Here is a 55775-nt window from a genome sequence, read left to right as displayed (position 1 = left end):
GTGGGGCGCAGGGGTGACGGCGGTCGAAGGGTGATGTTTGAAGATTTGATGAAGATTTCCCCGTTGGGCACTGAGCGAGGGTGATATTCCCCCTGGCCGGAGCGATACTGGGGTCCATGGCTAACCGCACACCGACCACCGCCACGCCCCCGGGGCGGGTGCTGGTCGTCGATGATGAACAACCCCTGGCTCAGATGGTGGCCTCCTACCTCATCCGGGCCGGCTTCGATACCCGCCAGGCGCACACCGGCACTCAGGCCGTGGACGAGACCCGTCGCTTTTCCCCCGATGTTGTGGTGCTGGATCTGGGGCTGCCCGAACTCGACGGCCTGGAGGTGTGCCGACGGATCCGCACCTTCTCGGACTGCTACATCCTCATGCTCACCGCGCGTGGCAGCGAGGACGACAAGATCAGCGGTTTGACCCTGGGGGCGGATGACTACATCACCAAACCTTTTAGCATCCGGGAACTGGTGACCCGAGTGCATGCGGTGCTACGCCGCCCGCGCACCAGCACCACCCCACCGCAGGTGACCACCCCCTTGATCGTTGGTGACCTCATCCTTGACCCCATCGCCCATCAGGTGCGGGTAGGGGAGACGACCGTGGAGCTCACCCGGACGGAGTTCGAGCTGCTGGTTGCCCTGGCCCTGCGCCCCGGCCAGGTGCTGACCCGCCACGACCTGGTCACCGAGGTCTGGGACACCACCTGGGTCGGTGATGAACGCATCGTCGATGTCCACATCGGCAACTTGCGTCGCAAGCTCGGCACCGACACCCGGGGCCGGGGGTTTATCGACACCGTGCGTGGCGTGGGCTACCGGGTGGGGCAACCATGAATCACGGACCCGGCCTGACCTTCCGCTTCCTGGCCGCCCAGGTGTTGGTCGTGGTGATTAGCCTACTGGTGGCCGCGGCCGTGGCCACGATGGTGGGTCCGACCCTGTTCCATGATCATATGTTGATGACCGGCCAGGAGGACCCCTCGCTGGAGCTGTTCCATGCCGAGCAGGCCTACCGGGGCGCCAACCTGATCACCCTGGCCGTCGCCCTGCCCACCGCCTTGATCAGCGCCCTGCTGGCCAGCCTGTGGTTATCGCGTCGTCTGCGCACCCCCCTGCAGGATCTCACCCGCGCCGCTACCAGCCTGACGGCCGGCAACTCCCGTATCCGCGTGCCCGCCGGAAAAGCAGGCCCCGAGGTCACCACCCTGGCGCATGCCTTCAACACCATGGCCGACCGGCTGGAACACACCGAACAGGTCCGCCGCCAGATGCTCTCTGATCTGGCCCACGAAATGGGCACCCCCTTATCGGTGCTCACAGTCTACCTCGATGGTCTCCAGGACGGGGTCGTGGACTGGAATAATGCCACCCACACGATCATGGCTGACCAACTCACCCGCCTGACCCGGTTGATGGAAGACATTGACGATGTCTCCCGGGCCCAGGAACACCGGATCGATTTGGACCTGGCGGAGGAAGGGCTCGGGGATCTGCTCCATACCGCCGCTGCTGCCGCGGGGGAAGCTTATGCTGACAAAGGCGTCGATTTACAGGTCGAGACCATTACGGACACCGCCCGGGTGCTCGTGGACCGGCAACGCTTCGGCCAGGTGATGAGCAATCTCCTGTCGAACGCGCTACGGCACACCCCGGCCGGCGGGCAGGTCCGGATCAGCGTCCACCGACAGGGGGCGTCCACCGCGCTCATCCACGTCGCCGATGACGGCGAGGGCATCCCACCTGACCAGCTCGGACACATCTTCGAACGCTTCTACCGGGGGGATGCCGCCCGCACCCGGGACAACGGCGGGGCCGGTATCGGTCTGACCATCTCCAAGGCATTGATCGAGGCCCACGGTGGCACTCTCACCGCCACCTCCCCCGGCCCCGGTCGCGGAGCGGTCTTTGCCCTCCGCCTCCCGCTGTCCCCTCCCGACAGTGAGGAGGCTGCTCGGTGACCACACCCTGCCCCGCGTGAGGGCCGCGACCTCGACCCATTGAAAATATACCCCCCTGGGGTATGCTGAAAATATACCCCCCGGGGGTATATGCTAGAGAGCGGCATCGCCGCACCCCACCGAACCGAAGGAGCTTTCCCATGATCACCTCCCCGCCCCGCCTCTTGCCGATGGCCTCCCACGGCTGCAGCTGTTGCGGACCTGCCTCACGTGCCGACACAACCTCCATCCCTGCCGCCAGCGACTCGTCAGCAGGAGGGTCCTCCCCTAGCTACCAGGTCACCGGCCTGACCTGCGGGCACTGCGCGAAAAGCGTGACCCAGGCCCTTCAGGCCCTCCCCCAGGTCGACGACGTCCAGATTGATCTCGCTGCTGGTGGTGTTTCCACCGTCACGGTCACCGGTGTCGTACCTCCGGAGATGGTTCGCCGGGCCATCGAGGAGGCCGGCTACACCGTCTTATCCTGATCAGTTTTACTCATCATCTCGACCCCGACCGGGTTGAGCGAAAGGAACGTCATGAGCACTCCCCACCATTCGGGTGATCACCATGGTGATCACCCCGCTCCGGAAACAGACCACACCCACCACCCGGATCATGCCAGCCACGAACACCACGCAGATGCCGACACCCACGGCCAGGCGATGCCCCACGATCACCCGCACTCCGCCCTGGACGAAGACCACCACGTTCATAGTCACGGCGAACACGCCGGACACAGCACCGCAATGTTTCGGGACCGCTTCTGGTGGTCGCTGATTCTGTCCATTCCCGTCGCTATTTTCAGTCCCATGGTCGCCCACCTGCTCGGCTACCACCTCCCGGCATTCCCCGGATCCACCTGGATCCCCCCGGTGCTAGGCACGATCATCTTCGGCTACGGCGGAACGCCTTTCCTCAAGGGCGGATGGAAAGAACTGAAATCCCGCCAACCCGGGATGATGCTCCTGATCGCCATGGCCATCACCGTGGCGTTTGTCGCCTCCTGGGTCACCACTCTGGGGCTGGGCGGTTTTGACCTGGACTTCTGGTGGGAGCTGGCCCTGCTGGTGACCATCATGCTGCTGGGCCACTGGCTGGAGATGCGCGCTCTCGGGTCCGCGTCCTCCGCGCTTGACGCGCTGGCTGCCCTGCTGCCGGATGAGGCCGAGAAAATCATCGACGGGACCACCCGCACCGTGGCCATCTCCGAGCTGGTCGTCGACGACGTCGTGCTGGTGAGGGCCGGTGCCCGGGTGCCGGCCGACGGAACCATCCTCGACGGAGCCGCCGAATTCGATGAGGCGATGATCACCGGCGAATCCCGTCCCGTCTTCCGCGACACCGGTGACAAGGTGGTCGCCGGTACCGTGGCCACCGACAACACCGTCCGCATCCGGGTGGAGGCTACCGGCGGGGACACCGCCCTGGCCGGGATCCAACGCATGGTTGCCGACGCCCAGGAGTCCTCCTCCCGGGCCCAGGCCCTGGCGGATCGGGCGGCGGCGTTATTGTTCTGGTTCGCGCTGATCTCCGCTCTGATCACCGCGGTGGTGTGGACCATCATCGGCAGCCCGGACGATGTCGTGGTGCGCACGGTCACGGTGCTGGTCATCGCCTGCCCGCATGCCCTGGGCCTGGCGATTCCGCTGGTCATTGCGATCTCCAGCGAGCGGGCCGCGAAATCCGGGGTGCTCATCAAGGACCGGATGGCGCTCGAGCGGATGCGCACCATCGACGTGGTGCTCTTCGACAAAACCGGCACCCTGACCGAGGGTGCGCACGCGGTCACCGGTATCGCGGCAGCTGTCGGCGTCACCGAGGGCGAGCTGCTGGCCCTAGCCGCCGCCGCGGAGGCCGACAGCGAGCACCCCGTGGCCCGCGCCATCGTGGCGGCCGCGGCCGCCCATCCCGAGGCCTCCGGTCGGCAAATCCGTGCAACTGGTTTCAACGCCGCCTCCGGCCGGGGGGTCCGGGCCACTGTCGATGGCGCTGAGATCCTCGTGGGCGGGCCGAACATGCTGCGCGAGTTCAACCTCACCACCCCGGCCGAGCTCACCGACACCACCAGCGCCTGGACCGGGCGTGGGGCCGGTGTGCTCCATATTGTCCGCGATGGTCAGATCATCGGTGCGGTAGCCGTCGAGGACAAGATCCGCCCCGAATCCCGCGCCGCCGTGAAAGCCCTGCAGGACCGCGGGGTGAAGGTCGCGATGATCACCGGCGACGCCCAGCAGGTGGCCCACGCCGTCGGTCAGGACCTAGGCATTGATGAGGTCTTCGCCGAGGTCCTGCCCCAGGACAAAGACACCAAGGTCACGCAGCTGCAGGACCGGGGTTTGAGCGTGGCCATGGTCGGTGACGGTGTCAATGACGCCCCCGCTCTGACCCGCGCGGAAGTCGGTATCGCCATCGGTGCCGGCACGGATGTGGCCATGGAATCTGCCGGGGTGGTCCTAGCCAGTGATGACCCGCGGGCAGTGCTGTCGATGATTGAGCTGTCCCAGGCCAGCTATCGCAAGATGATCCAGAACCTGATCTGGGCCTCTGGCTACAACATCCTCGCCGTGCCGTTGGCCGCCGGAGCGCTCGCCTCGATCGGGTTCGTGCTGTCCCCGGCCGTGGGCGCGATCTTGATGTCTGCCTCGACCATCGTGGTGGCCCTGAACGCCCAGCTGTTGCGCCGCACTGATCTGGATCCGGCTCACCTGGCTCCGACCGAGCCGAAGGAGGAACACACCACGCCTACTCCGGCATCCACCGCCGTCCACTGATCCACCACTTCTCTCCACTGCCCCCATACGACCCTGAAAGGTGCTGTTGCAAAGTTGGGGCAGTAGGAAGAGCGACGTGAAATAATCACAGCCATGGGTATCTTCTCCGGTCGTCATTTCCCCTCGTGACATCATTTTGTGGGCAGTGCGGTGGTACTGCCGCTACGGGGTGAGCTACCGCGATCTGGAGGAAATGATGACTTCAGCGGGGCGTGCCGGTCGATCACACCACGATCTACCGCTGGGTCCAGAAATACGCCCCTGAGCTGGACAAGCAAACACGGTGGTACCGGCAGGTACCTGACTGGCAGGCCAGTTCCTGGCGGGTGGATGAGACCTATATCCGGGTCGGCGGCAGGTGGTGCTATCTCTATCGGGCGATCACCGCCGGTAGTCAGACCCTGGACTTTTACCTCTCTCCGAAGCGGAACGTGGCCGCAGCGAAGCGTTTCCTGGCCAAGGCCCTCAGATCCAATGCGTCAGCCGGGTATCCCAGAGTGATCAACACCGATAAAGCACCCTCACTAGCCAGGGCAATCGCCGAGTTGAAGTCAGAGGGAATCTGCCCGCCAACAGTGGAACACCGGCAGGTGAAATACCTCAACAACATCCTGGAAGGCGACCATGGTCGGCTGAAGCGGATCCTCGGGCCGAAAGGCGCGTTTAAGAACCGGACATCTGCATATCGGACGTTGAAAGGGATGGAGGCGATGCACTCATTGCGGAAAGGGCAAGGCACGATGTTTGCCTACGGGCAACCGAACCCGGACGCGGTGATCGTCAACCGAGTCTTCCAGAATATCTAAGCAGGCTGGACCATAATGCTGGCCAGGCGACGAAGAAAGGAGTGTTCGCGGTTCTCCACCCAACTTTGCAACAGCACCACCTTAGGACGCTTTTTCAACGGGTACTTCTGGGACTTGAATGGTGGTGCTGCCGCCGCGCTTAAGCATGCACGTAGCGGCCCTCAGAAACCCGTCCTTTCGGTTCCTCCTATTCCCCCAATCCCATCCATCCCTCCTGTACCCCCTATTGAACCAGTGCAGCCCGTATGGCCGATCCCTTTATTGGGATGGTCCTCTACCAAATGGGAAGAATTTATACGGGCATAGTTGGCACTTCACCGAATCATCGAAATTAGCCTCTGTTAAGCTCAGCCGGAGCTTCACCAGTCCTAAGAGGCCCTCGCACATGAAGACAATCTGAACCTCCGAAACCTTTACTCCACCACCCCGCGAGTGAAGCGAAAGCCATCGTTACTTACTTTTCTCCAATCATTAGATTCACGAGAGCTCCTAGATTATTAGCGCACCTCTTGCCATTTCAGCAGAGCTGTTACGACGGCATCCCGATGCCCATCATTGGTCTCTACGCTTCAGGATTTGTGGTCCCACTATGTCGTTTCGCAAGTTTGTTAGCTAGGTCAGCGGTAATTCGCACCGCTTCTGGGGGATCGGTGACCCAGATGTGGTCCCCAAACTGAAGCAATTGCCTTACCCCCTGAATATCTGCATATCCCACCACGATACGGACAAAGTTTTCGTCCACGGGTTCATGATGGATAAGTCGTGATCCCAAAATGCGAGATGCCATATCAAGCCGATTCGCTCGAAGAAGTGCGGTGATTCGAACAGGCATGTCTTCTTCCAATTGCTCAACGAGCTGCGCCCACACCCTTGCCAAACTTTGCCCTGAACGAAGCTGAGCAGCTTGACCTAAAACTCGAAAGGTTTTTAAACGCGAGACTGCCAACATCCTCGGTTCCCCATCGATATCGACGACTAAGTACCAATTTCTACCCTTGTGTACAAGCCCATAAGGATCAGCCACAGCACGTTGCTGTTTCTTGTCCCCACTTCGGCGATACAAGACCTCAATTCGAGCTTCTTTCCGTACAGCTTCTAGTAACTCTTCTAAGTCGCTTTGGGTTTCATTGCTAAACCAGCCACTGGAATCAAGTAGAACCTTCTCTTCCAAATTATGAGTATCGGACGCTTTCGAGAATGAGACTGCGTTCATTTTCTTCTGCAGCAGGGCGATGTCCTGGCCAAACCCCAAGTGTGCGAGTGAATCTGCCCCAACACCAAGAATCCTCATCAGCTGAATCTCAGTCGGATCCAATCGAGAAGCGTTCAACCGAGAACGCCTATCGAGCACAATCCCACCATGCATACCTTGCTCCGTATAAACAGGTATTCCTGCGGCCGAGAGTGCATCAACGTCACGCAGTATTGTGCGCTGGGAAACCTCAAAATGCGAAGCCAGCTCGGCAGACGTAGCACGGCCTCGGGTTTGCAATAGCAAGAGCATAGACAACAGGCGCGCCGATCTCATGCCGCAATTATCACTGGAACCACAATATTTTTCGGAATATGACACTCCTTGTCAGGTTTGTTTGCTCGAATGCACTGCGTCCACGTAAACAACACCACTCACCGAGAGGAGAATGGCAATGCCAACCCCCAATCTTTTCTTAACCTATGTCTCCGATACAGAGATCTCGACTGCCTTCTACAGCGACTTATTCGATATGCAGCCATCGTTCATCAGTCCTCGATATGTAGCATTCGAAATTTCAAAGGACGTCCTGTTTGCTGTGTGGACCGGCCATAACACCCACATGGAGAAACAGACACCGCGAACGAGCGAAATAGGTTTGATGCTGGATGGACCGGCAAGCCGCATCGATGAGACATACCGTCTATGGAAATCAAAAGGAGTCCAAATTGTGCAGCCACCCTACGATGATGTCTTCGGCCGCACCTTCGTTGTTGCCGACCCTGATGGAAACCTTATCCGCGTCAGCCCAGTCGATTAACTCCTAAATCAGGGCTCAACGACTAGGAAATCCTCCAACCCCCGGGAAACACCTCAGTTGGAGGATTCCAATTGCCCCTAAGTCGGCGCTAAAACCAAGGATGACTTAGGCACACCGGCTTTCCCGTACAACAAACCGCTAGAACTGGCTGGCCTACGGGCCCCAGCAGAGATACATCGAACATAACGCCCCAGAGCCCAAAACGAACTACAAGATCGAGATCATGCAATAAAACTATTGGCCTCTCGACCTTGCCAACCAAAGCAAACATCAAACCTCGGACTGACTGCCTTCACATCAAGCCGAAGACTCAGAACAAGGGTGCCAGATCAGAACTACGAGCAAAATGCTCTGTTGACACCATCGAAAACAAAATTCGAAAGACGTGTCGACCGGCGCGGGCGGGATTTAGGATGTAAATCCCCACACTTGCAATCCTCGACCGCCAAAGTTCAGAAAAAGAAAGAAACCGGGCTTAAGGGACATTTCGTGTGGATGAACCGATACGGATTCCCGGGGCAGCCTGGGATAATACGGTGATCTTGATTTTGAATCGGTTCCAACGGCCCGATCTGTGAAATCAACACTGGATAGTCCTAGGTCTGTGATAGGAGGACTGCTGCTGGTGCGGTAAGGCCAATTCCTATGGCTAATAGGATTCGGCCGTCGTGTGACATGTGCGGCCACGGACTGGTTAAGAACGGCAAAACCGCGGCAGGAACCCAGCGCTGGTTGTGTCCTAAATGCAACGTTTCATCGATTAATGCCCGCGCACACACCAGCGAGATTCGGCACTTCAAAATCTTTATTGACTGGATTCTTTCCGGCGAATCCGCAGACCATTTAGCCAAACGCCTTGGGGTAACAAGGCGGACTTTGACCCGGTGGTTCAAGCTGCTGTGGTTTATCACCGTGCCCACGTCTACTGACCCCTATCGTGTTTATGACCAGGTCTTTATCGACGGCACCTATTTCCACAAGAAATGCCTGCTGGTAGCCTGCACCGAAACACACGTCATCGCCTGGCACTGGTGCTTGCGTGAAAGCTCATACGAGTACCTGAAACTGCTCGACAAAATCGCGCAACCACTCATCGTCACCACCGACGGGGCAGGTGGAGCGCTCAAGGCACTGCGCATTAAATGGCCCGACGTTGCCATCCAGCGCTGCCTAGTTCACGTCCAGCGCAACACTTTTGCTGATATCAGCCGCAACCCGATTCACCCAGCGCATAAAGCAATCCGGAAACTGGGCTACATGCTTGTCCAAGTACGCAATCCCGACGATGCTGCGCGGTTTACAGCTGCAGTCCACCACACCCGTATTACCTTTGCTGATTGGCTTAAAGAGCGAACCTACCGCAGTGCTACACCTGCAGGCCAAGTACCGAAATGGGTCAGCCCCAACCAGAAATGGTGGTACACCCACCGCAACGCCCGCAGGGCTCTAAAGCGTTTGGAAAAGCTCATCCACGCAGGACAATTATTTACCTTCCTTGACCCGCCTGAAGGTGTCACACAGGCTTTAAAAGCCACCACGAACCTGCTGGAAGGTGGCATCAACAAACAGCTCAAAGACTTAGCAGGCAATCATCGTGGCATGTTCGATGAGCATCAGCGCATCACCATGGACTGGTGGCTCTACACCCACACCGAAGACCCGGTAGCGCCACTGGAGTTAGCCAAGCAACAAGACTTCGGACGCCAAGGAGAAAAAGCAGCACGCGCGGCCTGGGCAAGAGAAGAACTTAAACGACGAGGCCACCCAGACGGGCGACCTGCCACATTCGACACCCACATCGACAACGAATGGAACCCCAGCTTAGGCATAAGAAAAGGCTGGGCCGGACGCTCCTAAATCCACACGAAATGTCCCTTAGCGCGACACGCCGCAAATCCACACGAAATGTCCCTTAAGCCAGAAACCGGAGGTCACGAACTCCTTCGAGTTTGTTACCTCCGGTGTCGCAGTTTGTTCAACTGCTCAGCGTGCCCGGGGCGGGACTTGAACCCGCACGTCCTATAAGGACACTGGCACCTGAAGCCAGCGCGTCTGCCAATTCCGCCACCCGGGCAGGGTATTGATGTCTTGGCGACTAGCTAACTTTAGCACGCAGCCCCAGCGAATCTACAAATCCGCTGGCAAACCTGAACTTTCCAGGGAACTTTGCCGCGCGCGTCTACGTTAAGTCAAGGAAAGCACCCTATACTGATCGCTGCTATATCTCTCCCTGAAAACATCCCGAAAGGAGGACGGCCCTTCCAATGGCATTGCTAGATAAGCTCGCCAAGCTGGATTCTTCCCTGCAACGCGGACTGGACAACGGCATGGCCTTTGTCTTCGGCGGCAAGGTCGTCCCCGCTGAGATTGAGGAGCTTCTCAAGCAGGAGGCGCAGGACAATTTGTCCCGCGGTGATGATGGCAAGCTGTATAGCCCCAACGTCATGACCGTCGGCGTATCCTCCAAAGATATCGAGAACCTCTCCCAAGACCGGGGTGTTCCCAAGGATCTAGCTGATCAGCTCACCCGCTTCATCCGTAACAGTGGCTGGTCCCTCGCTGGGCCGGTCATCGTACGCATCGCGGAGGAGTCGGGGCTGCGGACTGGGCAGTTGCGCGTGTCCTCCTTTTTGGATCACGAGCCCACCGAAGAAACCGGATTTGATGCGATTTTCCACCACGACCATGGTCAGGAGGACTCTATGACCCAGCCGCACAACGCCGATGAGGCCGCAACCACCACCTTTATGGCGCCCACCCCGAACGAGCCCGCACCGCAGGGGCCCGCGGTGACGCTTATGCTGCAGGACGGCTCCTCCCGCGTCTACCACGTGCAGGAGGGCTCCAACATCCTGGGCCGCAGCAATGACGCGGACCTGCGCCTGCCGGACACGGGTGTCTCCCGCCAGCACGCGGAGATCACCTGGAACGGCCAGGACGCCGTGCTGGTGGACTTGCAATCCACGAACGGCACCACCGTGAACGACACCCCGATTGAGAACTGGCTGCTTGCCGACGGCGACGTGATCACCCTCGGCCACTCCCACATCGAGGTGCGCATCACCGGCCTTGAGAACCAAGGCTACTAAGCCGCCTCAGCAACTTTTCCAGATTTTTTAGCGTAAGGACTTTCCATGGATTCGATCGTGCTGCTCTCGCTGCGCATCGGCCTGCTGGTGTTGCTGTGGCTGTTCATCTTGGCCGCACTCAACGCCATGCGTCGCGATGCCAATAAGGCCGCCGGCGTCTACCAGGCATCGTCCCCGGTGAAGGGGGCCCAGAGGCGTCGCGAAGCGCCGCGTGAGATCACCATCGTGGACGGGCCGCTGCGCGGTTCCCACATGGAGCTAGGCACTCTTGAGGACTGTACGATGGGCCGCGCACAGGACTGTGACTTTGTCACTGGTGATGATTTCTCCTCCGGTCACCACGCCCGTTTGTTCCGCAGGGGCAGCGAGTGGTTCGTGGAGGACCTCGAATCCCGCAACGGCACCTTCGTTGGTGGCGTTCGCATTGACCAGCCAGAACGAGTCGGAGTCGGCTCCGATATCAAACTTGGCCGAACGACCGTGAGGTTGATGGCATGACTTTAAGCCTGACTTTTACTGCAGTGACGGACCGCGGACTGGTCCGCGAAAATAACGAGGATTCCGCCCACGCGGGCCCGCACCTGCTGATGTTGGCCGACGGCATGGGAGGCCACGCAGCCGGCGAGGTTGCGTCCACCACCATGGTGGAGCACATGGCCTCCCTCGAGCGCGATCCAGGCGATAATGACATGCTGGCCCTGCTCGGCGCGGCGGCGGAGGACGCCAATGCGGCGATCCGCGAGCACGTGGACGAGCACCCGGAGACCGAGGGCATGGGCACCACGCTGACCGCCCTGCTCTTTAACGGATCCGAATTCGGCGTGTGCCACGTGGGTGATTCCCGCGGCTACCGGCTGCGCGAGGGCAAGCTGACCCAGATCACCAAGGACGACACTTATGTGCAGTCCCTCGTCGATGAGGGCAAGCTCGATCCGGCAGATGTCTCCTCCCACCCGCAGAAGTCACTGATCCTCAAGGCCTATACCGGCCGGCCCGTGGAGCCGACGCTCTTTACGCTCGATGCTGAACCGGGCGACCGCCTCCTGCTGTGTTCGGACGGCCTGTCGGATCCGGTGACGGCCTCTACCATCGAGCAGGCGCTGAAGCAGGGCACGGTCGAAGAGGCCGCCACCACCCTGCGGGATCTTGCGCTGCGCTCCGGCGGCCCGGACAACGTCACCATCGTGGTGGCGGAAGTCGTGGACGGTGAAGGCGACGACGCCGACCCCATCACCGTCGGTGCCGTCCAAGGCGTCGTCCCGGAACCAACGCACCCCGATTCTTCCGCGAGCCGCGCCGCGAAGCTTATCTCGCCCCCAAAAGCGCAAGCCGCTGAGGAGAAGCCCCAGGACGAACCACAGCGGCGGCCACAGCGAAGCCGGATTGGGTGGAAGGTCATTGCGTGCCTTGCCATCATCATCGTGCTGGTCATCAGCGGCGGCCTCTGGATGAAAAGTTACCTGGGCAGCAACTACTACGTGACCGCCGATGAAGAAGGCGTCCTCACTATCCAAGAAGGCGCGGACTATGAGATCTTCGGCCGCCCGTTGCACCACACGTATCAGAATGCGTGCCTAAACAAGGACAATACGCTCAAGCTGGGGCACGGCGCCTGCGACGGTGATTTCGCACCGTTCGCGCTGAAGGATTTGCCCGAATCCGAACGCGCTGCCGTGGGCAACCTGCCCTCCGGCTCCTATGACGAGGTGCAAACACAGCTTTCGCAGCTCTCGGACAAGGCGCTCAAGCCCTGCCCGAAGGCGTCGAAGGACGAGAAAAACAAAGATGCCAAGAGCGAATCCAAAGGAAACTGCCGGGAGGTGAAGTAGATGAGTAAGTTCTTTTCCCGCGGCACCGAGTTCGGCCTGCTCGTGCTCGCCACCGTGGTCTTCGCCATCACCCTGGTCAGCCTCGAGTTATCGCAGGGCAACGTGCTGACCCTCGATGTCCTCTACCTCATCGGTGGATTCATCGGCGTCTTCGCCGTCGCTCACTTGGTGCTCTGCTTCCTCGCGCCCTACGCGGATCAGCTCATGCTTCCCATCGTCGCGGTGCTCAACGGCACCGGGCTCATTCTGTTGAAGCGCCTCGACCTGGCGAATGGCGGCGGGCTGGCGGTGCGACAGGTGATGTGGACCATCGTCGGCCTCATCCTCTTCGCGCTGGTGCTCATTCTCCTACGCGATCACCGCTCGCTGACCAGGTACTCCTATATCTTGGGTGCGCTCGGCCTGATCCTTCTCGCCTTGCCCCTCGTGTGGCCGCAACCGCCGGGCGTGGACGCTCGCATCTGGCTGTGGCTGGGGCCGTTTTCTATCCAGCCGGGCGAGTTCTCCAAGATCTTGCTGATCCTGTTCTTCGCCATGCTGCTTACCCAGAAGCGCTCGCTGTTCACGGTGGCCGGCTACAAGTTCCTCGGCATTTCTCTGCCACGCCTGCGCGATCTGGCCCCCATCCTGGTGATCTGGGGCATCGCGATTATCATCATGGGCATTTCCAATGACTTCGGTCCCGCCCTGCTGCTGTTTAGCACCGTGCTCGGCATGCTCTTTATGGCTACCAACCGCGTGAGCTGGTTGCTCATCGGCGTCATCCTCGTGGGTGTCGGCGGCTTCAGCATCTACCAGGTGTCGGACAAGATCCAGCAGCGCTTCTCCAACTTCTTGGATCCGCTGGGCAATTACGACACCACCGGTTACCAGCTTTCCCAAGCGCTGTTCGGTATGTCCTCCGGCGGCATTACCGGATCCGGCTTGGGCCAGGGCCACCCGGACATGGTTCCGGTAGCGCACTCGGACTTCATCCTGGCCGGGATTGGTGAGGAATTCGGCCTCATTGGCCTCGCCGCGGTGCTCATTCTCTTTGCCATGCTGGTCTCGCGCGGCTTCCGTACCGCACTGACCTGCCGCGATACTTATGGCAAACTGGTCGCCTCTGGCCTCGCGCTCACCTTGGCCGTGCAAGTCTTCGTCGTCACCGGCGGCATCTCCGCGCTGCTGCCCATGACTGGTCTGACCACGCCTTTCATGTCCGCGGGTGGTTCTTCGCTCATGGCCAATTACATGCTGCTGGCCATCCTTCTGCGTATCTCCAATGCGGCGCGCCGCCCGGCGCGCGAGCAGACCTCGAACGCGCCCACTGACACGTCCCTATTCCCAGCCGTCCAGGAGGCAAGCCGATGAACAGATCGATCCGCCTCGTTTCCCTCTTTGCCCTCATCCTTACCGCCGTGCTCCTGGTGAACCTCACCGTGATTCAGGCGTTCTCCGACGACAAATACGCCCATAACCCCAAGAACGTTCGCGGTTTCTTGGAGATGCGCACGACCCCGCGCGGCCAGATTTTCGCTGGCGACACGGTTTTAGCGCAGTCCACTGCCGACGCCGAGGGAAACTACTCCCGCTCCTACCCTGCCGATTCCCCCGCCTTCGCCAACATCACCGGCTACCTCTCGGAGCGCTTCGGCGCCTCCCAGCTGGAGGCATCGCAGAATGACATCCTCAACGGCAAGGATGATTCGCTGCTGGCGCGCAATTGGCTCGACACGCTCTCCGGAAAACCCCAGATGGGAGCGAACGTCGAGGTCACCATCGATCCCGCACTGCAGCAAGCCGCCTACGACCAGCTAGCCGGGCCCGGCTATAACGGCGCAGCCGTGGCCATCCAGCCCTCGACGGGCAAGATTCTGGCCATGGCCTCCACCCCTAGTTTCAACGTCTCCGACCTGCTCGGTGACAACGCCAGCGAACGGTGGGAGCAGTTGCAGAATCAAGAAGGCACGCCGCTGGTTAACCACGCTGCGCAGGACACCCTGCCCCCGGGCTCGATTTTTAAGATCATCACCACCGCCGCCGGCCTCAACAACGGCTTTAACCCGGACTCTACGCTCACCGGCGCGGCGTCCATCACGCTGCCGGATACGGTCACGGAGCTGACCAACGACGGCAACCGAGCCTGCGGCGGCTCGGAGAGCGTCACCCTACATACGGCCTTCGCGCTGTCCTGCAACACGGCTTTTGCGCAGATGTCAGAGAGCATCGGAGCCGATGAGCTGCGCAGGTACGCCGAGGGCTTCGGCGTGGGTGAGAAGTACTCGCTCGGTGTGGAGACTTCCGCTGGTGCGCTGGGCGAGCTTGGCGACGGCGCCCAAGTCGCCCAATCCGCCATCGGCCAGCGCGACGTGACCATGTCCGCCCTGCAGGCGGCTATCATGGCCGGGACCATCGCTAACCAGGGCAAGCGCATGGAGCCTTACCTGATCAACCGCATCACCGATGCCCAGATGAATGAGCTGCGCTCCACCCAGCCACGCCAGGCTGCCGAAGCCGTCAGCGAAGAGACGGCCAACACCATCAAGGACCTCATGTTTGCCTCCGAGCACAGCACCTATGGCTATGACGGGAACGGTTTCGCCTCGAAAACCGGTACCGCCGAGCACGGCGAGGGCCTTGCCCCGCACGCGTGGTACGTGGCTTTCGATCCGGACAAGGACATCGCGGTAGGCGTCGTGGTCAAGGACGGCGGGCACCTAGGCCAGAATGCCTACGGCGGCCAAGTCTCCGCGCCCATCGGCCGCGCCATCCTGCGCGCATACGGAGGTGAGCAGTAGTGAACAGCGCTGATAATAAGGAACACCTACAAGCACTCATCGGCGAGGACTACCAGCTGCAGTGGATCGTCGGCCACGGCGGTATGTCCACCGTGTGGCTTGCGGATGACGTCCATAATGACCGCGAGGTGGCCATCAAGGTCCTGCGGCCGGAATTCTCCGATAACAACGAATTCCTCTCGCGCTTCCGCAACGAGGCCAAGGCGGCAGAGTCCATTGATTCTGAGAACGTCGTGGCCACCTACGACTACCGCGAGCTTGAGGACAACGGCCGCACCTTCTGTTTCATGGCTCTGGAGTACATCCGCGGTGAATCCTTGGCGGACCTGCTGGCCCGCGAAGGCGCACTGCCAGAAACGCTGGCGCTCGACGTCATGGAGCAGGCTTCCCACGGCCTGTCCGTCATCCACCACATGGGGCTCGTGCACCGCGATATTAAGCCGGGCAACCTCATGATTACCCAGAACGGCCAGGTCAAGATCACTGACTTTGGCATCGCCAAAGCCGCCGCAGCCGTGCCTCTCACGCGCACCGGCATGGTGGTCGGCACCGCCCAGTACGTCTCGCCGGAGCAAGCCCAAGGTTATGAGGTCGGTCCGGCCTCGGACGTGTACTCGCTTGGTGTGGTGGGCTATGAAATGCTGGCTGGTAAGCGCCCCTTCAGCGGCGATTCCTCAGTATCGGTGGCGCTGGCGCACATCAGTCAGGCGCCGGAGCCCTTGTCGACGTCGATTAGCGCGCCCACCCGTGAACTGATCGGCATGGCCCTGCGCAAGGACCCGGGCACCCGCTTCGCCGACGGCAACGAGTTCACCAACGCGATTGCTGCCGTGCGCCAAGGCCAGCGCCCGCCGCAGCCGAAGTCCGCGGCGCTCGCGCCTATCGCAGCCGAACCCTCGCCTTCCGCCTCCACGGAGATGCTGGCCAACATGGCGCACCCCACCACGGTGCGTCCGGCCGTTTCCACACCGCAGTCTGAAGAGCGCCCTGCCAAGCAGGGGGGCTTCGGCACTGGGCTGCTCATCGCCGTGGCCATCGCCGCCCTCGTGGCTATTGGCTTCATGGCCTATAGGCTGTGGGGTAACACCTCTCCAACTCCGCCGCCTCCGCCCACCGAGGTCATCGTGACCGAAACGGTAGAGCCAGAGACGACGGTGGAAGAGGAACCGGAAAGCCCCGAGACCGTCGAGATCACCACCGTGGAAGAGGAACCTACTCAAGTCACCGTCACAACGACGCACTCTGTCATCCCTTCCCCTTCCGTGACCACACACCACACGACCCATGAGGAACTGCCCACCCTCCCCGTGGAGGAGACGCAGCCACAGGTCAATGACAGCCCAACGCTCGAGCCCGAACTAGACTCACAGAACAACCCCACCGAAGAATCCGCACTACAGGGAGGCCAGTAACCCACCATGGTCAGTGATCGGTACCACCTCCGCCAGTCCATCGGCACCGGCGGTATGTCCGAGGTCTACGAGGCCGAGGACACCGTCTTGGGGCGCACCGTTGCCATCAAGATGCTGCGCCCCGACATGGCGCGCGATGTTAATTTCCGTGAGCGCTTCCGCCGCGAGGCCCAGAACTCCGGCAAGCTCAACCACCCGAACATCGTCGCTGTCTTCGACACGGGTGAAAAAGACATCGACGGCCTGATGGTGCCCTACATCGTCATGGAATACGTGCAGGGGCGCACCCTGCGCGACATTGTCCGTGAGGATGGCCCCATGCCGGTGGAAGAAGCCGCACGCGTGCTGAAACCGGTAGCGGATGCCCTTCAGTCTTCCCACGAGGCAGGCATCATCCACCGCGACATCAAGCCGGCCAACATCATGCTCACCAACACCGGCCAGGTGAAGGTCATGGACTTCGGCATCGCCCGCGCGCTGGATGATTCCACGTCCGCGATGACGCAGACCTCCGCCGTCATCGGCACCGCGCAGTATCTTTCCCCGGAACAAGCGCGGGGCAAGCCTGCCGACGCCCGCTCCGACGTCTACGCCCTGGGCTGCGTCATGTATGAAACGGTCACCGGGCGCACTCCCTTTGAAGGTGAGACACCGTTTGCGGTGGCCTATCAGCACGTGCAAGAGGAACCAACACCGCCGTCGGACTTCATCACTGCGGACCTCACGGAACGGCAGCGACTCGGCGTTGACGCCGTCGTGCTCACGGCGATGGCCAAGCACCCAGCGGACCGCTACCAGTCCGCGTGGGAGATGGGCGATGACCTCGAACGCTTATCCCAGGGCCAGCTGCCCGAAGCGGCGCGCTCTCACGTCAATGACGAGGATCACCCCACCACGATGGTGGCACCCGTGTCCGCGCAACACCGCGCGCCGGTGGCCTCCACCCGCCCCTCCGACGATGAGGAATCTGGATCCGGTCTCAAGTGGCTGGCGGCGTTGCTCGCCGCCTCCCTCGTGGCCATCATTGGCTACTTTGCCTGGGATTTCTGGGATAGCTCCCGCCAGGAGGCCCGTGAGCGCGAACAGGCTCAGCACGAGGCGGCCAAGCGCTCTGACATGGTCACGATCCCGAAGGTGGCCAACCGCCCACGCAATGAAGTGGTGGCGGAGCTGGAGAAGCTTGGCTTGTTAGTGACCGTCAACGAAGAGCCCAGCCCCGACGTGCCGCGTGGCAAGGTTATCCGGGTCAACCCGGCGGAAGGTTCGGAGCTGCAGAAGAATTCTTCAGTCACGTTGACTGTGTCTTCCGGCAAGGAAGTCACTGAGGTCCCGGATCTCACCGGCATGAAACTGGATGAAGCCACCACCGCGCTGGAGGAAGCCGGCCTGGAGCTGAATACCGACGTGGAGCAGGTCAATGACGAAGCCCCCACCGGCCAGATCATTTCCCAGAACCCGGCGGGCGGCACGCAGCTGTCCAAGGGCTCGAAGGTTCATATCACAGTGTCTAAGGGCCAGAAGGAAGTCAGCGTGCCGGACGTCAGCGGCATGGATCGTGACCGCGCGGTTGAGATGCTGTCCTCCATGGACTTCGACGTCTCCGTGAATTCGGTGGATTCTGAGCTTCCGGAAAACCAGGTGCTCAAGGTCGTCGAACAAGGCCAGAAGCTTCCCAAGGGCAGCCAGGTCACGCTGGAGGTCTCCAACGCGATGCTCATCCAGGCACCGGACATTACGCACTCCACGCAGCAGGAAGCCGAATCGGCGCTGCGTGCCAAGGGCTGGTCCGGCTCCTTGGAGGTGGGCGAGCGCATCCCGACGTCGAACCCGATCGACAGCGACAAGATTGGGTGGGCTTCGGCAAGCCGCGGCGATGTCATCCGCAAGGATCAGACCATCCAGGTCCGTTTCTGGGAGTTTGACCCGGCAGCACTGCTGCCGAAGTAGCTCTCAAGGCCGCAGCTGCTAAGGTATCCCACAGATTAACCACCCCTATTCTTCGTGAAGGTGTAATAATGCCAAAGTCCAAGATCACGACGGAGGGCTCCGCACTCCCGCAGTCCTCCAGCTCTGCTACTAACCGCACCCCGGTCAAGATCAACTCTGAGGGCACCCCGAAGTGGTACATCGCCATCATGCTGGGCCTCATGCTCATCGGCCTGCTCTGGCTCGTGGTGAACTACCTGGCGGGCGAGTCCATTCCGTTCATGCAGGAACTGGGGCCGTGGAATTACGGCATCGGCTTCGGCCTGGCCATCATCGGTCTCCTGATGACGATGGGCTGGCGTTAACTTTCAGCACCGCCGATGAACTCCTCGAAGTTCTATAGCATCGCCGGCGTCGGCTGCATCATTTTGGTGATGCTCACCGTCACGGTGGATAAAAACTTCCTCACCCCCGGCGCACTCGTCCTCGCCGGCCTCGGCGTCACCCTAACACCGCTGGCCGTCCGCTACCCACGCGTGGCGGCCTGCGGGTACGGTGCGCTTTTTGCACTGGCGATGTGGTTTTCCGATTGGCGGTCTTTCCTGCTCTTGGCGTGGAGCCCCGTCATCGTGGGCATCGTGGCGTTTCGCACGCGCTGGCTGTGGGCCGTTCCCCCAGCGGTGGCGTACACCTACATCGTCACGACGGATCCTTCGATTAATTATCTGCCTGTTTTCGACCCGTTAAGCCTGTCGATACCGCTTGTCTTGTATGCGGTGGCCATCGTCATTGGGGCCGTACTGCGCAGAACCTGGGACCAGCGTCTTGCCGCTGAGCAACGCGCCGCTGAGGAACGCGAGGCGCTTATGACAGCCCTCCATGATTCGGTCGCCGCGACCTTAACCTCCGTGGTCATGCGTTCTGAGACCCTAGCGCTGACCCAAACGGATCCCTCAGCGGCCGACTCCGCAGAGGCAATTGCTAACGACGCCCGCCGCGCCATGGGCGAGGTGCGCGATCTATTGCGCGTGATGAAGAACGAAAGCGTGACGAAGGGGGTCAAGTCCTTGGAGGAAGACCTCGACACTATGGTCAGCTTCCTGAGCAGTCATGGTTTTCAATGCGAGCCGCAGATAACAGTGGGCAAGAATGGCCAGCTTGCACTGCCGGAAAAACTATCCCTCGTGTTCTCCGAACTCGCCGTGAACATCCTCAAGTACGCCCGCCCTGAATCCCGTGTAAGCATCGAGGCAACGAGCACCTCTAAGACCATCGACGTGGTGATCACTTCCGTGATTGCGGCTCAGCAATCACGCCAATACATGACGACGAATCTGGGCTTGGGTGAAATCGCACGCCGCGTTCGCCGAATGCACGGCAGCTTCGGCAGCGGCAAAGAAGGCGAGCACTGGGTCACACGCCTTTCCCTTCCCACCGCCAGCCTCAGAAAAATATAGTAAGCTTTCCCGGTAGTCCGCCGTTTCTTAAATTTAAAAAGGTTTGACATGCGTACTTCCCTCGCCGTTGCCGCCGCAGCTCTCGCGCTGTTTTCCGCACCAATCGCCAGCGCCGCTGAGGCTCCTGCTGAAACCACCGTTGACACCGCTACTGAGAACACTGAGTCCACCGGATTCACCTTCTACAAGTCTTTCGCGGGCGAATTCGCTGACCACTTCCGTTGCTCCAACAGCCCCCAGCTCTGGTGGTGCGGCTAAACTGTTCCCATGAGCATTCGGGTTTTCCTCGTTGACGATGATGAGCTCGTTCGCTCGACGCTCCGCGTCTACTTCCAGACCACCGAGGACATCACGGTGGTCGGTGAGGCAACTAACGGTGCCGATTGCTTAGACCAGCTTGAAGAAGCCAAGCCGGACCTCGTCCTCGCCGATATTCACATGCCGCACATGGACGGCATTACGCTGCTCAAGCACCTTAACTCCGCGCCGAATCCCCCGACGTTTTTGGCCGTCACCGCCTTCGACTCGGATGACACGATGCTGAAGATCCTGCGGGCGGGCGGCGCGGGCTATATCTTGAAGAACCAGCGCCCGCGCTCCATCATCGAGGCGGTCCGCGCCGCCGTGGAGGGCGGCACCGTCGTGGCACCCGCCGCCATGCACCGTTTGGTGGACTACATTGGGGAACCCGCCACCCCACGCGATCCCGTCGCCGCCGCCATTGAGAGCCACGAGCTTCACGACGCCGAAATTGCCGTCCTCAAACTCCTCCTCGCCGGCAACTCCAATTCTGAGATCGCTGCCGCCACCCACTATTCCGAATCCGCCGTGAAGAAGCATGTCTCACGCCTCATCACCATCTTCGGCGCCAGCACGCGCCTGAACCTGGTGGCCAAGATTCTGGGCGGCGCTGGCTCTTAAGCCCGACCCAACTCTGCTCGGTTAACGGGCTTCTCCCCCAAATGGCGGAGGCTAAAGATTGCCTGCTTAGGCGATGTTTCTCATGCCCCTGATCAATATCGTCAGAGGTATGAACACCGTATTCACTGCTCGAGACATCACCGTCTCCTTCGCCGGACATGAGGTTGTCCACGGCGCGAACCTCACGGCATCGCCCGGACGGATCACCGCTTTGCTTGGTCCAAACGGCGCCGGCAAATCCACCACGCTCCGGGCTGCCCTCGGCTTGGTGAAAGCCACCGGAACGAAGCACATCAATGGCACCATCGGGCTGCTCCTCGACGATGGCGGCCTCGTTACCAGTCTCACCGGGCGTCAGCATCTCCACGCAATGGCGAGGCTATATGGCGTCGATAAGTATCGGGTACAAGAGGTTTTAGAGCTTGTCGATATGTCGCACCGCTGCGACCGGCAGCTCAAAACTTACTCGTTAGGCATGAAACGGCGTATAGCGCTAGCGGGAGCTCTGTTACAAGATCCCGACATCATCATCTTGGACGAGCCGTCCTCTGGTCTTGATCCTGACGGCATTCGTTGGCTGGGCGAAGTCTTGTGTGCGGAAGCTTCCCGTGGGAAGGCAATTATCATGGCAACCCATCATCTGGCTGAAGCGGCCGCAGTCGCCCACGACGTAGTCATCATTTCTCGTGGTCACACCACATTCACAGGCGTTCTCAGTGAAATCCCTGACCTTGAAGCCGCCTACTTCGCCCACGCTACGAAAGGCTAGACATGAAATCCGAGCTTTATACCCTTCGTCACCTCCCGAACGTGCTGATCGTCGCGATACTCGCAGTTATGATGGCGGGCATCAGCGCTGTCCTGCAGTGGGCACTTCCGTTCCTTTTGAAAATTGACCCGCCACAAGTCGGTGACAGTCCAACAGGCCAACAGGTGCAGGCGCTTATCGACGGCTCCGACCCCACGACGTCCAGTTTCCAATTGGCCGCCCTCGATATCACAGGTTCTGGCCAGTCCACAGGCATTTCAATCTTCCTCATCGCCATTGTTGCACTCACAGTCACTGCAGCTAGCTACCCATTTTCCAGTGGTGCAGTGGTGTGGAAGGTGGTTGGCGCTGGTTCGCGTATGAAATGGGTGCGTTCTTTGATCGCGGCTGTACTTAGTACCGTCCTCCTAGTATGCGTGGCAGCGTGCGTTCTTAACTCACTGATCGCACTGGTTGCGGCTCCGATGAATGATGTTTCTCTGGTTGCTTCTGCTTCTAATGTCGCTGTCGTGTGGCTGCGAGGCAGCTTGGCCGTGCTACTACTGACCCTCGCGATCATCGGTGTCGTATTAGCCATACGGAGGATCGGTCCAGCCATCGGCGTTATTGTCGCAGTGTTGATGGCAGGAGTGATCTTAGGAACTATCGGCGTCATGGCCGGGTGGGAACCGTATCTTTACAGTTGGCTTCCTTCTTCTGCTGTGTCAATTGCTGGTGGACAGGGGGCAACGCAAACTATGAATCCATGGGTAGGTATTGCTGTACTTGCCGGCTGGTCGGTTGTGAGCATGGGACTTGGGCTCACCCGCTTTTACCGGGCAAATCTTTAACATGGACTTCATGAATCGCCTTTCAGCCAGAGACATCGCTCTCGCTGTCATCGTTCTATCCCTTGACCTCGTTGGGTTCCTAGTGGCTAGCTCGATGGAACCAACCCCCTTCAATACCGCATTGTCTCCAGCGCAGTTCTGGCTGATTCTTGTTGCCATCATTGCCAAAGGCATCCTCCTGCTTTGGCGCCGTAAATTTCCCTTAAGCGTCCTACTCGGGATTTCTGCTACTGAGCTTCTGTGGTCCCTCTACTGTCTCGTCACCGCAGACCACAGCCTCGGCTACAACGGTATCGCTGCCTCGGTGGCTGCGTTTTCGATAGCGCTGCACACGAAGTCAAAAACTCGCGACTCTATTTCCCTCATTATCTCGGGTCTCATTGTCGGCGTCCTCCGCGCCATTGCCATGCCACCGCTGGGAGGAATCGAGCCTCCACTTTTTACTCTGCTCACAGCCTTGGGCTGGCTGCTCCCCCTCATAGTGTTCTTTGCTATTGGACTCGCTGTCCGCAATAGCCGTGAGCTCACCGCATCCCTCGCCCGCCAAGCAGAACTCGCTGAGGAAAACGCCATTGTCGAGGAGCGCGCCCGCATTGCGCGGGAGCTTCACGACACCACCGCCCATCACCTCTCAGCCATCGCCATCCAAGCTCAAGCCGCACAGGCATGCATCGATGTCAACCCCACCGCTGCCAAAGAACATCTCCAACACGTGACCTCGTCGACGACGAAAGCACTCCAGGATGTCCGCGCGACCGTTGGCAAACTTTCGGTTTCCGATGCCGAAATACACCGCATCCCTCAGCCGACAAATTTGTCTGCGCTAATTTCGGAGGTTCGCGCTCTAGGGCAGGCAGTAACGTTTTCGGACACCTCCCACTTGTCGGAGGGCGAGTTGATCGCGGCTTATCGAATCACCCAAGAAGCTCTGACAAATGCCCGCAAGCATGCAACAGGCGCGCCTGTTGATGTCATGCTGAGCGATGATGAACTGCGGATAATCACCCGCGGCACTTTCACACATAGCCCCACGGGCCGTGGCACCATCAGCATCCAAGAGCGCGCCCGAGCTGTCGGTGCAACCGCTTTAAATGAACCTACCGAAGATGGTTGGCTGGTGCTCATTACCTGGAGGAAGCCATGATTCGAGTCCTGTTAGTTGATGACCAACCTCTGATCAGACAGGGATTAAAGGCAATCTTCGAGGCCACCGGTGAGATCAAAGTTGTGGCTGAGGCAGCTTCCGGGAATGAGGCGATAGCAGCTGCAAAGGCTCGCGACATTGATGTGGTGTGCCTCGATATCCGCATGCCTGACGGGGACGGGATCTACGCAACCACGGAGATTAACAAGCAAGACAATCCCCCAGCTGTCATCATTATCACCACCTTTGACCTGGACGAATACGTCTTTGGTGCCCTCGAAGCCGGTGCCTGTGGCGTCATGCTGAAAGACTCCCCAATGACCGACCTCATCCAAGGAGTCAAACACGCGGCCTCAGGTGAAGGCATGGTCGACGCTGCGGTTACTAAAAGGGTGATTGCGGAATTTGGTCGGCGGAAAGCGCGGGCCACGGTAGATTCAGCCCTACTCACGCCGCGCGAACTCGAGTGCGTACGGGCCCTGGGCAAAGGATTGACCAACATCGAAATCGGGCGCGAGCTGTATTTGGAGCCCTCTACGGTCAAGACTCATTTGTCATCTGCGATGGCCAAAGTGGGAGCTAGTTCGCGAGTACAGCTCGTGATCTGGGCCTTTCGCGCAGGAGTGGTGAGCTAACTAGGGGGCGCAGTTCCCAACACCACCTCGCAACCGGAGCACTGTTAACACCTTGGGTACAAAGTTATCCACAGGGTGGGGATAACTCTGTGGAGAACGAATTCCACAGCCTTTCTCCACACCCTGTGAATAAGTGTTTTCACGCTTCCCACAGCCCGCACAAAAACTTCGAACACAATCTAATACGCTGCTGATCTGCGGTTATCTTGGCCCACACGTTCGGTAAATTACAAAAATGTAGTTATCCACAATGTGGATAACTTATGTGGAATTCTTTCGCACAGAGGTTTTGGTGGATAACACGCCCAAGTTATCCCCAAAGCCCAGCTCGCAGCGCCGCTGCAACAGCAGCTATCACCCCGATAAGCCATATCCCCAGCCAACGCAGCCACGCACGTTGGCGAAAGAGGAATGGCGCCAACAACAGTCCTGTGAGCAAACCGCCCAAGTGCCCCCACACGGAGACGTTCTCCGCCACAAAACTGTAGGCAACGTTTGCTACGACCAAGACGATGGGCGCGCGCAGGTCTAAACCGCGGCTGCGGTACACGCCGATGAGTAGTCCCATGAGCGCAAAGAGGGCACCGGAGGCGCCCACCGTGGGTGTGCCGAAATCCATCCACAGCACTGCGGCGGAAGAGCCCACAATGGAGATGAGATAGGCCGCCGCGTACAGCGCGCTGCCCAGGGCGCGTTCTACTTCCCTACCCACAAAGAACAGCATCACCATGTTGACCAAGAGGTGCCCGGCGTCGAGGTGCATAAAGCCCGCGGTAATGACAGTTGTGGGGTGCTCAGACACTTCAGGGCCCCACAGCGTCCAGTCTTGGGCCAGCATGCTGCGATAGTAAGGCGTAGAGAGGGTCTTGGCCTGGATGGACGTGACCAACCATGCCCCAATGCACAACACCATGAGCACCACGGTGACTGGCGCCGAACGAAGATGATTTTTCACGCAGACTCCTAAAACAACGAGCCCGCCACCACATCACGTGGCAGCGGGCTCAGATGAAAAGCTAAGAACGCTTAGGCGATCTCGATGGACTCGATGACAACGTCCTCAGCCGGACGGTCCATGCGGTCGGTGGAGACCTTCGCAATCTTGGACACGACTTCCTGGGAAGCCGCATCGGTGACCTCACCGAAGATGGTGTGGTGGTTGTTCAGGTGCGGGGTCGGCGCCACGGTGATGAAGAACTGGGAGCCGTTGGTGCCCGGGCCGGCATTCGCCATGGCCAGCAGGAACGGGCGGTCAAACTGCAGCTCCGGGTGGAACTCATCCTGGAACTGGTAGCCGGGGCCGCCACGGCCGGTGCCGGTCGGGTCGCCGCCCTGGATCATGAACTGGTCGATGACGCGGTGGAAAATAGCGCCATCGTAGAACGGGCCGGACTGCTCGCCCTTGGCGTTCTGGGTGGTGTAGTCCTTCTCGCCCTTAGCCAGGCCGATGAAGTTCTCAACGGTTACCGGTGCGTGGTTACCGAACAGGTCGATAACAATGTCACCGTAGTTGGTGTGCATCGTTGCAGTTGCGGTCTTCTGAGTCATGCCAGCCATTGTATGGAAATTTCCACCATTTCGTTGTTCCGCCGCGACGCTGTCAGCGATCTGCGTAGGGTTGCAAGCATGATTCGCGCCGTTCTCTTCGATCTCGATGACACCCTCATGGACCACACCGCCGCGATGCATGCGGCCGTCGAGGAGTGGCTGCCGGGCGGGCACCATGAGCGCTTCGCGGAGATCGAAAAGAAGTGGTTCGCCGCCTACGAGCGCGGCGAGGTCACCCACCAAGGTCAGCGAGTGGAGCGCTGCCGCGAGTTCCTGGGCCGCCCGGAGATGACGGAGCAGGAGGCGCTGGCGGAATATGCCAAGTATTTGGCCGCGTATGAAAAGCATTGGCAGGCGCTTGGCGACGCCCGCCCCACCCTCCAGCACGTCCTGTCCCGCGGCCTCAAAGTGGGCGTTTTGACGAACGGAGCTCGCGAGATGCAAGAGGGCAAGCTAAAGGCGGGCGGGCTCGACCTGCCAGGCGTTGAGCTCTTTCCCACCGTGGAAATGGCTAAGCCAAAACCGCACCGAGAGGCCTACCTCGAGGCTTGTCGGCGCCTAGAGGTAGAGCCTGGCTCCACACTCATGATTGGTGATTCGGTGGCCAATGATGTCGAAGGCGCCCGGGCCGCAGGGCTCAAGGCGCTGCACTTCGATAGGGCCGGAAACGGAGACATCGCCGCGCTCAGTGAGCTGACGGCGATGAACTTCGTTTAAATCTCTGTAGACGAGATTTAAACCTAGAGGCTAGAGCGGACCTCGTCCCGGGCGAGGACCAGGTTGCGCAGGGAGGCCTCGGTCTCCTCGTAGCCGCGGGTCTTCAGGCCGCAGTCCGGGTTGACCCACAGGCGCTCGACCGGCACGTTCTTGAGTGCCGCGCGGATGAGCTCGGCCATCTCCGCCACGGACGGGATGCGCGGCGAGTGGATGTCGTAGATGCCCGGGCCGATCTCAGAGTGGAACTTCTCATCGATGTCTTCCAGCAGCTCCATGCGGGAGCGAGCGGCCTCGATGGAGGTGACATCGGCATCCAAGCCGGCGACGGCGTCGATGATCTGGCCGAACTCCGAGTAGCAGAGGTGCGTGTGGATTTGGGTTTCAGGCTTCGCCTGCAAGGAAACCACTCGGAAGGAGCGCACTGCCCAGTCGAGGTAGGCCTTGCGGTCCTTCTCGCGCAGCGGCAACAGCTCACGCAGGGCGGGCTCATCGATCTGGATGATGTCGATGCCGGCCTCTTCGAGGTCACGGACTTCGTCGGCCAGCGCCACGCCGAGCTGGTCGGCGGAGACGGACTGGTGGACGTCATCGCGCACGAAGGACCAGGCCAGAATGGTCACCGGACCGGTGAGCATGCCCTTGACGTGCTTCTCGGACAGGGACTGCGCAAACTTCGCCCACTCGGTGGTCATGGCCTTCGGGCGGGAGATGTCACCAACCACGATTGGCGGACGGGTGCAGCGGGAGCCGTAGGACTGGACCCAGCCGTTCTCGGTGACGACGAAGCCGTCGAGAAGCTCGGCGAAGTACTGCACCATGTCGTTGCGCTCCGGCTCGCCGTGGACCAGGACGTCGAGGCCCAAGCGCTCCTGCAGCTCGATGACGGACTTCACCTCGTTGCGCAGGGCCTCGGTGTAGTCGGCGTCGGAGAGCTCGCCCTTGCGGTGCGCGGCGCGGGCAGCGCGGATCTCAGAGGTCTGCGGGAAGGAACCGATGGTGGTGGTCGGCAGCTGCGGCAGGCCGAGGGCCTCCTGTGCCTTGTTGCGCTCCGCGAACTCCGGCTGGCGCTGGACCTGGCCCTCCGGCAGCTGCGCGGTGCGCTCCTGCACGGCCTGGTTGTGGATGCGGGAGGACTCGGCGCGGGTGCGCACGGCGCGGTCGGCCTGCGCGTATGCCTCCGGGGCGTCGAGCGGGCCGGCGGCGAGTGCTACGACCTCGCGGATCTTCTCGTCGGCGAAGGCGAACCAGGTGGCAACGTCGACCGGCAGGGAGGTCTCCGCCTCGACGGTGTGCGGGACGTGCTGCAGGGACACGGAGGTGGTTACAGAAACGCCTTCGCCGAGGGTCTCGAGCTTCTCGCGCAGGTCGCGGAGGTTGGCGGCCCAGACATTGCGGCCGTCGACCAGGCCGGCGGAGAGGTGGGTGGCTTCGGCAAGCTTGGCGACGCGCTCGAGGTAGGAGTTGTCCAGCGCCAAGGTGCCCACTGAGAGATCCACCTGGACAGCTTCCGGCTTGAGCTCAGCGATGACGTCAAGGCCAGCATTGAGGGAACCATAGGGCGTGGTCAGGTAGACCTGCGGGCGCTTCTCCGCGCTAAGGATGCGGCCATAAGCGCTCTTGAGCGCGGCGGCGAGGGTGGCGTCGTCAGCCGCGGCGAGGTCAGCGACCAGGGCCGGCTCAACGAGCTGGAGCCACTCCACGTTGGCGTCGGCAAGCTGCTCCAGCACGGTGAGGTAGGAGTCCACGAGCTCATCGAGGCGGTCGAGCGGCTGTTTGGTAGCGCCCTCGGCCTGCTTGGACAGGGCCAGCAGGGTCACGGGGCCAACGAGGACCGGGCGCACGGTGTGGCCGGCGGCGCGAGCCTCCTCGACGATCTTCAACACGCGCTGGGGGCGGGCACTAAAGGTCTGGTCATCGCTGATTTCAGGAACAATGTAGTGGTAGTTGGTGTCGAACCACTTGGTCATCTCCAGCGGCGCGGTGTCCTTGTTACCGCGGGCCAGGGTGAACTCATCATCGAGGCTCTCGCCCTGAGCAGCGCCCACGGTCAGCGCTGTCTCGAGGACATGGTCGTAGTAGGCAACGTCCGCGGGGATGGCGTAATCCTCAGTGAGCCCCAGCTCCTTGAGACGGGCGTAGGTATCGAGGCGCAGGGAGTGCGCGGCCGATTCAAAGGTCTCGGCGTCGATCTTGCCGGACCAGTAGGACTCCAGCGCGCGCTTAAGCTCACGATGGGCACCTACGCGGGGATAGCCCTCAATCGTTGCCTTGGGAAATGGTGCGGTCATGGGGTAACTCCAATTCGATGTAGCAGGTCAGTCGTAATGTCTGGATTGTTATGCGTGTAGATGTGCAGCCCGTCGGCGCCGGCGTTCATCACCGATTTCGCCAGGGAGGCCGTAAGCTGCATCCCGATTTCTTTCTCTTCCTCAGGGGAGGTCGCTGCCGCGAGCTGATCGAGCACCTGCGGTGGCCCGTCCAGCCCGGACAGCTGGCACATTCGCTCCACCCGAGCACGGCTAGTCATCGGCATGATCCCGGGGATGAGCGGAATGCGCACGCCCGCCAGCCGGGCGCGTTGGGCGAAGCGGACGTAATCCTCCGCGTCAAAGAAGAGCTGGGTGATGGCGAAGTCAGCGCCGAGGCGTTGCTTGGCCAGGAGAACGTCGATGTCCTCGTCCGCCGTGGCGGACTCGGCGTGGCCGTTGGGGTAGCAAGCCACGCCCACGGCCAAGCGCCCAGCGGCCAAGCGCGCCACGCGGGCAGATTCCCAGCGGCGAATGAGCCGGACGAGGGAGTCGGCGTGCGGCAGGTGGCCTTCGGGCATGCCGCCCTCTGGCAGGTCGCCGCGAAGCGCGAGAAGGCCGCGCACGCCGGCGTCGACGAGCGTGTCGATCCAGCCAACGAGCTCTTCCTCCGTGCCGGCAGTGCAGGCCAGGTGCGCCAGGGGACGCATCGCGGTATCTCGCGAAATCTTCTCAATGAAGGCCGCGGTTCCCTCCAGCCACCCGGAGCGCTGGGAGCTGGTGACGGCGATGTAATCGGGGTTATATGCGGCAAGCGTGTCGAGCAAGCGGTCAATCTTTTTGGCGTCCGCATCGTGGCGCGGTGGGATCACCTCGAAGGAGAGAGCGGTGCGCTGTGGGCGCTTAGGCGTATCTTCGCTGATTTGGTCTAGTGGCGCGGATGCGGAGAGTCGCGGGGACATGCTCACCTCCTCTGCAGGTTATCGTGGTCGGTCATCTGTGCTGTTGGTGGAAAACGTACCAAGCTGTCCATTTTGAGCGAAAGCATTTAGGCAATGGTCATACCTTTCCAACCCGGCCAGCTGCACCGTTGCCCAAACCTGTACTGAATAAAAAGGCCACTGTTCCGTACAAAGCTGTCTATTTTCTTTGAACCGCTCTCTACTTTCGTCCCGTGGTGGCAGGACGTAGCTGCCGCCACTACGCTGAAAGGGAGTATCCAGCGCTAACGCGGGGCACGCATGTGCAGTGTCCCGTCCGGCGCAGACAACCACTCCATAAACAGTTACCCACCGAGCAATCGCCTCAAGCATTGACGTAAAGGAGCATCTCTCCCGATGAACCCCACCGCACTGTCCACAGCAATTAGCGCCACCTCCGCCCTGGTGGAGCGCCTCAAGGAACGCCGCGATGAAAAGGCCCGCGAGGCCTACTCCGCCCTGGAGACCGCCGCCGCCCGCATGGAAGAGCGCGATGGCGAGTGGTTCCCGGAGGCACGCCGCGAAGCCGGTGCCGTGACCAAGGCCGCGCATGCCCGCCTCGAGCGCACCCTCGAACAGCTCAAGGAGCGCAGCGAGGAAGCAACCGAGAAGCTCTCCGCTGCCGCCGCAGACGCCCAGGACAAGGCCACCAAGAAGTGGGAGAAGACCCAGAAGCAGGCTGAAAAGAAGGCCACCAAGGCCCGCAAGCAGGCCAAGAAGAAGGCTTCCAAGGCTGAGAAGAAGGCACAGAAGCAAAGCGCCCAGCTGCAGAAGAAGGCCCGCGCCATCAGCGGCAAGGACAAGAAGAAGGGCTCGAAGATCTGGCTGATCTCCGCGCTGGTTGCCGCCATTGCTGCCATCGGCGGTGGCATCTACTACTTCTTCACCCAGAAGAAGGAGAAGGAATCCGCCGTCCCGCCGCGCGTTGAGGACTTCTCTTCCCCGTCCGCACCGCAGGGTTCCACCTTGGTCTACACCTCCACCACCGAGGATGACGCCAAGCGCGAATCCGACTTGGCCGAGGAAGGCGTCGTCGAGCGCGATGAAGAGCTGCTGGGTTCCCTCGATGAGCAGCTGGCCAAGCACCGCGAGGAAGAAACCGCCATCCAGGACGCCGTCGAGACCGAGATTGAGGTCAGCAACGCCGACAAGAAGGATGCTGACACCTCCCGCATCACCGATGATCACGAGTCCGAGGGCAAGCACCGCCTCCAGACCGAGGACGAGAACTAACCCCCCAACCTTGGGGGTGCGCATTTCGTTGCCTTGATCTCACTGCGTTGCCCCCGCGCGCCCGACCTGCTTGAATTGAAGGCTAATCGGCATCGATCCTCAAAGATCGGTGCCCGCGCGCTGTTTTGCGCGGGAAGCCCTACCAACAGCAGGCAAGGAGATCAGGCATGAGCTTTGAGTCGCTCGTAGTCAAGCTCAAGAGCGGGGAGACCTTTTATTTCCCCGCAGGTGCCGTGAGCGGCGATCCGTCCACCCGCGTGGATAACCTGCGCTTTGCCATTGAAAACGGCACGCAGTTTAACTCCGTCGATGATTATGGAGTCGACCGCGAGTTCAACGGCTATGACGTGGAGAACTACCACTTGGCTTAATTCCCCACAGTGAGTCACCGATAGTAATCTGAATCACTCCCTTATGCGTCCTGCGCTATAGGATGAGTGTTTATGACTCACTATCCACGCATGCGGACGTGGTCGTGGTATCTCCCCGATGAGCCACCTACCGGCGAGGTTTCCCTCACCGAGACCACCGATTTCTCCCGGCTCGGCGCCGCCACGTGGCGGCTGCTTGGTGCCCAGCGCACCGGCGTTATCGGCATCTTCGTTGCCACCCTCATCAACGCGCCGCTGGGCGCGTTGGTCTCCGTCATCATCGGCCAGACCACGCAGTATGCCTTCTCCGAGCCTTCCTGGCGCACCGTAGCGCTGCCGCTTGCGGCCACGGCGATCCTCCTCTTCATCGCCTATATCTGCGAGGCCACGGCGGATGCCTTCACGGATCTGAGCCAAGCCCGCACCACCCATACGCTGCGGTTGAACCTGCTGGATAAGCTGCTGGGTGCCTCCACCGCAGGCATTAGCCCCGGCCGGCTGCTCAACACGATGGATGAGGATTCGCACTACATCGGCCAACTCAAGCAGATCCTCAACTTCCCACTGGTCATGGTGGGCTACCTCTTGGGCGCGGTGGTCAGCCTGGCCCCGATTTCCTGGCAGGTCTCAGCTGTGCTGCTGGTTGGCGCACTCGCCACCGCGCTGGCCTCCTGGGCCACCACGAAGCCGCTGACGAGGATCGCCGCGCGCCGCCGCCAGTTGGAGAACACCGCGCTTTCACTCGCCACGGACTTCGCTCAAGGCTCCCGGGTCATCAAAGGCCTCGGCGCCAAGGACATCGCGCGCCAACGTTTTTCCGACGCCGCCCAGAACTCCTTGGGCGCCATGCTCCGCGAGGCCAAGCTATCCTCCCTCATGGCCTGGCTGCGCCAGATGGTTCCCGCCTCCTTTGCCGTGGGCATTCTTGCCTGGACCTCCTGGGAAACCTTCGAGGGCCGCATCGCCCCCGGCGGGATGATGGCGATCACCATGCTCGTCCCGCCCGCGCTCACAGCATTAGGTGTGTCTCTCGGCCTGCTCACGGAGAACTGGGCGCGGGCACGTGCCTCCGTGGAGCGCGTCGGCGAGCTGCTCGGCCAGCTTTCTTCCAACACCACTGAGGCCGCCGGCACGCCGATTAACCTCTCCCCCGGCTTGCACGTGTGGATGCCTATCAGCACAAAGGGGCGCAGCACCGTGGACTCTTGGGTGCGCTACCTCCATGAGCACGGTGCCTTGTGCCCGCCCCACCGCATCTCCGTGTTGGAGGGCACCCTGCAGGACAACGTCGATCCGCTGCGAAGTGCTAGCGCTACGCAGCTTCACGCCGCCCTTTACGCCTCCGCCTGCGAGGATATTGTTATCCGCCTCGGTGGGCTTGGTCCCAACGGTGAGCTGCCCACCGCGCCCATCGGTGAGGCGGGCCTCAACCTCTCCGGCGGCCAGCGCCAGCGCGTCGCGCTTGCCCGCGCGCTCGCCCTCGACCCCGATGTCCTCGTGCTGGACAACCCCACGACGGGGCTGGATTCGTTGACCCTGGCGGACGTCGCCAAGCGCGTGCGTGAACTGCGCGCCGGCAAGACCACCATGATCATTACATCCGCCTCCACGTGGGCCGCCAACGCCGATGAGGTGGTGGAGCTATGAGCCAGCAGGATCGCGCGGATGCCCTTGCACCTGCCTCCCCGCGGGAGTGTCTCCGTTTTCTGAAGACCCTGCCCAGTGCGCCCAGTCGGCTTGGCATCGCCCTTTTCTTCGGCCTGTTTACCGTTACGGTCATCATGATGAACCTGGTCTCCCAGGTGCTTGGCCGCGTCGTGGACATCATCCAGGGCGTGGAGATCCCCATCCTTGGCACGGGGCGCGCAGCCATGGTGGGCGCGCTCGTTGTTATCGCGGTGGGCTTCCTCGTGGAGGTCACCGGCCGCACCGTGGGCCGCTTATTGGTTACCTCCACCACCCGCCGGCTCTCGGTGGATCTGCGCACCTCAGCGCTGGATTCCACCCTCGGCGCCCCCGTGCCCGCCGTCATGGAATTGGGCACCGGTAACATCATCACGCGCCTATCCAAGGACATCGACACCGTCGTCATGACCATCTCCATGATGGGTGACCGCCTCGTGCTCACGCTCTTCATGCTGCCGCTGACCGCGCTCATGATGATCTTCATTCACCCCGCTTATGCGCTGCTTTTCATCGCGGTAAGTTGTCTGCTCTACCCCTTCATCCGCGGCACCATGCGGGATATCCCCGCCGTGGCCAACGAGGTGTCCTCGGTGGAGGCCTACCGCAACAACGTGCTGCTGGACACGATTCGCGCCCTGGAGACCCTCCGCCAGTTCTCCCTGAAGGATTGGGCGCATGCACGCATGGAGCGCTATTCCTGGGACACGGTACAGGCCTGGGGCGACAAGGTGCCGCTCATCAACCGCATCCTGGGCCAAGGCGCCCTGGCCTTCGCGGTGTTGCTGCTGGGCTCCGTCCTCATGTCCGTGCCGATGGTGATGTGGGAATGGTTGACACCTGGCGAGGCCACCGCCGCCGTGCTGCTGGTCATGCGGTTGGAGATCCACGTGTTCAACATCCTCTTCTTCGCCGGCGAGATCCAGCATTCCGTGACGTCCCTCGGCCGCGCGGTGGCCCTGGCCACCTTGGACAACAGCGCTGGTACGAAGGAGCTCAAGGACACTCCCCGGCTGAACGACGCCCCCACCATCTCCATCGAGCACCTTTCCTACGCCTACCCCGGCGGGGCACGCGTGCTTGACGACGTCTCCCTGACCCTCACCGCCGGCACCACCACCGCCCTGGTGGGTACCTCCGGTGCGGGTAAATCCACGCTCGCCGCCCTCGTGGCGGGCCTGCAGTACCCATCGGCGGGGAACATCAGCCTCGATGGCATCGATACCGCCTCAGTGCCCAATACGTGGATTACAGAGCACGTCGCGCTCATTACCCAAGAAGTCCATCTCTTCTCCGGCACCTTGCGCGAGGACCTGCTCCTGGCCAAACCTGACGCCAGCGATGAGGATCTATGGCAGGCGCTTAACACCGTGGGCTTGGATAAACATTCGCGGTGGCTGCCCCAGGGCCTCGATACGCTCATTGGTGCGGGCAACGAAGAGATCGGTGCGGAGGCCGAGCAACAGCTTTCCCTGGCTCGCATGATCCTGCGCCAGCCGCCGGTGCTCATTATGGATGAGGCCACCTCCGAAGCCGGCTCCGAGCACGCCAAGGTACTCGAAAGCGCCGCCAAGGCAGTCACCAAGGGGCGCACCGCGCTCGTCGTTGCCCACCGCCTGGACCAGGCCCGCGAGGCCGACCGCATCATCGTCATGGAACAGGGTCAGATCGTTGAGGATGGCACCCACGCCGAGCTGATGGACCTGGGCGGGCGCTATGCCTCGGCCTATTCCCAATGGGAGCACGGCTCATAGGTGGTGCACGCCGCGTCCTACCATGGAAGCTATGCATCTTCTTTCCCTCACCGAAGCTGACCGCACCTACCTCGCCCGTATTAACTTTCTTGCCGATACCTTCGGCGATGAGCACAAGGAACTCCCTGAAGGTTTCGAGGAAGGCTTTGACTACTACCTCGGCGGTTGGGAACCTTCCCGCGGAGGTTTCATCGCCTGGGAGGGCCACGTCCCTGCTGGTGGCGTGTGGCTGAATTGGGGCACAGCTGAGCGCCATGGTTTCGGCCACGTTGCCGAGGGCATTCCGGAGCTCGCGCTAGCTGTGGAACCTCGCTTCCGCAGCCAAGGAGTGGGCACCATGCTTATCGACGCCGCCACTAACCTCGCCCGCGAGATGGGTGCTCCGGGCATCTCGCTGTCGGTGGCTAAAGACAACGACCGCGCCCACCGTCTCTACCTGCACCTCGGCTTTGAGCCGGTGGGCGAAAGCGATGGTCACATCGTCCTGGTCAAGCGCTTTAAGGCTGCTGAATAACCCAACCGGAAAAGAAAGGGCGCTCACTGTGTGAGCGCCCTGTGGAGCATAGGGGAATCGAACCCCTGACCTTTGCATTGCGAACGCAACGCTCTACCAACTGAGCTAATGCCCCAATGCCTTTAGAGCGTACTCCTCTCGGTGAAAGCAACGAAATCACCCCCAGGACGGGCCTAATAAAACCTCAGGAGTTAACTTTTTTCACTCTAGTTGCGTGTCACTAGGGATAATGCACCTTCACCGGGCAGACAATGAGGGGTCTGAAAAAGTCTGTGGAAGGTTGTCATGCGCCGAAAAAGTGTTCTTGTCCGCTCCCTCATCGCCCTTGCAGCAGCCACGGCCCTGCCCAGCACGGCTACCGCTGCGGAGCTTCCTCATCCGGTGATTCAGCAGCCGACGTTGCCACAACTCCCCGACGTCCAGAAGGACCTTAAACAGCTGGAACAGGACGCCTACGACGCTCTTCCCAAGGAGCTGCAGAACAATCCCGTGTTTGCCGGCTCCTCGCGGCCCGCTCAGAAGCCCGCGCCGACCGGCAAACGGCAGTCGCAGTCGGTTGCTGATTCCACCTGCTCCAACTGCGTGGCTATCACCTATGACGATGGCCCCGGCGAGTTGACCGCTCAGCTCCTCGACACCCTGAAGGCCAAGGACGCCCACGCCAGCTTCATGGTCTTAGCTCCCAGTGCCACCGCGCACCCGGAGCTGCTGCGCCGCATGAAGGCTGAGGGCCACACCGTGGGAAACCACACCGCATCCCACCGCGAGCTCAACAAGCTCTCCCCCAGCGACGTGGACGGCGAGATCAAGGCCGGGGCCGCCGCAATCAAGGCAGCAACGGGTGAGAACCCTCGGTGGATGCGTCCCCCGTACGGTGCCACCAACGGCACTGTGGAGGCCGCTGCGAAGGCTAATGGCCAGGCGCAAGCCCTGTGGTCCGTCGACACCGTGGATTGGAAGGACCGCAATTCTGAGCACGTCTGCGAGGCCGCAGTCAACGGCGCGCAGCCCGGCTCCATCGTCCTCATGCACGACATTCACGCCACAACCGTAGGCGCCGCAGACTGCGTCATCGACGGACTGCGCGCGAAGGGCCTGGAGCCAGTCAGCCTCGACCGCCTCATCCCCAATCCGCAGGCGGGAAAGCAATACCTCACCCGCTAGCGCACAGCAGCCTGTTCTGGGACCAAACTAAAGGCACCTTATGCAGATTTCCGTATCCATCTACCTGGTGTTTTCGGGTCGGAGGTCTCCATATGGTGCCTTTAGTTTGGTCCTTTAACCCGCCCCTGTGTGACCAGTTTGGCCGAACGCGAAAAGCGCCCAGCGTTTCCGCCGGGCGCCTTCCACTTATGCTGTGGAGCATAGGAGAATCGAACTCCTGACCTTCTGCTTGCAAAGCAGATGCTCTACCAATTGAGCTAATGCCCCATTGTTCCGTGGTGGGCCTAGCTGGAATCGAACCAGCGACCTCATCGTTATCAGCGATGCGCTCTAACCGACTGAGCTATAGGCCCTTGACCGGAACGAGTAGTTACTCTACATAGGACCGGCGATCTATTACAAATCGCCTGGTCATATGTAGTTTTTCTCGGTGATATTCGCTAGTTATGCGGTTCGTCTTGGAGGCGAATCTTGAATCCACCGAAGACGTCCACGATGGCGTTGTAGATCACCGCCAGAAGCGGCGCCAGGATGGTCATCAGCACAGCGATGATGGCACCAAACAGTGCGGCCGCGGAGACGACCAACCCGAAGGAGACCTCAAAGCCGCCGCCAACACCGCCGACGAGGCTATTGAAGGAATCCCAGATGCCCGCCTGGTCAAGGCCGAGATACAACAGGCACACGGCGATGATCCAGGCGACGAGGCCGACGAGGGACATGGCCAAGCCAACGCGGAACGCCGACATGGGCGAAATCCGGGCTAGGTGAAGCTCTCGTCCAATCATGGGTTACTCCTCGTCCTTATCGGCATCCTTGCTTTCAGCTTCGTCCTGCTTGGAGTCTTCCCCAAGCTTGAGGTGCTCAGGCTTGACGTCCTCCACGGACTTCTCACCCTTGGCCACTGCCTGGGCATTCTCCTCGCCGTCGTCCTCCACGTTGCGGTCGATGGCCAGCAGTTCGACGTCGTCAGCCAGGTTAACCAAACGCACGCCCATGGTGGCGCGGGAGCTCGGGCGAATCTGGTTGACCTCAGTGCGCACCACGCCGCCGGCGGAGGTGATGGCGAAGATCTCGTCGTCCTCGTCCACAGCGATAGCCGCAATGAGCTTGCCGCGCTTCGGGGTGTACTTGAAGGTCATCACGCCGAGGCCGCCGCGGCCCTGCGGGGTGTACTCTTCGATGGCCGTGCGCTTGCCGTAGCCGCCGGAGGTGGCAACCAGGAGGAACTGACCGTCGTTGACCACAGACATGGACAACAGCTGGTCGTCGCCGCGGAAGCGCATGCCCTTCACGCCGGCGGTAGCGCGGCCCATTGGACGGAGCTGGTCGTCGTCGGCAGTAAAGCGGATGGCCTGGCCCTGCTCAGAGGTGAGCAGGATGTCATCGCCCTCGTTGACCAGCTGGGCACCGATCAGCGCATCGCCCTCGTTGAGGTTGATGGCGATGAGCCCAGCGGAGCGTGCGGATTCGTAGTCGGTGAGGCGGGACTTCTTCACGCGGCCCTGCTGGGTAGCAAGGACGAGGTAAGGAGCGTCCTCATAGGACTGAATCTGGATGACCTGGGCGATCTTCTCCTCCGGCTGGAACTCCAGCAGGTTGGCCACGTGCTGGCCGCGGGCGGTGCGGCCTGCCTCCGGAAGCTCGTAGGCCTTGAGGCGGTAGACGCGGCCGAAGTTGGTGAAGAACAGGATCCAGTCGTGCGTGGAGCAGACGAAGAAGTTCTTGACAATATCGTCCTGCTTGAGCTCCGCGCCGCGCACGCCCTTACCACCGCGCTTCTGTGCCTTGTAGGCATCCACCTTGGTGCGCTTGGCGTAACCGGTAGCGGTGATGGTGACCACGACGTTCTCGCGGGCGATGAGGTCCTCATCGGAAACGTCTCCGGAGGCAGCGACAATCTGGGTGCGACGCTCATCGCCGTATTTCTCGACGATTTCCTCCAGCTCATCGTGGACGATCTGACGCTGACGCTCGTCGCGGGCCAGAATGTCCTTGAGGTCTGCGATGATCTCTTCGATCTCCGCCAACTCATCAATGATCTTCTGACGCTCCAGAGCGGCCAGGCGACGCAGACGCATGGCCAGGATGGCATCGGCCTGGATCTCGTCGACGCCGAGAAGCTGCATCAGGCCCTCGCGTGCCTCCTCCACCGTCGGGGAACGGCGGATGAGCGCGATGACCTCATCGAGCATGTCGAGCGCCTTGACCAGACCGCGCAGGATATGGGCGCGCTTCTCGGCCTCATCGAGGCGGAACTGGGTCCGGCGGACGATGACCTCAATCTGGTGAGCCACGTAGTAGCTCAGCATTTGGTCCAGGCGCAGGGTGCGCGGCACGCCATCCACGATGGAAAGCATGTTAGCGCCGAAGGAGGTCTGCAGCTGGGAGTGCTTGTACAGGTTATTAAGGACAACGCGGGCTACGGCGTCACGCTTGAGGGTGACCACGATGCGCATGCCCACACGGTCGGAGGATTCATCCTCAATCTTGGCGATTCCGGCGATCTTGCCGTTGACCACAGACTCCGCAATATTGGAGATCATGTTGTCCGGGTTGACCTGGTAGGGCAGCTCAGTGATAACGATGGTCTGGCGGTTGCCCACCTCCTCAATGGAGGTCACGCCGCGCATGCGGATGGAGCCGCGGCCGGTGGTGTAGGCATCCTTGATACCCTGATCACCGACAATGAGGCCCGCAGTCGGGAAATCTGGGCCCTTGACGCGTTCCATGCAGGCGGCCAAGGCTTCTTCCTCAGAAGCATTCGGGTTATCCAGCAACCAGTAAATGGCTTCCGCCAACTCGTTGAGGTTGTGCGGCGGAATGTTCGTGGCCATACCGACGGCGATACCGCCGGAGCCGTTCATCAGCAGGTTCGGAACGCGGGAGGGCAGGATAGTCGGCTCCTGCGTTTTACCGTCGTAGTTCGGCGCGAAGTCGACGGTATTTTCGCGGATATCGCGCACCATCTCCATGGCCAAGGGCGTCATACGGCACTCGGTATAACGCATAGCTGCCGGGCCGTCATTACCGCGAGAACCGAAGTTACCCTGGCCATCAACCAGCGGGTAGCGCATGTTCCACGGCTGGGCCAAGCGCACGAGGGTGTCATAAATAGCGACGTCACCGTGCGGGTGGAACTGACCCATCGTGTCCGAGACCGGGCGGGCGGACTTTACATAGCCGCGGTCCGGGCGGTAGCCGGAGTCATACATGGCGTAGAGGATGCGGCGGTGAACCGGCTTGAGACCGTCACGCACCTCCGGAAGGGCACGACCGACAATGACGGACATGGCGTAGTCGATATAACTCGACTCCATCTCCTCATTGATGTCAATTGGTTGGATGCGATCGAAAAGATCACCGTTATTGTCACTCATAACGCCCTATCCTACCCTTTAGGGCCGTATAAGGCCGTTTGTGGCACGGCTGTGGTATCACAGTGATACCATTCGCGCTATGGCTATGACACTGCGCCTGACCCCGGAACAAGACCACGCGCTGACCCTGCTGGCCTCCGCGCAAGGAACCTCCAAGCACGAGACGGTGGTCCGCGCCATCGTTGCGGCAGCAGCACGAACCCTCTCGGATGCCGCCGTGCAGGACACCGCGCGCCGGCTGCTGCCTGGGCGTTCAGAATTAGAAGCGGAAATCCGCCAAGCCCGGGGAGGGCGTCAATGAGCGCAGAACAGCTGCTCCTCGTCGCGCGGGAGTTCTGCCAGGCCTATCGGGTGCGGGTTATAAACTTTGCCGCCCTGGCCGCCGCGGCGGCTGCGAGCACGGCCACCATTGAGGGAATTGCCGTTCATGGCAGCCGCGATGCGGCGGCGGAATCACTGGAGACAGTCTTGCGTTCTGTCCCCGCGCTCAGCGGAAAGAATGAAGAATTCGCGCGATTTTGCGCCGAGGTCTATCTTTCTGTTGCAGAAGTTATGTAAGTTAAACATGATAAAGAAGTCTCTATTCCCTTGTAGGAGGAATCCCCCTATGCCCTCGAAGTCTTTGAAGAAGTTCCTCGCCGCCAGTGTCGTGGCCACCACTCTCGCTACTGCCGCAACGCCGGCTGCGAGCGCTAAGACCGCCGACAATGACTGGCAGAAAAACCTCAACCCCGACTTCAAGCAGGGCGAAGCCGGCACCACCCTCACCGGTTCCTCGCCGTTCGACATGACGCTCATCATCGGCGGTAGCATCGCCGCCGCAGCAGCACTGCTCAAGCTGGTAGTGGATAACGTCCCGGCACTGCGCGCCCAGGTAGACGAGTTTGCCGCCCAGATCGGGATGGCCGGGTCCTCCGGTTCTTCTGAGAACAGCCGCCTCTACGAAGGTGGCCTCGACTTCGACCTCGAGCGCCTGGCCCGCACCAATGGCTTCCCGGAGATTGCTGACCAGCTCGCCGCGCTCAAGGCAGGCTCCACCGCACCGGCACAGTAAGCTCGCCTGTATGACAAACCTCACCCAGCTTCTCCAATCCCCTACCCGCAACGCCGTAGTGGCGGACTTGGCCACGGCCGCCGATGACACCGTCTCTTCGCTCTCCGGCATTTCCGGAATGGCCTTCAAAGGCGCTTTAGGCGCCGCCAAGAAGGCAGATTCAAAGGTCTTGTCCAAGGGAATCAACCAGATGCTTCCGGAGCTGCTCAACAGCCTGGATGCCTACTGGAAGGAATTCGAGGGCTCTGAGCAGTCTGACTTCGGCACTTATCTGGACGGGCGCAGCGCTGAGATTACCGCCGCCATCATGGCAACCGCGGACAAGGCCGCGGAGAATGTGAACGCGCCTGGCATCGCCCGCACCTACAAGTCACTGCGCGGCAAGGCCTCCTCGATCCTGGAGCCCAACGTCGCGACCATCGGCCGCGTTCTGCAGCGCCATATGGGTACTGTTTAAACGCCTGCTTGGCGACGAAATAAGACCAGCACCTCATATGAGGTGCTGGTCTTTGCGGGTTTTGGGCTAGCGTTTAGACGTCGAGGAAGCGTACGTCCTTCGCGCGGCGGGTAATGAAGGAGCGGCGAGCAGACACGTCATCACCCATGAGGATGGAGAAGAGCTCGTCGGCGCGCTGGGCGTCCTCCAGATCCACACGGCGAAGCACGCGGGTGGTCGGATCCAGGGTGGTCTCCCACAACTCGGAGGCGTTCATCTCACCCAGACCCTTGTAGCGCTGAATGCCGTCATCCTTGTTGATCTTGCGTCCCTGCTCCAAGCCCTCAGCAAGCAGCTTGTCGCGCTCGGCGTCAGAGAAGGCATAGCCCGGCTGGCCCTTGCCCCACTTCAGCTTGTACAGCGGCGGGTTAGCCAGGAAGACGTGGCCATCCTCAACCAGCTGCGGCATGAAACGGAAGAGCAGGGTCAGCAGCAGCGTAGCGATGTGCTGGCCGTCCACGTCAGCATCGGCCATGAGCACGATCTTGTCATAGCGCAGCTTGGAAATGTCGAATTCTTCGTGGATGCCGGTGCCCAGGGCCGTGATGATGGCCTGAACCTCAGCGTTCTTGAGCACCTTGTCCATGCGGGCCTTTTCCACGTTGAGGATCTTGCCGCGCAGCGGCAGGATGGCCTGGAACATGGAATCGCGGCCGCCCTTGGCAGAACCACCTGCGGAGTCACCCTCCACGATGTAGAGCTCAGAAAGCTTCGAGTCCTTGGAACGGCAATCCGCCAACTTACCCGGAAGGCCACCGAGGTCACCGGCGGACTTGCGGCGTACCAATTCGCGCGCCTTTCGCGCCGCCACACGGGCGTGCGCAGAGGACACGGCCTTGTTGATGATGACCTTGGCCTCAGCCGGGTTGGCATCGAACCAATCGTTGAGGTGCTCGTTAACGGAGCGCTGGACAAATCCTCGAATCTCCGAGTTACCCAGCTTCGTCTTGGTCTGGCCTTCGAACTGCGGATCCCCAACCTTGACGGAAATGACGGCGGCAAGGCCTTCGCGGCAATCTTCGCCGGAAAGGTTGCCATCCTTTTCCTTGAGGAGCTTGTGCTCCTTGGCATAGCGATTCATCAGTGAGGTCAGCGCCGCGCGGAAGCCTTCCTCGTGCGTGCCGCCTTCGTGAGTGTTAATGGTGTTGGCGAAGGTGTGGACGGACTGCTTGTAGCCCTGGTTCCACTGCAGCGCGATTTCTACCTCATGATCCTCACCCTTAACGTCGAAGGCAACGATGGTGGGGTGGATGGCGGTCTTGTTCTTGTTGAGGTGCTCAACATAGTCCTGCAGACCGTTTGGGTAGTGGTAGGTGACTTCCTTCTTCTTTTTCTTGGACGCCTGGTCTTCGTCACCGTCGGCAGCCTCAGTGGACTCCCTCTTCTCATCCAGGCTGCTCAGGCTCACTGGGGCATCGCCAGCCTCGGCGATCTCCTCCAGTTCGGCCTGTTCCTTAGAGATGGCGCGCTCATCGCGCAGCACGATGGTCAGGCCCTTGTTCAGGAAGGCCATCTCCTGCAGGCGGCGAGCGATCGTGTCGTAATTAAACTCGACGGTCTCAAAGATCTCCGGGTCCGGCCAGAAACGGATGGTGGTTCCGGTACCGCGAGCATTATCGCCTTCCACGAGTTCATCCGGGATGGCGTTGTTGAAGTTCTGGTACCAGTGCTTGCCGTCGCGCTTGATGTCTGCCTCGACGCGGGTGGACAAAGCGTTGACCACGGAGATACCCACGCCGTGGAGGCCGCCGGAAACGGCATAGGATTCGGAGTCGAACTTACCGCCGGCATGCAGCTGGGTCATAACCACCTGGACAGTGGGAACGCCAGAGGCGTGCATTTCCACCGGGATACCACGGCCGTTATCGATAACTTCGATGCCGCCGTCTTCGCGGAGGGTGACGATGACCTTGTCAGCAAAGCCCGCCATCGCCTCATCGACGGAGTTGTCAACGATCTCCCAGATCAGGTGGTGCAGGCCACGGGCACCGGTGGAACCGATGTACATGCCGGGGCGCTTACGGACGGCTTCGAGGCCCTCCAGAATTGTGATTGACCCCGCATCATATGCGTGTTGTTCAGCCACGGATTCGTGTTCTCCTTTTGGCTAGAGCTAAATCTAAGACTCTAGCCATTCTACACTGTGTCCCCCCACGCAAGGGCACTGCACGCCCGTGAGAGCCCCAAATTTGCGTGAATTTCGCGGTCGCCCAAAATCAGCCGTACGTATCTTGCGAACCTTGCGGCTTCACCCATTGGCGGCCCTCATAGTTGCGGTGCTGCTTAGGGCCCTGAATGTGCAGCTTAACCACTACGTCTGGGCCGAGGCGATCAGCAATCTTCTGCAAGATGGGGCGCTGTAGGTAGCGCAACTCGGTGGCCCAACTGGAGGAATCACACGCCACGTAGACAACCTGCTCCTTGATGGTGAGCGGTTGCGTGTGCGCGGCGATGCGCCCGCCGACGAGGTTTTCCCAATTGCCCATGACCCAGCCATGGGCCAATTCGTGTTCCCAGCCGCGCTTGCCAATCTCTCGTTGAATCTGCGCGCCGAGGCTAGGGATCTCGAGGCTCCGTCGCCTGCGACGGCCATCGGGACCGCTCGGCCGGCCACGCCGATACGGCGTTGGCTGTTGCTCCGAAGGAGTCGGCGTCAGGTTCATCTTGGGAGCCGGCTTGTTGAGCTTCGGCGGGTTCTTGGAATTACTTCGCGTGCGCTCGAAAAGCGCCTTGACCGGATCGAAGTCCTGCTCAGTCATCCTCGTCACCGCCCGCCGTATACGGAGCGATCTCGGAGATTCGGCCCTCGTCGGTATCTCGCACTGTGACCGTAAAGCGTTCAATGGGCTGCAAGTTTCCGGGCAAATCCTCATCCACCGCCGCAGTAATGAGCACCTGCTCCGCACCCGCGGCGAGGTGAACGAGCTTTTCGCGCCTTTTCGCATCGAGCTCGGCGAAGACATCATCAAGGATGAGAATCGGATCAGTGCCGTCTTGGCGCAGCAGGTTGAACTCCGCCAGCCGCAAGGAGATGGCATAGGACCAGGTCTCGCCGTGGCTGGCAAAGCCCTTGGCGGGGCTCGTGCCAAGGTTGAGCACCAGATCGTCGCGGTGCGGGCCAACGAGCGAGATGCCGCGTTCGATCTCTCGTTGACGCTTCGTGGCAAGCTCGGTGAGCATCATGGCCTCGATAACCTCGCGGTCTGAGATGTCCACGGTGGATTTGTAGTCAATGGCGGCCGGTCGCGACTCCGGGGCGAGCCCGGCATAAGCGGCGGGAATGTGCTCGCGGAGTTCGTCGACAAGCGCTAGGCGTGCCTGAATCACCTGCGCGCCGAGGGAAGACAGCTGCGTATCCCACACGTCGAGAGTGGCCAGCGCCGAGGCACCGTCACTGTCGCTGTAGCCCCGGCGCAAGCTTGGCGACGCCGACTTCAACAAGGCATTGCGCTGCTTCAGGACCTTGTCATAATCAGCTTTCACTCCCGCCAGGCGTGGCGTGCGGGAGGCAATGATGTCATCCAAATACTGGCGGCGTGCTGCAGGTTCGCCGCGCACGAGGGACAAATCCTCCGGGGAAAACAACACGGTTTTCACCACGCCAAGTAACTCGCGCGGGGACTTCAGGCGCGTGCGGTTGATCTGCGCCTGGTTGGCCGCGTGGGGTTTGATGAGCAAGTGCGCGGTGAGCTCTCTGCCCTGGTTCACCGCGGTGGCGGAGATGCGGGCATTGTGCGCGCCGTGGCGCACGAGGGGGGCATCGTGGGCCACACGGTGCGAAGAAAGATGCGCGGTATACCCGATGGCCTCGACGATATTGGTCTTGCCGAAACCGTTGCGGCCGACAAACAGGGTGATCCCCGGTTTCAGCCTGAGGGTGAGCTCGGGCCAGGAGCGGAAGTCCCTGACATCGAGATCGCGAATGTACATACGGCCTAGCCTGGCAAGCGCACTGGCATCAGCAGGTAGGTGAAATGAGTCTCCGGAGTCGGGAACGAGCCGTCCTCGTTGGCCGCTGGTAGCTCCTCCGGCTCCGGAATCATGATCGCAGGCCGCGAAGGCTCGGTAAAGCCAAAGACCACGCGGTCCGTGTGAACCACAGCCAAACCATCCTTGAGGTAGGACGGGTTGAAGGCGATGACGAAGTCCTCACGGCCGTTGAAAGCACAAGGCAGGGATTCGCTGGCGCGGCCGGAGTCCGCACCGGCTGCCAAGGTCACCTCGCCTTCGCTAAATTCCATGCGGATCTGCGCATTGCGATCCGTCAACAACGAGACGCGGCGAATGGCTTCCTGGAGCGGAGCAACCTCGATGCTGGCCATGGCGCTGTGGGTCTTGGGCAGCAAGGGAGCAACGTTGGGGAAATCCGCGTCCAGCATGCGGGTGGTGGTCTCGCGGTTATCCGCATGCAGGCCGAACAGGCCTTCGGCAGCGATGTTCTCACCCGTGCCCACGGCGATTTCAACCGGGATGTTGAGGTGCGTGTCCAGGGAACGGCCGGTCTCCTGCAGCGTCTTGGCTGGGACGAGGAGCTTGGCCTGGACGTCAGGAGATACCGGCTCCCACTCGAAGGTGCGCATGGCCAGGCGGAAGCGGTCCGTTGCCGTCATTTCCACGTGGGAACCATTGATGTCGATGTGCACGCCGGTGAGCATCGGCAGCGTGTCATCCTTGCCGGCCGCGGCGACAACCTGACTGATGGCTTCGACGAAGAGCTGCGGGTTAATGGTGCCGGTGACCTCCGGCAGGACAGGGAGCTGGGGGTAATCATCCAGCGGGATGAGCGGCAGTTCGAAGCGCGAAGAACCACAGGTCAACAGAACCTTGTTATCCTCCTGCGTCATCTCAATTTCCTTGTTGGGCAAGGAAGCAACGATATCAGAGAGCAACTTACCGGCCACAGCGATGCGTCCCGGCTCATCCACCATGCCGGCGATGCGCACGCGGGTGGAAACCTCGTAGTCGAAGCCGGTGAATTCCAAACCATTGTCATCCGCGGTGATCAGCATGGCGCGCAGTACTGGTTGGGTGACCTTCGAAGGAAGGCTGCGCGCGACCCACGCTACGGCGTTAGCGAGATCATCTTTGGCAACGCGAAATGACACGGACTGCTCCATGATGGTGAGACGCTCCTCTAGTTGCGGATGGAAGATTCTTGCAAGCTCACTCCAACTTACAGGATCGGTGCCGAAGCACAGGATTTTGTCATTCACCCTCCCTGCTTTGCGATTCAAGCGCGCGACCGTGCAGGGCGCCGACGAATCACACACATCCTTTTTCTTCTTGGTTAGGGAGAAAACAAAATAGGAGTAGTAATAAGCGCTGTGGGATCTGTGGACAACCCGCTAAAAGCCAAGCTCTTCACGGTGAAACGATCTGTGAGTCGGGGTGTGGGATCACTGTGATCAAATGACAAGAAATGTGAGTAACTGGGTCGGGGTCAAAGTTATCCACAATTCATCCCCAGATCTGTCTGCGCTGATCACAGGGTTAATCACAAGGGCGATGACCCTTCTGATCTGCTGTGGAAGAAGAAAACGTGATGAGGATCTACAAATTACAACAATGAAATTACACAGCTGTGAATAACGGTGTGGATAACTTTTGGGTGGATCGCAAAGACGCCCCTACCCACGCCCGCGGAATGGTTGTTGCGGGAGGTGGGCAGGGGCGTCGCCAAGCGCTGCGTGGTGTTAACGCTGGTTGTGGTTCTTCACGCGTTGGGTTAGGGCCTGGATCTCGTCGTACGTGTTGCGGTTCTCAGTCATCTCCTTACGGATCTTGCGGTCCGCATAGATGACGGTGGTGTGGTCCTTGCCGCCGAATTGATCACCAATCTTGGGCAGGGAAAGCTCTGTGAGCTCGCGGCACAGATACATGGCCAGCTGGCGGGCGTGGGCGACGGCGCGCTTCTTACCAGAACCGCGCAGGGTATCCACGTCGATGTCGAAGTAATCCGCTGTGACCTCGATGATGGCCGCCGCGGTGATCTGGCGATCCGCAGAATCCGGGGCTAGATCATGCAGGGCAATCTCCGCCATCTCTAGGCTGATCGGTTCATTGACCAGGGAAGAATACGCAGAAACACGGATGAGCGCGCCCTCCAGCTCGCGGATCGAGGATTCGAAGCGAGAGGCGATGAGCTCGAGGACCGAGCGATCGACGTCGGTCCCGTCCGCGGAGGCCTTCTTCATGAGGATGGCGATGCGCGTTTCCAGGTCTGGCGGCTGAATATCCGTAATCAGACCTCCCTCGAAGCGTGTGCGCAGGCGATCCTCCAGCGTGGTCAGCTGTTTTGGTGGACGGTCGGAAGACAAAATGATCTGTTTATTTGCCTGGTGCAGCGCATTGAAGGTGTGGAAGAACTCCTCCTGCGTGGACTCCTTACCTTCGAGGAACTGGATGTCATCGACCATGAGGATGTCCAGGTTGCGGTAGCGGCGCTTGAAGGATTCCTGGCGGTCATCACGCAGGGAATTGATGTAGTCGTTGGTGAATTCCTCCGAGGAAACGTACTTCACGCGCAGGCCCGGATGCAGGACCTGGGCGTAATTACCGGCCGCGTGCAGCAGGTGGGTTTTGCCCAAGCCGGAGCCGCCCCAAATGAAGAGAGGGTTATAGGCGCGGGCGGGGTTTTCGGCCACGGCCACGGCGGCGCCGTTGGCAAAACGGTTGGAGGACCCGATGACGAAGTTTTCAAAAGTGTGCTTCGGGTTGAGGGACTTTTCGCGGTTCGGGTTGTGCGCCGGTTCCTCGCGCGGGATGCGCGGTCCGGTTGCCTCGGGGTAGCCACTCGGAACGCTGCTTTGCTGATCGCTGTAGTGCTGTGCCAACTCATCCAAGCTGGCCGGAGAATGCGCAGTGTCCCAAGAGCGCGGCTGATGGTGGCTTGGCGTCTCTGGCTGAGCAGATGGAGTGGGCGGCATGGGCTGCTGGAAAGCCTGTGCCTGGTGCCCCATGCCGTGCTCGGGGGCCTCTGTTTGGATGGGGCGCTGGGGTGCGGGCGCTTCAGGCGCTTCTTCGTGAGCCGGCTGCGGCGGCGCCGCAATGGTCACGGCCAAAGAACAAGGGCGCCCCATATGCTGCGACAAGGTGCGGGTGATGTACTCCCCCAGCTCGGCCTCGATGACATTCTTGGCGTTCTCGTGCGGAGCGGCGATCAGCGCGTAGCCATCACCGATCATGATGGGTTCTACAAGTTGAAGATTGAGGCGCTGGCTATGGGAGAAATTAGGTACGTCCGAACTTGGTTGTTCGGACTGAGCCAGTAAATCACTGACCACAGCTTTCCAGCTGGCCCGGAGGGCTGCTTGCGGATCAGACAAAACGCCTACCTTCTGTGTAGTTACAGTTCACGCGGTGTCATCGGCCGGGGCCGGTCACACCTACTCGGTTCCCTGAAGAAGAGGCCTTGGGAGCTGAGTATTTACTGCGTGACTGTGGGTTGGGGATCGGGGATGGACGGATGGATGAGGAGAGATACAGGATGAGAAATCACATGAAGTTGTAATTTCCACCGAAGATTCCACACGATGTTTTGGTGCGTAACCTCGGAATCCACAAAGTTATCCACAAGTGTGGATAGGTGGTTTATCCACAGCCTATCTCATAGCTGTGGATAACTGTACATCGGCTCCTCAATACAGTTAACCTGCATAAACAGCGAAAGTCTCAAGTCTTCATTGAGAGTTATCCACACCCTGTGGGTGACTGTGGAATTCGATTCCTCAGTTGTACCGCGTTATGAGAGCGCTGTCTAACGCACTTTTATGCGGGCTCGGCACGGGGGCGCCAAGCGCGGCTCAAGAACGGCGAGAGGGGGCGCTTGCCGCGCAGCATGTGGGCAAAAAGTGGCGTTCTAGCTGCGGATAAAAACATCTTTGTAATTTCGGGGACACCCAGTGTGTCGATTTGTTTCGCGCACTATCTGTCACGTAACCTGTGATGGTCTATCGCAACAGTGCATGGTGCACATGTTGCATGTGGGAATGCCTCGCCACGCCTCACGGCGCTTCACGTGCGAAGCCACATCCCCACGTACACCATTCATCAGTGGATGTTTATGCCCACCGCCCTTACCGGCGTGTGGCTGTGCCATCCACCAACAACTTCAAGGAGTTAATCGTGGCAAAGGGTAAGCGTACCTTCCAGCCGAACAACCGTCGTCGCGCTCGTAAGCACGGCTTCCGTACCCGCATGAGCACCCGCGCCGGCCGCGCCATCGTCGCCGCTCGTCGCAAGAAGGGTCGCGCTAAGCTCACCGCTTAATTCATGCTTCCAGCCCAGCACAAGCTCACGTCCCCGAGGCAATTTCGGAGGACCATCAAGGGCGGGCGCCGGGCGGGCACGCGCACTGTCGTCGTGCATTTGCGCTCTAACGACGGTGAAGACGACATCGCGGCCACTGGGCCGCGGTTCGGCCTCATCGTGTCGAAGGCCGTCGGGAATGCCGTGGTTCGCCACCGCACCTCCCGGCGGCTTCGTCATGTGTGCATGTCCCTCATGCGCGAAGGCGTCAACGGGACAGTATTGCCCGCCAATGTTGACATTGTTATCCGCGCCTTGCCCGCTAGCGGTAGTGCCACCAGTGAGCGTCTTGAGCGTGATATCCGCAAAGCGCTAAGCACATGGGATATCTGAACTCTCAAGGAGAGGAAATTCCTGAAGCCCGCGGGTTCGGGAGAGTTCTAGTTCACGGGGTGCGCTTCTACCAAAAGCACTTGTCAGGCCTTAAGATGGTCTCCACCTGTCGTTTTGAACCGACGTGCAGTGCCTATGCCCTCGAAGCCATTTCCATCCATGGAGCCTTCAAGGGGACGGGCATGGCCCTCGCCAGGTTATGCAAGTGCGGTCCCTGGCACCCGGGCGGGTTTGATCCGGTACCGACCAAACAACAACTGAGGTAAACAACTCTCGTGCTTAATTTCATTTATTGGCCAATTTCAGCCGTCCTGTGGTTCTGGCATTGGCTCTTGAGCTTCGTCCTTGATTCCGCATGGGGCGGAACCTGGATCATCGCCATCGTTCTTCTGACATGGACGCTCAAGGCCATCATGGTCAAGCCGACGATCACGCAGCTGCGCTCTTCACGCAAGATGCAGGAGATCCAGCCGCAAATTCAGGAACTGCGCACCAAGTACGCCAATGACCAGACCAAGGCTGCCCAAGAGATGCAGCGCATCTACAAGGAAGCCGGCGTTCGTCCGGTGGCGGGCTGCCTGCCGATGTTCGCGCAGATCCCCATGTTCATTGGTCTGTTCCACGTGCTGCGCTCCTTTGACCGCACTGTTGCCGTCGCCGGTGGCATTGGGCACCCGGCGGGTGAAGCCATGTCAGAGGAGATGAACGCCTCCATTGCGAACTACATCTTCAAACCTGAGCTGGTGAAGCAGTTCGTAGACGCCAAGATTTTCGGTGTCCCGCTCGTGGCCAACCTGCGCCTCAACTCCGGTCTGGAGATTGTTAAGGAAATCACCACCGCACAGGCGGCCTTCATCATCGTGCCGCTCATCGCCATCATTGCGACGCTGACCCACTTCAACGCCCGCATGACGTTGAACCGCCAGGAGGCTCGCCGTGCCGCCGGCAAGACCGCTACCCCGCAGGGCCAAAATGCGGAGATGATGCAGCAGCAGATGGCCATGATGAACAAGATGATGCTGTGGTTTATGCCGGCAATGCTGGTGTTCTCCGGCTTCATCTGGCCCATCGGCTTGCTCTTCTACATGCTGGCCAACACCGTGTGGACCTTCTTCCAAACCCGCATTGTCTACGCCAAGATGGACCGCGAGGAAGAAGAAGAGGCAGCCGCCAAGGCTGAGCTCAAGCGCACTTCTGCCCCGAAGCCGGGCGCACGCAAGAAGGATCACCGCTCTAAAAAGCAGCGCCGCAAGAACAACTAGAACGTAACCCAGGAGTTTTCACAGTGACTGAATCTGTGTCCGACACTGTGCCACTGGACCCGTCTGATGTCTTCGGATCGCGTCTGCCGCTCGCGCAGAAATACCACGATTCGCTGGCTACGGACGGGTCCACCCGTGGTTTTATAGGCCCCCGCGAGGTCCCGCGCCTGTGGGAGCGCCACCTCATTAACTGCGCCGTGGTCGCGGAGGTAATGCCGCAGGGCGCCACGCTTATCGACGTCGGCAGTGGCGCCGGCTTGCCCGGCATCCCGCTCGCCATCGCACGTCCCGACCTGAAGATCACTCTCATCGAGCCTTTGCTGAAGCGCTCCACTTACCTCAACGAGGTCGTCGACCTGCTGGGCCTCGACAACGTCACCGTCATCCGCGGCCGCGCCGAGGAAGGCCCGGTGAAAAAGGCCGTTAAGGGTGCCGACATCGTGACCTCCCGCGCGGTGGCCCCGTTGGGCAAGCTGGCCAAGTGGTCCCTGCCGCTGGTTCGCAAGGGCGGAGAGATGATCGCTCTCAAGGGTTCCTCGGTGCACGAGGAGCTGGAGCGCGACGCCGCCGACATCAAGCGCGCCGGTGGCGGAAAAGCCGAGGTCATGACCATCCACGGCACCACCATTATCCGTGTCCCGCGCGTGAACTAAAGTAGACGGCATGACTCATCCTCGTCTTATCACCATCGCGAACCAGAAGGGTGGCGTGGGTAAAACCACCTCCGCCGTCAACCTTGCCGCCGCGCTCGCTGAGGCCGGCAAGAAGGTCCTGGTGATCGACTTGGACCCGCAGGGCAATGCCTCCACCGCGGTGGGCGCGGAGCACACCTCCGGCACCAAATCCAGCTATGAGGTTTTGTTGGGTGACTGCAGCGCGGAGGATGCGATGCAGCACTCCCCCGACGATGAGAACCTCTACTGCATCCCCGCCACCATCGACCTCGCCGGCGCGGAGATTGAAATGGTCTCCCTGGTTCGCCGCGAGTTTCGCCTGTATGACGCCCTGCACAACGGCTTCCTCGAAGAGCATGGCTTTGAGTACGTTTTTATTGACTGCCCACCGTCTCTAGGCTTGCTCACCATCAATGCGATGACGTGCGCAGAAGAGGTCATTATTCCCATCCAGTGTGAGTACTACGCCCTGGAGGGCGTGGGCCAGCTGCTGGGAAATATCTCCATGATCCGTGAGCACCTCAACGAGGATCTGCACATCTCCGGCGTGCTGCTCACCATGTTCGACGCCCGCACCAAGCTGGCTGAACAGGTGGCCAATGAAGTGCGCGAGCAGTTCGGCGCCGTCGTCTTAGGCAACGTCATCCCGCGCTCCGTTCGCGTTTCGGAGGCGCCGGGTTATGGTAAGACGGTTATCGCTTATGACCCGTCGTCGACAGGCGCCCGCGCCTACGCCGCCGCCGCACGCGAGTTGGATAAGCGCGGGGACTACACGCCGCACCCCACCACGGGTGCCATTGGCGTGAGCCCAGAGATTTTCGCGGAATTGGAAGGATAGGACACCGTGGCAGATAAGAAGGCAGACCACAAGCCGGAGCAGCGCCAGGGCGGTTTGGGCAAGGGCTTGGCCGCGCTCATCCCGTCCGGCCCGGGTGCGCCCTCCCGCAAGCCACGCTTGGGAGATTCCGCCGCAGATATCATTCTCGGTGCGTCCACCGGCGCTCCTAAGGATGCCGGCACGAAAAGGGTGCAGGGTGCGCCCACCATCCAGCAATCCTCGGGTTCGAAGAAGCGTCAGGCCAAGCCTTCGGTGATTGGTGCGACTTACCGCGAGATCTCCGTCGGTGACATCATGCCCAACCCGAAGCAGCCGCGTACTGTCTTCGACGAGGATGACCTGGCCGAGCTGGTCCACTCCATCAAGGAATTCGGTCTGTTGCAGCCAGTCGTGGTCCGGCCTTCCGAGGAGGGCGGCTTCGAGCTCATCATGGGTGAGCGCCGCTGGCGTGCCTCCTCTAAGGCGGGCCTGGCTACCATCCCGGCTATCGTCCGCGATACCAAGGATGATGATTTGCTGCGGGACGCTCTGCTGGAGAATATCCACCGCGTGCAGCTCAACCCGTTGGAAGAAGCACACGCCTATCAGCAGCTTCTTGAAGAATTTGGGGTTACCCAAAATGAGTTGGCTGATCGCATCGGTCGCTCGCGCCCGCAGGTGACCAACATGATCCGCCTGCTCAAGCTGCCGGTGGACGTGCAGAAGCGCGTTGCCGCGGGTACGTTATCGGGCGGTCACGCTCGCGCGTTGCTGGGTTTGCCGGATGCAGAGGCCATGGAGCTCATTGCCAATCGCGTCGTGGCCGAGGGTCTGTCTGTGCGAGCCACCGAGGAAGCCGTCACCCTGTACAAGCGCGATGGCAAGCCAGCCGAGCCAACCAAGAAGCCCGCTGCCCCGCAGCCGCAGTTCTTTACGGACTCCGCCGAGCGCTTGGCCGATCGCTTCGACACCAAGGTCACCGTCACCATGGGCAAGCGCAAGGGCAAGATGGTCGTCGAATTCGGAGACCAGGAGGATTTCGAGCGCATCCTAGCGCTCATTGAGGGCAAAGAAGGCAGCTAGCTCGCCATGCTCGTTCAGGCCGTCAAGGAAGGTGTTGCTATCAACCCCTTGGCGGCCCGATCTATTTTTTGGGAGATGAAAACCACGGTCGCTGATCCTGCATTTGAAAAGGAGGCATGGATCAGTTCCACCCTGCTGCGCTGCGGCGACTGCGGTTTTACCGTGGGCGATGAGGCCACGCTCCTCTTCTGTCCGCCTGAGCTTGCCCCCGGTGTGGCCAAGCTGCCCACTTCCCCCGTCTCGGAGGATGCGGTCCTGGTGACTTCGCTATTTGTAAAGCCGCACCGCGCGGCGAAGGGCTTGGAAGCAGTGCTTCTCGACGCCACCATCATGCACCTCACCTCCCGCGAGGCAAGCGCCGTTGAGGCCTTTGGCTTTCGTGATGCCCACCAGGCCGAAGAGCTCCTCCGCGAGAAACCCGCTCGCATTGGCCTATTACCTGTGGAGACGCTGGAGTCTGCCGGTTTCATGGTGGTGCGCGATCACCCTATTACCCCGCGCCTGCGCCTCGAGCTTCCCCCGGCCTTCGACCTGCTGACCGCAGCCGCGGTGGAGGACCTCCTCGCCCGCGCTTTGGCCTAATCCCTTTAGGAAGAGCGCTCGGCGCGCAGTAGCTCGTCGAAGCGATAGGTGCCGGTCACGGCGGTATCCTCGTCCAAGAGGTAGAGGCGCTTGACGGAGACGACGATGGCCTCGGCGATGTCATCGCGGCGGTCCGGGTTGGTAAGGATAGCCACGTCCTTGGGGCTGGTCAGGTAACCCAGCACGACCTGCACCACCGGCATCTGCGTCAGGCGCAACAACGCCCACGTGCGGCCGTGGTTGCGGCAATTACCCAGCTCGGTGCGGGCAACGATCTCACGCTGGATGAAGCCGGAGAGCGTCTCACCGATGAGGGAAGAGTTGCCGGATTCCGACCCAAAGTAGAAGGTGGCTACGCCGTTGGCCTTCTCCGTGGGGTATTCATCGCAGGCCAGTGAAATAACCAGGTCGGCGTCGAATGCATTGGCCATGTCTGCGCGGTCACGGATCGATGGGTCATCGTTGCGCGGGCGGGAGATGATGGTCTCCATGCCGGCGGCGATCATGCGCCCGGCAACGCGCTCAGCCAAATCCCAGAGGATCTCCTCCTCCGTGATGTCACCAAAGCGTCCCCTGACCGTGTTGCCCTTGTTGAGGCCACCCAGGCTGGGGTCGATCACAACGCGCTTGCCGGCCAGCTTCGGCCCGGCATTGCGCACGCGCTCGCGTTCCTGGATATTGTGCGCCGAGCCGCCAGTGATACGCCGACCCAGCAGGTTGAGGGCGTTAATGGTGGCAGGGCCACAGATCCCGTCACTGCGCAGGCCAGAGTTGAGTTGGTATTCCGCCAGCGCCGCGTAGGTGCGGGCACCGAAATGGCCATCGATGCGTTCTTGGTAGAAGCCAAGCTCCTGCAATTGTTCTTGGAGCTGTGCTACGTCATCGCCCACCTGCACGTTGCCCGGTTCATAGGCCAGAACGCGGGCGCCCAGCGTGTAGGAAGCCTGGCGCAGCTCGCGCAGAGTGAGGTCATCAATATCGCCGCTAGGCACGATGCCGCGGGATTGCTGGAAGGCCTTGAGGACCTCGGCCAAATTGTTATCAAAGTGCTTATCGGCTTCGGAGTACTTTTGCTTCTTCCAGTCGGACAACGTCCCCTGGTAGTCAGTCATCAGGCCGAGGCGGGCAAGGGTTGCGCGTGCTTCGGCGACCCGAACGCTCTGGTCACCTACACGTAAAACGCGATTCACACCTACCCCTTTCGTGATCAAGGAGGCGCACCGCAGTGCGCCATCAACGAGTTAAAGAATA

Annotated in this window: 54 protein-coding genes, 4 tRNA genes and 1 pseudogene; 42 read left to right on the top strand and 17 right to left on the bottom strand. The window is 60.8% G+C overall.

What is annotated here, in order from left to right; all coding sequences use genetic code 11:
* The first annotated feature begins 116 nt into the window (after nucleotides 1-116).
* From copR to QP999_RS13440, 6 genes and pseudogenes are all read left to right on the top strand, one after another.
* A complete protein-coding gene (gene copR / locus QP999_RS04915; RefSeq protein WP_118781224.1) occupies nucleotides 117-839 on the top strand; it encodes a two-component system response regulator CopR in 723 nt (240 codons plus the stop codon).
* A complete protein-coding gene (copS, locus tag QP999_RS04910) occupies nucleotides 836-1963 on the top strand; it encodes a two-component system sensor histidine kinase CopS (RefSeq protein WP_070520402.1) in 1128 nt (375 codons plus the stop codon). Before copR ends, copS begins: the two co-directional genes overlap by 4 nt.
* Before the next feature lie 140 nt (nucleotides 1964-2103).
* Complete coding sequence (locus QP999_RS04905) at nucleotides 2104-2430, top strand: heavy-metal-associated domain-containing protein (protein ID WP_154762292.1); 327 nt, start codon at nucleotides 2104-2106, stop codon at nucleotides 2428-2430.
* A gap of 51 nt (nucleotides 2431-2481) precedes the next feature.
* Nucleotides 2482-4716, top strand: a complete 2235-nt coding sequence (locus tag QP999_RS04900; protein ID WP_239248790.1) for a copper-translocating P-type ATPase — start codon at nucleotides 2482-2484, stop codon at nucleotides 4714-4716.
* A 93-nt stretch (nucleotides 4717-4809) separates the two neighbouring features.
* Nucleotides 4810-5522: pseudogene (locus QP999_RS04895) on the top strand (IS6 family transposase).
* Nucleotides 5523-5537: 15 nt separating this feature from the next.
* Nucleotides 5538-5828, top strand: coding sequence for a 4-fold beta flower protein (locus tag QP999_RS13440; protein WP_425248908.1), 291 nt, complete (start codon nucleotides 5538-5540; stop codon nucleotides 5826-5828).
* Between the two features lie 256 nt (nucleotides 5829-6084).
* On the opposite strand, the gene QP999_RS04890 is transcribed toward QP999_RS13440, so the two are convergent.
* Nucleotides 6085-7050, bottom strand: a complete 966-nt coding sequence (locus QP999_RS04890) for a helix-turn-helix transcriptional regulator (RefSeq protein ID WP_284847802.1) — start codon at nucleotides 7048-7050, stop codon at nucleotides 6085-6087.
* Between the two features lie 112 nt (nucleotides 7051-7162).
* On the opposite strand from QP999_RS04890, the gene QP999_RS04885 reads away from it, so the two are divergent.
* On the top strand, nucleotides 7163-7534 hold the full coding sequence (locus tag QP999_RS04885) for a VOC family protein (RefSeq protein WP_350309529.1): 372 nt from the start codon (nucleotides 7163-7165) through the stop codon (nucleotides 7532-7534).
* 645 nt (nucleotides 7535-8179) lie between these two features.
* Nucleotides 8180-9391: an IS1249 family transposase gene (locus QP999_RS04880; RefSeq protein WP_284847801.1), complete on the top strand. Its 1212-nt coding sequence runs from the start codon at nucleotides 8180-8182 to the stop codon at nucleotides 9389-9391.
* Nucleotides 9392-9523: 132 nt separating this feature from the next.
* Here the strand turns inward: QP999_RS04880 and QP999_RS04875 are convergent.
* Nucleotides 9524-9608: transfer RNA gene (locus tag QP999_RS04875), tRNA-Leu, on the bottom strand.
* A gap of 190 nt (nucleotides 9609-9798) precedes the next feature.
* Here QP999_RS04875 and QP999_RS04870 point away from each other — a divergent pair.
* The 15 genes from QP999_RS04870 (at nucleotide 9799) to QP999_RS04800 (ending at nucleotide 24326) form a co-directional block, all read left to right on the top strand.
* Nucleotides 9799-10623: an FHA domain-containing protein gene (locus QP999_RS04870; protein WP_144268824.1), complete on the top strand. Its 825-nt coding sequence runs from the start codon at nucleotides 9799-9801 to the stop codon at nucleotides 10621-10623.
* A 45-nt stretch (nucleotides 10624-10668) separates the two neighbouring features.
* The gene (locus QP999_RS04865) at nucleotides 10669-11121 is read left to right on the top strand and encodes an FHA domain-containing protein FhaB/FipA (RefSeq protein WP_070444458.1); all 453 of its coding nucleotides are present in this window, start codon (nucleotides 10669-10671) and stop codon (nucleotides 11119-11121) included.
* The gene (locus tag QP999_RS04860; protein WP_070683182.1) at nucleotides 11118-12452 is read left to right on the top strand and encodes a PP2C family protein-serine/threonine phosphatase; all 1335 of its coding nucleotides are present in this window, start codon (nucleotides 11118-11120) and stop codon (nucleotides 12450-12452) included. Before QP999_RS04865 ends, QP999_RS04860 begins: the two co-directional genes overlap by 4 nt.
* The gene (locus tag QP999_RS04855; RefSeq protein ID WP_144676047.1) at nucleotides 12453-13805 is read left to right on the top strand and encodes an FtsW/RodA/SpoVE family cell cycle protein; all 1353 of its coding nucleotides are present in this window, start codon (nucleotides 12453-12455) and stop codon (nucleotides 13803-13805) included.
* On the top strand, nucleotides 13802-15232 hold the full coding sequence (locus QP999_RS04850) for a penicillin-binding transpeptidase domain-containing protein (RefSeq protein WP_284847800.1): 1431 nt from the start codon (nucleotides 13802-13804) through the stop codon (nucleotides 15230-15232). The genes QP999_RS04855 and QP999_RS04850 overlap by 4 nt, the downstream gene beginning before the upstream one ends.
* Nucleotides 15232-16644, top strand: a complete 1413-nt coding sequence (locus QP999_RS04845; protein ID WP_284847799.1) for a serine/threonine-protein kinase — start codon at nucleotides 15232-15234, stop codon at nucleotides 16642-16644. The genes QP999_RS04850 and QP999_RS04845 overlap by 1 nt, the downstream gene beginning before the upstream one ends.
* Before the next feature lie 6 nt (nucleotides 16645-16650).
* Nucleotides 16651-18591 carry a Stk1 family PASTA domain-containing Ser/Thr kinase gene (gene pknB, locus QP999_RS04840; protein ID WP_284847798.1) on the top strand — a complete coding sequence of 647 codons (1941 nt, stop codon included), beginning with the start codon at nucleotides 16651-16653 and terminating at the stop codon, nucleotides 18589-18591.
* Nucleotides 18592-18659: 68 nt separating this feature from the next.
* Nucleotides 18660-18935 (top strand): cell division protein CrgA, encoded by a 276-nt coding sequence (crgA, locus tag QP999_RS04835; RefSeq protein WP_070523252.1) that lies wholly within the window; start codon nucleotides 18660-18662, stop codon nucleotides 18933-18935.
* Nucleotides 18936-18950: 15 nt separating this feature from the next.
* A complete protein-coding gene (locus QP999_RS04830; RefSeq protein ID WP_284847797.1) occupies nucleotides 18951-20027 on the top strand; it encodes a sensor histidine kinase in 1077 nt (358 codons plus the stop codon).
* 48 nt (nucleotides 20028-20075) lie between these two features.
* Nucleotides 20076-20285, top strand: a complete 210-nt coding sequence (locus QP999_RS04825) for a hypothetical protein (RefSeq protein ID WP_101736644.1) — start codon at nucleotides 20076-20078, stop codon at nucleotides 20283-20285.
* 9 nt (nucleotides 20286-20294) lie between these two features.
* Complete coding sequence (locus QP999_RS04820; RefSeq protein WP_070533551.1) at nucleotides 20295-20948, top strand: response regulator transcription factor; 654 nt, start codon at nucleotides 20295-20297, stop codon at nucleotides 20946-20948.
* Nucleotides 20949-21057: 109 nt separating this feature from the next.
* Nucleotides 21058-21717 (top strand): ABC transporter ATP-binding protein, encoded by a 660-nt coding sequence (locus tag QP999_RS04815; protein ID WP_070523305.1) that lies wholly within the window; start codon nucleotides 21058-21060, stop codon nucleotides 21715-21717.
* A gap of 2 nt (nucleotides 21718-21719) precedes the next feature.
* Nucleotides 21720-22547 (top strand): hypothetical protein, encoded by an 828-nt coding sequence (locus QP999_RS04810; protein WP_070684514.1) that lies wholly within the window; start codon nucleotides 21720-21722, stop codon nucleotides 22545-22547.
* Between the two features lie 10 nt (nucleotides 22548-22557).
* The gene (locus tag QP999_RS04805) at nucleotides 22558-23691 is read left to right on the top strand and encodes a sensor histidine kinase (RefSeq protein WP_158014662.1); all 1134 of its coding nucleotides are present in this window, start codon (nucleotides 22558-22560) and stop codon (nucleotides 23689-23691) included.
* Nucleotides 23688-24326: a response regulator transcription factor gene (locus QP999_RS04800; protein WP_070523273.1), complete on the top strand. Its 639-nt coding sequence runs from the start codon at nucleotides 23688-23690 to the stop codon at nucleotides 24324-24326. Before QP999_RS04805 ends, QP999_RS04800 begins: the two co-directional genes overlap by 4 nt.
* 310 nt (nucleotides 24327-24636) lie before the next feature.
* Here the strand turns inward: QP999_RS04800 and QP999_RS04795 are convergent, their stop codons facing one another.
* Complete coding sequence (locus QP999_RS04795) at nucleotides 24637-25281, bottom strand: rhomboid family intramembrane serine protease (RefSeq protein ID WP_070684516.1); 645 nt, start codon at nucleotides 25279-25281, stop codon at nucleotides 24637-24639.
* A 71-nt stretch (nucleotides 25282-25352) separates the two neighbouring features.
* A complete protein-coding gene (locus QP999_RS04790; protein WP_039672975.1) occupies nucleotides 25353-25883 on the bottom strand; it encodes a peptidylprolyl isomerase in 531 nt (176 codons plus the stop codon).
* Between the two features lie 69 nt (nucleotides 25884-25952).
* Here QP999_RS04790 and QP999_RS04785 point away from each other — a divergent pair, with 69 nt between their 5' ends.
* Nucleotides 25953-26591: an HAD family hydrolase gene (locus tag QP999_RS04785; protein ID WP_284847796.1), complete on the top strand. Its 639-nt coding sequence runs from the start codon at nucleotides 25953-25955 to the stop codon at nucleotides 26589-26591.
* A gap of 23 nt (nucleotides 26592-26614) precedes the next feature.
* Here the strand turns inward: QP999_RS04785 and metE are convergent, their stop codons facing one another.
* Both metE and QP999_RS04775 read right to left on the bottom strand, forming a co-directional pair.
* Nucleotides 26615-28879, bottom strand: a complete 2265-nt coding sequence (gene metE / locus QP999_RS04780; protein WP_284847795.1) for a 5-methyltetrahydropteroyltriglutamate--homocysteine S-methyltransferase — start codon at nucleotides 28877-28879, stop codon at nucleotides 26615-26617.
* Nucleotides 28876-29799: a methylenetetrahydrofolate reductase gene (locus QP999_RS04775; protein WP_070562153.1), complete on the bottom strand. Its 924-nt coding sequence runs from the start codon at nucleotides 29797-29799 to the stop codon at nucleotides 28876-28878. The genes metE and QP999_RS04775 overlap by 4 nt, the downstream gene beginning before the upstream one ends.
* 375 nt (nucleotides 29800-30174) lie before the next feature.
* Here QP999_RS04775 and QP999_RS04770 point away from each other — a divergent pair, with 375 nt between their 5' ends.
* From QP999_RS04770 to QP999_RS04750, 5 genes are all read left to right on the top strand, one after another.
* Nucleotides 30175-31050: a hypothetical protein gene (locus QP999_RS04770; RefSeq protein ID WP_284847794.1), complete on the top strand. Its 876-nt coding sequence runs from the start codon at nucleotides 30175-30177 to the stop codon at nucleotides 31048-31050.
* A 167-nt stretch (nucleotides 31051-31217) separates the two neighbouring features.
* Complete coding sequence (locus QP999_RS04765) at nucleotides 31218-31421, top strand: hypothetical protein (RefSeq protein WP_070523292.1); 204 nt, start codon at nucleotides 31218-31220, stop codon at nucleotides 31419-31421.
* A gap of 72 nt (nucleotides 31422-31493) precedes the next feature.
* The gene (locus tag QP999_RS04760; protein WP_070533570.1) at nucleotides 31494-33068 is read left to right on the top strand and encodes an ABC transporter transmembrane domain-containing protein; all 1575 of its coding nucleotides are present in this window, start codon (nucleotides 31494-31496) and stop codon (nucleotides 33066-33068) included.
* Complete coding sequence (locus tag QP999_RS04755) at nucleotides 33065-34858, top strand: ABC transporter ATP-binding protein (protein WP_070533574.1); 1794 nt, start codon at nucleotides 33065-33067, stop codon at nucleotides 34856-34858. Before QP999_RS04760 ends, QP999_RS04755 begins: the two co-directional genes overlap by 4 nt.
* Before the next feature lie 22 nt (nucleotides 34859-34880).
* A complete protein-coding gene (locus tag QP999_RS04750) occupies nucleotides 34881-35372 on the top strand; it encodes a GNAT family N-acetyltransferase (RefSeq protein ID WP_070533576.1) in 492 nt (163 codons plus the stop codon).
* A 42-nt stretch (nucleotides 35373-35414) separates the two neighbouring features.
* On the opposite strand, the gene QP999_RS04745 is transcribed toward QP999_RS04750, so the two are convergent.
* A tRNA-Ala gene (locus QP999_RS04745) sits at nucleotides 35415-35487 on the bottom strand.
* Nucleotides 35488-35657: 170 nt separating this feature from the next.
* Between QP999_RS04745 and QP999_RS04740 the strand changes: the two genes are divergently transcribed.
* On the top strand, nucleotides 35658-36536 hold the full coding sequence (locus tag QP999_RS04740) for a polysaccharide deacetylase family protein (RefSeq protein WP_070533578.1): 879 nt from the start codon (nucleotides 35658-35660) through the stop codon (nucleotides 36534-36536).
* A 194-nt stretch (nucleotides 36537-36730) separates the two neighbouring features.
* On the opposite strand, the gene QP999_RS04735 is transcribed toward QP999_RS04740, so the two are convergent.
* From QP999_RS04735 to gyrA, 4 genes are all read right to left on the bottom strand, one after another.
* Nucleotides 36731-36803 (bottom strand) — tRNA-Ala (locus QP999_RS04735).
* A 9-nt stretch (nucleotides 36804-36812) separates the two neighbouring features.
* Nucleotides 36813-36889, bottom strand: a tRNA-Ile gene (locus QP999_RS04730).
* Between the two features lie 87 nt (nucleotides 36890-36976).
* Nucleotides 36977-37324 carry a DUF3566 domain-containing protein gene (locus tag QP999_RS04725; RefSeq protein ID WP_070521969.1) on the bottom strand — a complete coding sequence of 116 codons (348 nt, stop codon included), beginning with the start codon at nucleotides 37322-37324 and terminating at the stop codon, nucleotides 36977-36979.
* 3 nt (nucleotides 37325-37327) lie between these two features.
* Nucleotides 37328-39916, bottom strand: coding sequence for a DNA gyrase subunit A (gene gyrA, locus QP999_RS04720; RefSeq protein WP_284847793.1), 2589 nt, complete (start codon nucleotides 39914-39916; stop codon nucleotides 37328-37330).
* 79 nt (nucleotides 39917-39995) lie between these two features.
* Here gyrA and QP999_RS04715 point away from each other — a divergent pair, with 79 nt between their 5' ends.
* From QP999_RS04715 to QP999_RS04700, 4 genes are read left to right on the top strand one after another with little or no spacing between them, the layout of a single operon-like run.
* Complete coding sequence (locus tag QP999_RS04715) at nucleotides 39996-40217, top strand: CopG family transcriptional regulator (protein ID WP_070444506.1); 222 nt, start codon at nucleotides 39996-39998, stop codon at nucleotides 40215-40217.
* Entirely contained in the window at nucleotides 40214-40474 is a 261-nt protein-coding gene (locus tag QP999_RS04710) for a cell filamentation protein Fic (protein ID WP_284847792.1), read from the top strand. Before QP999_RS04715 ends, QP999_RS04710 begins: the two co-directional genes overlap by 4 nt.
* A 49-nt stretch (nucleotides 40475-40523) precedes the next feature.
* The gene (locus QP999_RS04705; protein WP_143334958.1) at nucleotides 40524-40970 is read left to right on the top strand and encodes a hypothetical protein; all 447 of its coding nucleotides are present in this window, start codon (nucleotides 40524-40526) and stop codon (nucleotides 40968-40970) included.
* A 10-nt stretch (nucleotides 40971-40980) separates the two neighbouring features.
* Nucleotides 40981-41427 (top strand): DUF6918 family protein, encoded by a 447-nt coding sequence (locus QP999_RS04700; protein WP_284847791.1) that lies wholly within the window; start codon nucleotides 40981-40983, stop codon nucleotides 41425-41427.
* Nucleotides 41428-41500: 73 nt separating this feature from the next.
* On the opposite strand, the gene gyrB is transcribed toward QP999_RS04700, so the two are convergent.
* The 5 genes from gyrB to dnaA form a co-directional block, all read right to left on the bottom strand.
* Nucleotides 41501-43552, bottom strand: a complete 2052-nt coding sequence (gyrB, locus tag QP999_RS04695) for a DNA topoisomerase (ATP-hydrolyzing) subunit B (RefSeq protein WP_144676073.1) — start codon at nucleotides 43550-43552, stop codon at nucleotides 41501-41503.
* Between the two features lie 130 nt (nucleotides 43553-43682).
* Nucleotides 43683-44225 (bottom strand): DciA family protein, encoded by a 543-nt coding sequence (locus QP999_RS04690; RefSeq protein WP_284847790.1) that lies wholly within the window; start codon nucleotides 44223-44225, stop codon nucleotides 43683-43685.
* Nucleotides 44218-45396: a DNA replication/repair protein RecF gene (gene recF / locus QP999_RS04685; RefSeq protein WP_284847789.1), complete on the bottom strand. Its 1179-nt coding sequence runs from the start codon at nucleotides 45394-45396 to the stop codon at nucleotides 44218-44220. The genes QP999_RS04690 and recF overlap by 8 nt, the downstream gene beginning before the upstream one ends.
* 5 nt (nucleotides 45397-45401) lie before the next feature.
* Nucleotides 45402-46583: a DNA polymerase III subunit beta gene (dnaN, locus tag QP999_RS04680; protein WP_284847845.1), complete on the bottom strand. Its 1182-nt coding sequence runs from the start codon at nucleotides 46581-46583 to the stop codon at nucleotides 45402-45404.
* A gap of 576 nt (nucleotides 46584-47159) precedes the next feature.
* Nucleotides 47160-48791, bottom strand: coding sequence for a chromosomal replication initiator protein DnaA (dnaA, locus tag QP999_RS04675; protein WP_070563700.1), 1632 nt, complete (start codon nucleotides 48789-48791; stop codon nucleotides 47160-47162).
* Between the two features lie 799 nt (nucleotides 48792-49590).
* On the opposite strand from dnaA, the gene rpmH reads away from it, so the two are divergent.
* Genes rpmH through QP999_RS04635 form a run of 8 tightly spaced genes read left to right on the top strand, consistent with a single transcriptional unit; the run spans nucleotide 49591 to nucleotide 54524 of the window.
* Nucleotides 49591-49734 carry a 50S ribosomal protein L34 gene (gene rpmH, locus QP999_RS04670; RefSeq protein WP_003847033.1) on the top strand — a complete coding sequence of 48 codons (144 nt, stop codon included), beginning with the start codon at nucleotides 49591-49593 and terminating at the stop codon, nucleotides 49732-49734.
* A gap of 3 nt (nucleotides 49735-49737) precedes the next feature.
* On the top strand, nucleotides 49738-50106 hold the full coding sequence (gene rnpA / locus QP999_RS04665) for a ribonuclease P protein component (protein ID WP_284847788.1): 369 nt from the start codon (nucleotides 49738-49740) through the stop codon (nucleotides 50104-50106).
* Nucleotides 50094-50372, top strand: a complete 279-nt coding sequence (gene yidD, locus QP999_RS04660) for a membrane protein insertion efficiency factor YidD (RefSeq protein WP_070444526.1) — start codon at nucleotides 50094-50096, stop codon at nucleotides 50370-50372. The genes rnpA and yidD overlap by 13 nt, the downstream gene beginning before the upstream one ends.
* Before the next feature lie 9 nt (nucleotides 50373-50381).
* Complete coding sequence (gene yidC, locus QP999_RS04655) at nucleotides 50382-51368, top strand: membrane protein insertase YidC (RefSeq protein WP_250224462.1); 987 nt, start codon at nucleotides 50382-50384, stop codon at nucleotides 51366-51368.
* A gap of 23 nt (nucleotides 51369-51391) precedes the next feature.
* Entirely contained in the window at nucleotides 51392-52021 is a 630-nt protein-coding gene (rsmG, locus tag QP999_RS04650) for a 16S rRNA (guanine(527)-N(7))-methyltransferase RsmG (protein ID WP_070524939.1), read from the top strand.
* Between the two features lie 10 nt (nucleotides 52022-52031).
* Nucleotides 52032-52880, top strand: coding sequence for a ParA family protein (locus tag QP999_RS04645; protein ID WP_070521927.1), 849 nt, complete (start codon nucleotides 52032-52034; stop codon nucleotides 52878-52880).
* Nucleotides 52881-52886: 6 nt separating this feature from the next.
* Nucleotides 52887-53942 carry a ParB/RepB/Spo0J family partition protein gene (locus QP999_RS04640; RefSeq protein ID WP_070521924.1) on the top strand — a complete coding sequence of 352 codons (1056 nt, stop codon included), beginning with the start codon at nucleotides 52887-52889 and terminating at the stop codon, nucleotides 53940-53942.
* Between the two features lie 6 nt (nucleotides 53943-53948).
* Nucleotides 53949-54524 (top strand): hypothetical protein, encoded by a 576-nt coding sequence (locus QP999_RS04635; protein ID WP_284847787.1) that lies wholly within the window; start codon nucleotides 53949-53951, stop codon nucleotides 54522-54524.
* 5 nt (nucleotides 54525-54529) lie between these two features.
* Here QP999_RS04635 and QP999_RS04630 read toward each other — a convergent pair whose 3' ends face one another.
* Nucleotides 54530-55714: an N-acetylmuramoyl-L-alanine amidase gene (locus tag QP999_RS04630; protein ID WP_284847786.1), complete on the bottom strand. Its 1185-nt coding sequence runs from the start codon at nucleotides 55712-55714 to the stop codon at nucleotides 54530-54532.
* Between the last annotated feature and the right edge of the window lie 61 nt (nucleotides 55715-55775).

Origin of the sequence: Corynebacterium sp. MSK004 (assembly GCF_030232515.1) — a bacterium.
Taxonomy (GTDB): Bacteria; Actinomycetota; Actinomycetes; order Mycobacteriales; family Mycobacteriaceae; genus Corynebacterium; species Corynebacterium hesseae.
Note: the sequence above shows the minus strand (reverse complement) of the source record. Positions and strands in the feature narration are given on the sequence as shown.

What these genes read in the sequence shown, in the direction of transcription:
- copR (WP_118781224.1), top strand. Translation starts at nt 117, where the DNA reads ATGGCTAACCGCACACCGACCACCGCCACGCCCCCGGGGCGGGTGCTG.
- copS (WP_070520402.1), top strand. Translation starts at nt 836, where the DNA reads ATGAATCACGGACCCGGCCTGACCTTCCGCTTCCTGGCCGCCCAGGTG.
- QP999_RS04905 (WP_154762292.1), top strand. Translation starts at nt 2,104, where the DNA reads ATGATCACCTCCCCGCCCCGCCTCTTGCCGATGGCCTCCCACGGCTGC.
- QP999_RS04900 (WP_239248790.1), top strand. Translation starts at nt 2,482, where the DNA reads ATGAGCACTCCCCACCATTCGGGTGATCACCATGGTGATCACCCCGCT.
- QP999_RS13440 (WP_425248908.1), top strand. Translation starts at nt 5,538, where the DNA reads ATGCTGGCCAGGCGACGAAGAAAGGAGTGTTCGCGGTTCTCCACCCAA.
- QP999_RS04890 (WP_284847802.1), bottom strand. Translation starts at nt 7,050, where the DNA reads ATGAGATCGGCGCGCCTGTTGTCTATGCTCTTGCTATTGCAAACCCGA.
- QP999_RS04885 (WP_350309529.1), top strand. Translation starts at nt 7,163, where the DNA reads ATGGCAATGCCAACCCCCAATCTTTTCTTAACCTATGTCTCCGATACA.
- QP999_RS04880 (WP_284847801.1), top strand. Translation starts at nt 8,180, where the DNA reads ATGGCTAATAGGATTCGGCCGTCGTGTGACATGTGCGGCCACGGACTG.
- QP999_RS04870 (WP_144268824.1), top strand. Translation starts at nt 9,799, where the DNA reads ATGGCATTGCTAGATAAGCTCGCCAAGCTGGATTCTTCCCTGCAACGC.
- QP999_RS04865 (WP_070444458.1), top strand. Translation starts at nt 10,669, where the DNA reads ATGGATTCGATCGTGCTGCTCTCGCTGCGCATCGGCCTGCTGGTGTTG.
- QP999_RS04860 (WP_070683182.1), top strand. Translation starts at nt 11,118, where the DNA reads ATGACTTTAAGCCTGACTTTTACTGCAGTGACGGACCGCGGACTGGTC.
- QP999_RS04855 (WP_144676047.1), top strand. Translation starts at nt 12,453, where the DNA reads ATGAGTAAGTTCTTTTCCCGCGGCACCGAGTTCGGCCTGCTCGTGCTC.
- QP999_RS04850 (WP_284847800.1), top strand. Translation starts at nt 13,802, where the DNA reads ATGAACAGATCGATCCGCCTCGTTTCCCTCTTTGCCCTCATCCTTACC.
- pknB (WP_284847798.1), top strand. Translation starts at nt 16,651, where the DNA reads ATGGTCAGTGATCGGTACCACCTCCGCCAGTCCATCGGCACCGGCGGT.
- crgA (WP_070523252.1), top strand. Translation starts at nt 18,660, where the DNA reads ATGCCAAAGTCCAAGATCACGACGGAGGGCTCCGCACTCCCGCAGTCC.
- QP999_RS04830 (WP_284847797.1), top strand. Translation starts at nt 18,951, where the DNA reads ATGAACTCCTCGAAGTTCTATAGCATCGCCGGCGTCGGCTGCATCATT.
- QP999_RS04825 (WP_101736644.1), top strand. Translation starts at nt 20,076, where the DNA reads ATGCGTACTTCCCTCGCCGTTGCCGCCGCAGCTCTCGCGCTGTTTTCC.
- QP999_RS04820 (WP_070533551.1), top strand. Translation starts at nt 20,295, where the DNA reads ATGAGCATTCGGGTTTTCCTCGTTGACGATGATGAGCTCGTTCGCTCG.
- QP999_RS04815 (WP_070523305.1), top strand. Translation starts at nt 21,058, where the DNA reads ATGAACACCGTATTCACTGCTCGAGACATCACCGTCTCCTTCGCCGGA.
- QP999_RS04810 (WP_070684514.1), top strand. Translation starts at nt 21,720, where the DNA reads ATGAAATCCGAGCTTTATACCCTTCGTCACCTCCCGAACGTGCTGATC.
- QP999_RS04805 (WP_158014662.1), top strand. Translation starts at nt 22,558, where the DNA reads ATGAATCGCCTTTCAGCCAGAGACATCGCTCTCGCTGTCATCGTTCTA.
- QP999_RS04800 (WP_070523273.1), top strand. Translation starts at nt 23,688, where the DNA reads ATGATTCGAGTCCTGTTAGTTGATGACCAACCTCTGATCAGACAGGGA.
- QP999_RS04790 (WP_039672975.1), bottom strand. Translation starts at nt 25,883, where the DNA reads ATGGCTGGCATGACTCAGAAGACCGCAACTGCAACGATGCACACCAAC.
- QP999_RS04785 (WP_284847796.1), top strand. Translation starts at nt 25,953, where the DNA reads ATGATTCGCGCCGTTCTCTTCGATCTCGATGACACCCTCATGGACCAC.
- metE (WP_284847795.1), bottom strand. Translation starts at nt 28,879, where the DNA reads ATGACCGCACCATTTCCCAAGGCAACGATTGAGGGCTATCCCCGCGTA.
- QP999_RS04775 (WP_070562153.1), bottom strand. Translation starts at nt 29,799, where the DNA reads ATGTCCCCGCGACTCTCCGCATCCGCGCCACTAGACCAAATCAGCGAA.
- QP999_RS04770 (WP_284847794.1), top strand. Translation starts at nt 30,175, where the DNA reads ATGAACCCCACCGCACTGTCCACAGCAATTAGCGCCACCTCCGCCCTG.
- QP999_RS04765 (WP_070523292.1), top strand. Translation starts at nt 31,218, where the DNA reads ATGAGCTTTGAGTCGCTCGTAGTCAAGCTCAAGAGCGGGGAGACCTTT.
- QP999_RS04760 (WP_070533570.1), top strand. Translation starts at nt 31,494, where the DNA reads ATGACTCACTATCCACGCATGCGGACGTGGTCGTGGTATCTCCCCGAT.
- QP999_RS04755 (WP_070533574.1), top strand. Translation starts at nt 33,065, where the DNA reads ATGAGCCAGCAGGATCGCGCGGATGCCCTTGCACCTGCCTCCCCGCGG.
- QP999_RS04750 (WP_070533576.1), top strand. Translation starts at nt 34,881, where the DNA reads ATGGAAGCTATGCATCTTCTTTCCCTCACCGAAGCTGACCGCACCTAC.
- QP999_RS04740 (WP_070533578.1), top strand. Translation starts at nt 35,658, where the DNA reads ATGCGCCGAAAAAGTGTTCTTGTCCGCTCCCTCATCGCCCTTGCAGCA.
- QP999_RS04725 (WP_070521969.1), bottom strand. Translation starts at nt 37,324, where the DNA reads ATGATTGGACGAGAGCTTCACCTAGCCCGGATTTCGCCCATGTCGGCG.
- gyrA (WP_284847793.1), bottom strand. Translation starts at nt 39,916, where the DNA reads ATGAGTGACAATAACGGTGATCTTTTCGATCGCATCCAACCAATTGAC.
- QP999_RS04715 (WP_070444506.1), top strand. Translation starts at nt 39,996, where the DNA reads ATGGCTATGACACTGCGCCTGACCCCGGAACAAGACCACGCGCTGACC.
- QP999_RS04710 (WP_284847792.1), top strand. Translation starts at nt 40,214, where the DNA reads ATGAGCGCAGAACAGCTGCTCCTCGTCGCGCGGGAGTTCTGCCAGGCC.
- QP999_RS04705 (WP_143334958.1), top strand. Translation starts at nt 40,524, where the DNA reads ATGCCCTCGAAGTCTTTGAAGAAGTTCCTCGCCGCCAGTGTCGTGGCC.
- QP999_RS04700 (WP_284847791.1), top strand. Translation starts at nt 40,981, where the DNA reads ATGACAAACCTCACCCAGCTTCTCCAATCCCCTACCCGCAACGCCGTA.
- QP999_RS04690 (WP_284847790.1), bottom strand. Translation starts at nt 44,225, where the DNA reads ATGACTGAGCAGGACTTCGATCCGGTCAAGGCGCTTTTCGAGCGCACG.
- recF (WP_284847789.1), bottom strand. Translation starts at nt 45,396, where the DNA reads ATGTACATTCGCGATCTCGATGTCAGGGACTTCCGCTCCTGGCCCGAG.
- dnaN (WP_284847845.1), bottom strand. Translation starts at nt 46,583, where the DNA reads ATGGAGCAGTCCGTGTCATTTCGCGTTGCCAAAGATGATCTCGCTAAC.
- rnpA (WP_284847788.1), top strand. Translation starts at nt 49,738, where the DNA reads ATGCTTCCAGCCCAGCACAAGCTCACGTCCCCGAGGCAATTTCGGAGG.
- yidD (WP_070444526.1), top strand. Translation starts at nt 50,094, where the DNA reads ATGGGATATCTGAACTCTCAAGGAGAGGAAATTCCTGAAGCCCGCGGG.
- QP999_RS04645 (WP_070521927.1), top strand. Translation starts at nt 52,032, where the DNA reads ATGACTCATCCTCGTCTTATCACCATCGCGAACCAGAAGGGTGGCGTG.
- QP999_RS04635 (WP_284847787.1), top strand. Translation starts at nt 53,949, where the DNA reads ATGCTCGTTCAGGCCGTCAAGGAAGGTGTTGCTATCAACCCCTTGGCG.